Annotated in this window: 51 protein-coding genes and 1 riboswitch (2 of these 52 only partly in view); of the genes, 11 read left to right on the forward strand and 40 right to left on the reverse strand. The window is 33.6% G+C overall.

Features of this window, described 5'->3' with window-relative positions:
- From C1Y58_RS15725 to C1Y58_RS15735, 3 genes are all read right to left on the reverse strand, one after another.
- On the reverse strand, positions 1-499 hold the 5' portion of the coding sequence (locus tag C1Y58_RS15725; RefSeq protein ID WP_105617035.1) for a DUF4489 domain-containing protein. 29 nt of this gene lie to the left of the window's left edge; only the first 499 of its 528 coding nucleotides appear in the window; its start codon is at positions 497-499; the stop codon falls past the left edge of the window.
- A gap of 125 nt (positions 500-624) precedes the next feature.
- Entirely contained in the window at positions 625-1,164 is a 540-nt protein-coding gene (locus C1Y58_RS15730; protein ID WP_157950139.1) for a serine/threonine protein kinase, read from the reverse strand.
- 102 nt (positions 1,165-1,266) lie between these two features.
- Positions 1,267-1,815, reverse strand: a complete 549-nt coding sequence (locus tag C1Y58_RS15735; protein ID WP_105617037.1) for a DUF4489 domain-containing protein — start codon at positions 1,813-1,815, stop codon at positions 1,267-1,269.
- Between the two features lie 194 nt (positions 1,816-2,009).
- On the opposite strand from C1Y58_RS15735, the gene C1Y58_RS15740 reads away from it, so the two are divergent.
- The gene (locus tag C1Y58_RS15740; RefSeq protein ID WP_105617038.1) at positions 2,010-2,948 is read left to right on the forward strand and encodes a collagen-like domain-containing protein; all 939 of its coding nucleotides are present in this window, start codon (positions 2,010-2,012) and stop codon (positions 2,946-2,948) included.
- A gap of 39 nt (positions 2,949-2,987) precedes the next feature.
- Positions 2,988-3,088: riboswitch (SAM riboswitch) on the forward strand.
- 62 nt (positions 3,089-3,150) lie between these two features.
- The gene (locus C1Y58_RS15745) at positions 3,151-4,431 is read left to right on the forward strand and encodes an O-acetylhomoserine aminocarboxypropyltransferase/cysteine synthase family protein (protein ID WP_105617039.1); all 1,281 of its coding nucleotides are present in this window, start codon (positions 3,151-3,153) and stop codon (positions 4,429-4,431) included.
- A 42-nt stretch (positions 4,432-4,473) separates the two neighbouring features.
- On the opposite strand, the gene C1Y58_RS15750 is transcribed toward C1Y58_RS15745, so the two are convergent.
- The 14 genes from C1Y58_RS15750 to C1Y58_RS15815 form a co-directional block, all read right to left on the reverse strand.
- The gene (locus tag C1Y58_RS15750; protein WP_157950140.1) at positions 4,474-5,964 is read right to left on the reverse strand and encodes a glycoside hydrolase family 66 protein; all 1,491 of its coding nucleotides are present in this window, start codon (positions 5,962-5,964) and stop codon (positions 4,474-4,476) included.
- Positions 5,965-6,085: 121 nt separating this feature from the next.
- Entirely contained in the window at positions 6,086-7,078 is a 993-nt protein-coding gene (locus tag C1Y58_RS15755) for a DUF4349 domain-containing protein (protein WP_105617041.1), read from the reverse strand.
- Between the two features lie 215 nt (positions 7,079-7,293).
- Complete coding sequence (locus C1Y58_RS15760) at positions 7,294-7,632, reverse strand: hypothetical protein (RefSeq protein ID WP_105617042.1); 339 nt, start codon at positions 7,630-7,632, stop codon at positions 7,294-7,296.
- A 55-nt stretch (positions 7,633-7,687) separates the two neighbouring features.
- Positions 7,688-8,146 (reverse strand): hypothetical protein, encoded by a 459-nt coding sequence (locus C1Y58_RS15765; RefSeq protein ID WP_105617043.1) that lies wholly within the window; start codon positions 8,144-8,146, stop codon positions 7,688-7,690.
- Positions 8,147-8,357: 211 nt separating this feature from the next.
- Positions 8,358-9,200, reverse strand: a complete 843-nt coding sequence (locus tag C1Y58_RS15770; RefSeq protein ID WP_105617044.1) for an SDR family oxidoreductase — start codon at positions 9,198-9,200, stop codon at positions 8,358-8,360.
- A 5-nt stretch (positions 9,201-9,205) separates the two neighbouring features.
- The gene (gene uxuA / locus C1Y58_RS15775; protein WP_105617045.1) at positions 9,206-10,258 is read right to left on the reverse strand and encodes a mannonate dehydratase; all 1,053 of its coding nucleotides are present in this window, start codon (positions 10,256-10,258) and stop codon (positions 9,206-9,208) included.
- A gap of 30 nt (positions 10,259-10,288) precedes the next feature.
- Positions 10,289-11,698: a glucuronate isomerase gene (gene uxaC, locus C1Y58_RS15780; RefSeq protein ID WP_105617046.1), complete on the reverse strand. Its 1,410-nt coding sequence runs from the start codon at positions 11,696-11,698 to the stop codon at positions 10,289-10,291.
- Between the two features lie 83 nt (positions 11,699-11,781).
- Entirely contained in the window at positions 11,782-12,786 is a 1,005-nt protein-coding gene (locus C1Y58_RS15785; protein WP_105617047.1) for a LacI family DNA-binding transcriptional regulator, read from the reverse strand.
- 166 nt (positions 12,787-12,952) lie between these two features.
- Positions 12,953-15,052 (reverse strand): substrate-binding domain-containing protein, encoded by a 2,100-nt coding sequence (locus C1Y58_RS15790; RefSeq protein WP_105617048.1) that lies wholly within the window; start codon positions 15,050-15,052, stop codon positions 12,953-12,955.
- 245 nt (positions 15,053-15,297) lie between these two features.
- Positions 15,298-15,672, reverse strand: a complete 375-nt coding sequence (locus C1Y58_RS15795) for a hypothetical protein (RefSeq protein ID WP_105617049.1) — start codon at positions 15,670-15,672, stop codon at positions 15,298-15,300.
- A gap of 128 nt (positions 15,673-15,800) precedes the next feature.
- Entirely contained in the window at positions 15,801-16,349 is a 549-nt protein-coding gene (gene yfcE / locus C1Y58_RS15800) for a phosphodiesterase (protein WP_105617050.1), read from the reverse strand.
- Positions 16,350-16,524: 175 nt separating this feature from the next.
- Positions 16,525-18,786: a glycosyltransferase family 4 protein gene (locus tag C1Y58_RS15805; protein WP_170311613.1), complete on the reverse strand. Its 2,262-nt coding sequence runs from the start codon at positions 18,784-18,786 to the stop codon at positions 16,525-16,527.
- 167 nt (positions 18,787-18,953) lie between these two features.
- Positions 18,954-19,955 (reverse strand): dTDP-glucose 4,6-dehydratase, encoded by a 1,002-nt coding sequence (rfbB, locus tag C1Y58_RS15810; protein WP_105617052.1) that lies wholly within the window; start codon positions 19,953-19,955, stop codon positions 18,954-18,956.
- A gap of 319 nt (positions 19,956-20,274) precedes the next feature.
- Positions 20,275-21,588, reverse strand: coding sequence for an ABC transporter substrate-binding protein (locus C1Y58_RS15815; RefSeq protein ID WP_105617053.1), 1,314 nt, complete (start codon positions 21,586-21,588; stop codon positions 20,275-20,277).
- 278 nt (positions 21,589-21,866) lie between these two features.
- Between C1Y58_RS15815 and melA the strand changes: the two genes are divergently transcribed.
- Positions 21,867-23,180 carry an alpha-glucosidase/alpha-galactosidase gene (melA, locus tag C1Y58_RS15820; protein WP_105617054.1) on the forward strand — a complete coding sequence of 438 codons (1,314 nt, stop codon included), beginning with the start codon at positions 21,867-21,869 and terminating at the stop codon, positions 23,178-23,180.
- A gap of 198 nt (positions 23,181-23,378) precedes the next feature.
- Here the strand turns inward: melA and C1Y58_RS15825 are convergent, their stop codons facing one another.
- The 12 genes from C1Y58_RS15825 to C1Y58_RS15880 form a co-directional block, all read right to left on the reverse strand.
- The gene (locus C1Y58_RS15825) at positions 23,379-24,875 is read right to left on the reverse strand and encodes an aspartate aminotransferase family protein (RefSeq protein ID WP_105617055.1); all 1,497 of its coding nucleotides are present in this window, start codon (positions 24,873-24,875) and stop codon (positions 23,379-23,381) included.
- A gap of 28 nt (positions 24,876-24,903) precedes the next feature.
- Positions 24,904-25,488 carry a TetR/AcrR family transcriptional regulator gene (locus C1Y58_RS15830; protein ID WP_105617056.1) on the reverse strand — a complete coding sequence of 195 codons (585 nt, stop codon included), beginning with the start codon at positions 25,486-25,488 and terminating at the stop codon, positions 24,904-24,906.
- Between the two features lie 33 nt (positions 25,489-25,521).
- Positions 25,522-26,193, reverse strand: coding sequence for a class II aldolase/adducin family protein (locus C1Y58_RS15835; protein ID WP_105617057.1), 672 nt, complete (start codon positions 26,191-26,193; stop codon positions 25,522-25,524).
- Between the two features lie 11 nt (positions 26,194-26,204).
- Positions 26,205-27,737 carry a xylulokinase gene (locus C1Y58_RS15840; RefSeq protein WP_170311614.1) on the reverse strand — a complete coding sequence of 511 codons (1,533 nt, stop codon included), beginning with the start codon at positions 27,735-27,737 and terminating at the stop codon, positions 26,205-26,207.
- Positions 27,738-28,048: 311 nt separating this feature from the next.
- Entirely contained in the window at positions 28,049-28,933 is an 885-nt protein-coding gene (locus C1Y58_RS15845) for an ABC transporter substrate-binding protein (protein ID WP_170311615.1), read from the reverse strand.
- Positions 28,934-29,156: 223 nt separating this feature from the next.
- The gene (locus C1Y58_RS15850) at positions 29,157-30,245 is read right to left on the reverse strand and encodes a GNAT family N-acetyltransferase (RefSeq protein WP_105617060.1); all 1,089 of its coding nucleotides are present in this window, start codon (positions 30,243-30,245) and stop codon (positions 29,157-29,159) included.
- 237 nt (positions 30,246-30,482) lie between these two features.
- Positions 30,483-32,759 (reverse strand): bifunctional glutamate--cysteine ligase GshA/glutathione synthetase GshB, encoded by a 2,277-nt coding sequence (gene gshAB, locus C1Y58_RS15855; RefSeq protein ID WP_105617061.1) that lies wholly within the window; start codon positions 32,757-32,759, stop codon positions 30,483-30,485.
- Between the two features lie 713 nt (positions 32,760-33,472).
- Entirely contained in the window at positions 33,473-34,447 is a 975-nt protein-coding gene (locus tag C1Y58_RS15860) for an aminoglycoside phosphotransferase family protein (RefSeq protein WP_105617062.1), read from the reverse strand.
- 263 nt (positions 34,448-34,710) lie between these two features.
- Positions 34,711-35,298, reverse strand: coding sequence for a diguanylate cyclase domain-containing protein (locus C1Y58_RS15865; RefSeq protein WP_105617063.1), 588 nt, complete (start codon positions 35,296-35,298; stop codon positions 34,711-34,713).
- 566 nt (positions 35,299-35,864) lie between these two features.
- Entirely contained in the window at positions 35,865-36,212 is a 348-nt protein-coding gene (locus tag C1Y58_RS15870; protein WP_105617064.1) for a VOC family protein, read from the reverse strand.
- A gap of 44 nt (positions 36,213-36,256) precedes the next feature.
- Positions 36,257-37,114, reverse strand: a complete 858-nt coding sequence (locus C1Y58_RS15875; protein ID WP_105617065.1) for a helix-turn-helix transcriptional regulator — start codon at positions 37,112-37,114, stop codon at positions 36,257-36,259.
- Positions 37,115-37,222: 108 nt separating this feature from the next.
- Positions 37,223-38,560, reverse strand: coding sequence for an aminotransferase-like domain-containing protein (locus C1Y58_RS15880; RefSeq protein ID WP_105617066.1), 1,338 nt, complete (start codon positions 38,558-38,560; stop codon positions 37,223-37,225).
- Positions 38,561-38,700: 140 nt separating this feature from the next.
- On the opposite strand from C1Y58_RS15880, the gene C1Y58_RS15885 reads away from it, so the two are divergent.
- Positions 38,701-39,549, forward strand: a complete 849-nt coding sequence (locus tag C1Y58_RS15885; protein ID WP_105617067.1) for a DMT family transporter — start codon at positions 38,701-38,703, stop codon at positions 39,547-39,549.
- Here the strand turns inward: C1Y58_RS15885 and C1Y58_RS15890 are convergent.
- From C1Y58_RS15890 to C1Y58_RS15900, 3 genes are read right to left on the reverse strand one after another with little or no spacing between them, the layout of a single operon-like run.
- Positions 39,536-40,225, reverse strand: coding sequence for a response regulator transcription factor (locus C1Y58_RS15890; protein WP_105617068.1), 690 nt, complete (start codon positions 40,223-40,225; stop codon positions 39,536-39,538). The genes C1Y58_RS15885 and C1Y58_RS15890 overlap by 14 nt on opposite strands.
- Before the next feature lie 15 nt (positions 40,226-40,240).
- Positions 40,241-41,389 carry a sensor histidine kinase gene (locus tag C1Y58_RS15895; RefSeq protein ID WP_105617069.1) on the reverse strand — a complete coding sequence of 383 codons (1,149 nt, stop codon included), beginning with the start codon at positions 41,387-41,389 and terminating at the stop codon, positions 40,241-40,243.
- Positions 41,390-41,431: 42 nt separating this feature from the next.
- On the reverse strand, positions 41,432-42,253 hold the full coding sequence (locus C1Y58_RS15900; protein ID WP_105617070.1) for a hypothetical protein: 822 nt from the start codon (positions 42,251-42,253) through the stop codon (positions 41,432-41,434).
- A gap of 356 nt (positions 42,254-42,609) precedes the next feature.
- Between C1Y58_RS15900 and C1Y58_RS15905 the strand changes: the two genes are divergently transcribed.
- Positions 42,610-44,625, forward strand: coding sequence for a beta-galactosidase trimerization domain-containing protein (locus C1Y58_RS15905; RefSeq protein WP_170311616.1), 2,016 nt, complete (start codon positions 42,610-42,612; stop codon positions 44,623-44,625).
- 60 nt (positions 44,626-44,685) lie between these two features.
- On the forward strand, positions 44,686-45,504 hold the full coding sequence (locus tag C1Y58_RS15910) for a helix-turn-helix transcriptional regulator (RefSeq protein WP_157950142.1): 819 nt from the start codon (positions 44,686-44,688) through the stop codon (positions 45,502-45,504).
- A gap of 104 nt (positions 45,505-45,608) precedes the next feature.
- Here C1Y58_RS15910 and C1Y58_RS26495 read toward each other — a convergent pair whose 3' ends face one another.
- Positions 45,609-45,746: a hypothetical protein gene (locus tag C1Y58_RS26495; protein WP_157950143.1), complete on the reverse strand. Its 138-nt coding sequence runs from the start codon at positions 45,744-45,746 to the stop codon at positions 45,609-45,611.
- 205 nt (positions 45,747-45,951) lie between these two features.
- Between C1Y58_RS26495 and C1Y58_RS15915 the strand changes: the two genes are divergently transcribed.
- Both C1Y58_RS15915 and C1Y58_RS15920 read left to right on the forward strand, forming a co-directional pair.
- Positions 45,952-46,845, forward strand: a complete 894-nt coding sequence (locus C1Y58_RS15915) for an AraC family transcriptional regulator (protein ID WP_105617073.1) — start codon at positions 45,952-45,954, stop codon at positions 46,843-46,845.
- A 14-nt stretch (positions 46,846-46,859) separates the two neighbouring features.
- Positions 46,860-47,612 carry a methyltransferase domain-containing protein gene (locus tag C1Y58_RS15920; RefSeq protein ID WP_105617074.1) on the forward strand — a complete coding sequence of 251 codons (753 nt, stop codon included), beginning with the start codon at positions 46,860-46,862 and terminating at the stop codon, positions 47,610-47,612.
- A 55-nt stretch (positions 47,613-47,667) separates the two neighbouring features.
- Here the strand turns inward: C1Y58_RS15920 and C1Y58_RS15925 are convergent, their stop codons facing one another.
- The 4 genes from C1Y58_RS15925 to C1Y58_RS15940 all read right to left on the reverse strand — a co-directional run bounded on the left by C1Y58_RS15925 (position 47,668) and on the right by C1Y58_RS15940 (position 51,909).
- A complete protein-coding gene (locus C1Y58_RS15925) occupies positions 47,668-48,783 on the reverse strand; it encodes a copper amine oxidase N-terminal domain-containing protein (protein ID WP_105617075.1) in 1,116 nt (371 codons plus the stop codon).
- Positions 48,784-48,878: 95 nt separating this feature from the next.
- Entirely contained in the window at positions 48,879-50,372 is a 1,494-nt protein-coding gene (locus C1Y58_RS15930; RefSeq protein WP_105617076.1) for a DUF4179 domain-containing protein, read from the reverse strand.
- Positions 50,344-50,871, reverse strand: coding sequence for a sigma-70 family RNA polymerase sigma factor (locus tag C1Y58_RS15935; RefSeq protein ID WP_157950144.1), 528 nt, complete (start codon positions 50,869-50,871; stop codon positions 50,344-50,346). Before C1Y58_RS15935 ends, C1Y58_RS15930 begins: the two co-directional genes overlap by 29 nt.
- Positions 50,872-51,039: 168 nt before the next feature.
- A complete protein-coding gene (locus tag C1Y58_RS15940; RefSeq protein WP_170311617.1) occupies positions 51,040-51,909 on the reverse strand; it encodes a LysR family transcriptional regulator in 870 nt (289 codons plus the stop codon).
- Between the two features lie 142 nt (positions 51,910-52,051).
- On the opposite strand from C1Y58_RS15940, the gene C1Y58_RS15945 reads away from it, so the two are divergent.
- Positions 52,052-52,930 carry a damage-control phosphatase ARMT1 family protein gene (locus tag C1Y58_RS15945; protein ID WP_105617079.1) on the forward strand — a complete coding sequence of 293 codons (879 nt, stop codon included), beginning with the start codon at positions 52,052-52,054 and terminating at the stop codon, positions 52,928-52,930.
- A gap of 118 nt (positions 52,931-53,048) precedes the next feature.
- Entirely contained in the window at positions 53,049-53,990 is a 942-nt protein-coding gene (locus C1Y58_RS15950) for a DHH family phosphoesterase (protein ID WP_105617080.1), read from the forward strand.
- 108 nt (positions 53,991-54,098) lie between these two features.
- On the opposite strand, the gene C1Y58_RS15955 is transcribed toward C1Y58_RS15950, so the two are convergent.
- Both C1Y58_RS15955 and C1Y58_RS15960 read right to left on the reverse strand, forming a co-directional pair.
- Complete coding sequence (locus tag C1Y58_RS15955) at positions 54,099-55,067, reverse strand: DUF4367 domain-containing protein (RefSeq protein WP_105617081.1); 969 nt, start codon at positions 55,065-55,067, stop codon at positions 54,099-54,101.
- The gene (locus C1Y58_RS15960; RefSeq protein WP_105617082.1) at positions 55,064-55,615 is read right to left on the reverse strand and encodes a sigma-70 family RNA polymerase sigma factor; all 552 of its coding nucleotides are present in this window, start codon (positions 55,613-55,615) and stop codon (positions 55,064-55,066) included. The genes C1Y58_RS15955 and C1Y58_RS15960 overlap by 4 nt, the downstream gene beginning before the upstream one ends.
- Positions 55,616-55,910: 295 nt before the next feature.
- Between C1Y58_RS15960 and C1Y58_RS15965 the strand changes: the two genes are divergently transcribed.
- Positions 55,911-57,482 carry a PAS domain-containing protein gene (locus tag C1Y58_RS15965; protein ID WP_105617083.1) on the forward strand — a complete coding sequence of 524 codons (1,572 nt, stop codon included), beginning with the start codon at positions 55,911-55,913 and terminating at the stop codon, positions 57,480-57,482.
- 60 nt (positions 57,483-57,542) lie between these two features.
- Here C1Y58_RS15965 and C1Y58_RS15970 read toward each other — a convergent pair whose 3' ends face one another.
- Positions 57,543-57,671, reverse strand: the 3' end of a protein-coding gene (locus tag C1Y58_RS15970) for a hypothetical protein (RefSeq protein ID WP_105617084.1). The gene runs 381 nt beyond the window's last position; only the last 129 of its 510 coding nucleotides appear in the window; its start codon lies off the right edge, out of view; the stop codon is at positions 57,543-57,545.

Here is a 57,671-nt window from a genome sequence, read left to right on the forward strand (position 1 = left end):
CAATATGACAATTGGTAATATTGATATTAGATGCATCCATATCAATAATTTTGCATCTTATAGAATATTGGTAGCACTCTGGAAATACATTCGTATCACAGTAAAAAATATTGAAGGTTTGAGCTGATTCAATAACCTCTCTGAAAAACCAAGAACCAATAAGAATTTCTTGTTTAAAATTAAACATCCTATATAACAGAAATTCTATTTGCACATACCCCGTCATATCAAGTTCCACAAAATGGACATTACATGAAAAATCAATTTTAACTTTAGGTCTGCATAGACACTTTGTGTCAATGCTTACGTTACCAAGTGCTATTGGCATACATACTTGGTGGGGATTTGTCATGAAAAGAATACTACTTTCAGTTGTAAAAGAATATTCATTACATGTACCACATTCCAAAATAATTGGTTTTGGCTTGGTATAATTATAAGTTTTTTCCATGTCAAGGTTTTTATATTCTAAAAACCCTGTATAATAACCATTAGCCACGTCATCCTCCCCTTTATTATCCCAAGTTAAGCATAATATATTGTATTCTACTATAAGTACTTTGCTACCCCATATTTGGAAATAACTAAAAAGAATCTATAATAGAATAGACTCTTTTATCTTTTTTATATTTTAGGCTTATTATTTTTTATCCATTTTAAAGCTAGATCAGGGCGTTTCTTTCTTAAAATATCTATAAAATCGTTAAGTACACCTAATTTATTTAAATCTCTTATTAAATAAACATATAATTTAGTTTTTCTCTTTTTAACGGGATCAATAACCTTGATCTCATTATCATTAAGTATTAAGACATGTTTATTTAAACCATCGAAATCTACATAACCTATCTTATCAAACTCCTCAGCAAAATCTATTAATGTCATAGCTAATTTTTTTGAAAGTCCATTCTCTTTAATATAATCTCTAAAATGAATTCCTTCAACATACTCCCTTAACATGAATCTTCCCTTACATTCAAAAACATTAGGAAAGTATTTATTGCCTTCCATTTCCCTAAGTATTTTATACTCTGATATGCATCGTTGTGGGTAAAGATATACCTTTAAAACCTTTCTATCAGGTGTCATATATATAGCCCCCTCTTTTCCACCACCTATTCTTATCAAATCCCTCGTATTTATTCCAAAAATCTGTTTACTCACAATAACACCGCCTTAACATCCTTAAATAATTACTTAAATGAAAAAATTAGCTTGATGATGATAAATCACCAAGCTTTTATTATGAATGTTTAAATTAATTAATTAGCTACATCCTTCTCTAGCAAATCCAGCAATATGACAATCATTAACGCAAATAGAACAATCATCTACTACACAAGGTTTACATCTTATAGAATAAGTGCAGCATCCTGGGCAAGAATTACAATCGCAATAGAAAAAGCTAAATGTTTGAGAAAAAATATCGCCTTCGTCGTCAATTTTAAAAGTCCAACTATCTAATTGAAGCTCCTGACCACCATCACATGATCTGAACAATTGGAATAACAGTTCAACCTCTCCTGATCCATTATCTGGAACAAAATGAACGTTACTTGAAAATTGGATCATACATTTAGGTTGACATAAGCATGTAGTATCAAGAACAACTGTTCCTAATGCTCTTTCAGTATTAGCTAAACAGGCAATTGTTGTAGGACCACCATCGGACATTGAGAAACCACTACCAGTACCACATTCAAATAAAATTGGTTTAGGTAGAGGGTGACCTGGTCGTCTACAGCGAACACAATCTCTACAATCTCGGCCTCTATCACTGTCATAGTCTCTTTCCATTTCTTTATAATCTGACATGATTTCACCATCCTTATAAAATATTGGGGACTTAAGCTTTGTCCTAATATATACTATTCTCTAGTGGCTATTTATGTGACATGCCTAATGATTAATTTTAATATAATATACTAATACCTTTAAACTGAATAAATTCCATATTCAATCTCAAAAGCTAAGTACTATTTATATCAAAAATAAATCGAGGTGGAGCTATGAAAAAAATAGGTCATAAAGATCAGGTAGAACATGAAGATCGTTTAGCAATTAACAAGTTAACAAAAGTAAATTCAAATGAATTAGCAAAAGTAAATAATAATATGTTACATGATCAACAGAATTCAAACCCTCTAGTTAAAAGAGGGTCTAAAGAAGAGACTGTATCTCAAGGTGAGAAAGGTCCTAAAGGGGATACCGGACCACAAGGTGAGAAAGGTCCTAAAGGCGACATGGGGCCACAAGGTGATAGAGGTCCTAAAGGCGATGTGGGACTACAAGGTGATAGAGGTCCTAAAGGCGATATGGGGTCACAAGGTGATAGAGGTCCTAAAGGCGATGTGGGACTACAAGGTGATAGAGGTCCTAAAGGTGATCTGGGACCTAAAGGTGAAAAGGGTGATTCCGGTGAATTTATAGGCAAAGGGAGTTTAATGGCTTGGGAAAAATTTATAAACCATTTGCTAACTTTAAATATTGTAACTGTTGATTTTTGTACTACTACTCAAAAACCTTGCTACATAAATAATCCTTTAAGTCCCATTGAAAATTTTATGATTGAGATTGGTGACTTTATCATACCTATCTGGCAATTGATTGGTATAAAACTTACAGTTCGAGCAGATGAAATTACTGATGATGAGTTACTAAATGGGCTTATTATATTACCACAATACTCTTTTAGTGAATGTGAGTATTTTTTTAGACAGAGGCTTCAACAGCTACAAGCAAATGAAATCATTATTAATATCAACACCTTAGGTGATCAATATTACTTTAATATTAATAAAGTAATGATTGTAGGAATAGGTATTGGTATTATATTGGTTAAACCACTAGATTTAACAACTGACCATGACTATTTCGCACTTTCCATAAGTAAAATAGCTAGTATCGAAAAATATAAAGAAAAAAGAGGGTTGACATCAGAGATGTAACGTGGTAAAGTATTATAAATAATTCAACAATTTAAAATATTCTTATCAAGAGTGGTGGAGGGACTGGCCCTTTGAAGCCCAGCAACCGGCGTTAAGCATCGGTGCTAAATCCTGCAGATATTAAATCTGAGAGATAAGTCAAGAGAATGTATTCTCCTCTAGATCTCTCTAGAGGAGTTTTATTTTATAAGGAGGTTATCATATGAAAAAAGAATTGAAATTTGATACATTACAAGTCCATGCTGGTCAAAATCCTGATCCAACAACAGGTTCTCGTGCAGTTCCTCTTTATCAAACTACAGCTTATGTATTTGATAACTCTGAACATGCAAGCAAATTATTTGCTTTAGAAGAAGCTGGTAACATCTATACAAGAATCATGAATCCAACTACAGCTGTTCTTGAAGAAAGAGTCGCTGCTTTAGAAGGTGGAAAGGCTGCTTTAGCCGTATCATCAGGGTCTTCAGCTGTTACCTATGCAATACTTGCTATCTGCCAACATGGTGATCATATTGTTGCTGCAAACACATTATATGGTGGTACATATAATCTATTTGCTAATACCCTACCACGTTTTGGTATTACAACGGAATTTGTTGATCCAGCTGACCCCAAAAACTTTGCTAATGCAATAACATCACAAACAAAAGCCATTTTTATTGAATCCATCGGTAACCCCAATGCTAATGTGGTGGATATTGATAAGATTGCTCAAGTAGCTCAAGAACATCATTTACCTTTAATAGTTGATAATACCTTTGCTACCCCTTATTTATTGCGTCCGCTGGAACACGGAGCTAATATTGTTGTTCATTCTGCAACAAAATTTATGGGAGGACATGGTACTTCTATTGGTGGTGTTATCGTTGATGGTGGTAATTTTGATTGGGGTAAAGACAAAAAATTCCCTCTACTATCAGAGCCAGAACCCGGTTATCATGGCCTAGTCTTTAGCGATATTGTTCCTGAGTTGGCCTTTATAACCAGAGCTAGAGTAACCTTATTAAGAGATACTGGTGCAGCTATTAGCCCATTTAATGCATTCCTTATACTACAAGGTCTGGAGACTTTATCTCTTAGGATGGAAAAACATATTAACAACGCAAAAGCCATTGCAGAATTTTTAGACACACACACTAAAATTGAAAGCGTTCATTATCCTAACTTACCAAACAGTCCTTTTAAGGATCTAGCAGAACGCTATTTTCCAAAAGGAGCTGGTGCAGTATTTACCTTCAATATTAAAGGTACTAAAGAGGATTGTACCAAGTTTATTGATAACGTACAGCTTTTCTCACACTTAGCTAATGTTGGGGATGCTAAGTCCTTAATCATTCATCCTGCTTCTACAACCCATCAGCAATTATCTGAGGAGCAACAAAGAAGTTCTGGAATAACCCCATCATTGATTCGGACTTCTATTGGTATTGAAGATGTTGATGATCTAATAGCTGATCTTAATCAGGCATTAGAGAGTATTTAAAACTACACAGCAAAATTGGGTTACTTGCCAAGTAACCCAATTTTACTGTACTTCTATCTTCTTAGTGATTACGATTAAATCCCAAAAATTTAATAGATCATCCTTAAAAATAAGAACATCCTTTTTATCGACTTTTTGAATCTCAAAATTCAGTTGAATAGGCTGACCTAATTTTTTATCAGGTGATGCTAAAAAAACAGTGTCAACACGAAAATCAATAGGTAAATTAAATTTCAGATTTTTTAATTTATGAATTGCATTTTTTTTCTCTGTCCAGTTATTTGAATTATTATATAAATTAATAAGGGAAATGGAAAGAAAGCCTCTTCCCTCTTTAATAATTAACCACACTTTATTTTCTAATGCAGCTACACTATAGTTGAAGTTCTCAAAGCATCCATAATTATCCTTTAAACGATAATAGATTTTTGTTACATCACTCACATTCTCTTCAAAAAGAACGTCCTTGTATCGTATTTGAAAATCAAAATAAGCTCTTATTTCCTCTAAAAGATCCTTTTTAATACGATGCAGAAGATAATATCCACCATTAGAGAATATGGTAGCTAGTAGTAATTTATAACTGTTTATCTCATGTGGTATGCTATGTAACTTAGGTATTTGGCAATCAATAATAACAGGCTTATAATGACTAAAGTACTTTCCCTCTAGAATAATATTCTTTAGTTGATAATATGTACAGTAAGGTTGGCGAACTTTTAAAATAAGAGCAGCCTGCTCTGTTATATCATAATTCTTGATAGGCCAATAGTAATCTCTATAAATAAATAATTCCTTGTTCAACTTACTAATTTCCTTGACTAAGTCAAATTGCGAACGAAAATCTTCATAATTCATACCTTCAACACCTAATACCACACCGTTGATGTATTCGACTAAGGATACAACATACCTTTTAAATGTTCCTTTAAGCCATGTAAGCTTATGCTCTAAACTATTAATTATTTCGTCTAGCGCATCTTTATGTTGATGCTTTTTATCTAATATACTCCAATGACGCCGTTCTTCATAGTGGGCCTCCCATTTATCTTTTAATGGTAAATAGAGAAGATGGTTGATACCGCTTTCTTTATTTTTTGATTTTTCAAAAAATTTATATGTTGTAAGAAAATAATAATTAATATGCAATTGCTTAAAGTGAGTAATAACTTCTTCGTTGATTGCATCTACCATAGCTATACGCGTTGAATGGTGAGATTCATAAGTAAAATCTATAGACAAGGAGTACTGATGCACCTTTTTATATCCTTGATAGAGTATTACATCAATACCATAACCTCCTATTTGCCACTCACTATACTCTAGATCATATTGCAGCTTCATGGATTCCCTATCTCTTTCAATGTCTTGGTGTAATGTTTCTACATCTAAAAGGTTGGTCCACTTCATTATCTGTATCTCGAGTTTAATGGTATGATTATACTGATCAGCACCTTCTAAATCAATTGTAAGCTTAACCTGATCTCCCATCATATATTGGCTTTTATCGGGTACTACATTCCTAATAAGCAACCTCATCCCCCTTTCTTAAAAAGCCAAGTTGAATTTTTATAGGGCTTATTATAATCATACGATGGTACAAGTTTTAATATTTATACAAATTTAGAAAAAGAAGAACTCTTATGAGTCCCTCTTATTCTTCATCGTCTTTCTTCTTATTAAGATGTATTTTTTTTCGGTTCTTTTTCCATATTGGTATGATGAATGCTGCAAGTATACCTAAAATAATAATAAACGGAATGGCTCCAACTGTTAATAATAGTAATCCTTCTGCCAGGCTCTTTAAAGCCTCAATGGAGCCTTGGAAGGTTTTAGAGATTTTATCACCTAAACTAGGGTTGAAAACGACCTCTGTTACTTCTTGAACTTCATGTAAACTTATATAAAGTGTTGTATAATCAATAAGATTATCCCAACGTTTTAATTGGCTAGTCATTGAGTCAATTTCATAGGTAACTTCGGCAAGTTCCTTTTCTAACTTAATAATCGCTTCAAGATCATCTGCCTCATCTAATATGGCTAGTAATCTTTCTTGTTGCACTTCTTTTGTATGCAAGCGTGATTCCATATCGTAATATTCCAAGGTCACATCTTCTGCTTCTTCTCGCTTATTCGTTATGACTCCAATATCCCCAAGGCGTTCAACAAATACATCTTCTTTTCCCTTAGGTATACGTACTTTATAATAAGCTGAACGATAACCGTATTGATTATTTATACTTCCGCCTTCAATCTCTGAGTGCTCGATATAACCGTCTAGATGCTTTACCTGCTCCTCAATAAATTGAGTACTTCTTTCATAGTCTAATGTTTCAATATCATAATATCTTGTTATAATCAGCTTTGGTTCATCACCAAGGGACTTCTCAGTATTTTCTTCTTGCCCATCTGAATTATCAGATGTTGCACTTTCTTCTTTTGGCTCTTCTTTAGCCTCTTCTTGGGATGTATATCCTGTCGCCTCACCAAAGGTTAGTTTAACCTCATCACTTTTTTGAGCAGTTGTTGCTCCTCTATCATAGGCTGCTTCATTTGCAACTGAATCTTGTGATTCCTTAGATGAACACCCTGATACAACCATCAACAACATCACAACTAAAACAAATAAACTTATTATCTTTTTCAATTTGCTTCCCCCTTTGCAAAAAACTTATGTTAATTTTTTTCTTAACTATTAGACGTAAAAAAACTTCAGTTGGTTCCATTAATATGTATATTAAACATTATATCTCATAATCCTTATTAATAATATGGAAAAAAAGAATCCCTGATAGAAATTGCTTTCTATAGGGATTCCAATCTTATATAGTTGTTTTAATTCCAAAGTAAGTTATAATTCCACTAGCAGCGATCTCTCTTTGCTACGATAACAAATTGGAATGGGTAGAATTTTTCTAAATAGAATTTGTGTTTTTTATAACGGCACCATTTGTCATCTAAATCTACACATTTCTCAATATCAAAGTAACCTGCTACAGTAAAAATAGATAAGTCAGTATCTTTGATTCTTTCGTTCTCTTTAAATAATCTTCGATGAGGTGGTCTTAATGGACGTGGGCAGATACATTCGTTATGACCGTGCCATCTTAATTCTTCTTCGTCAACTTCTTCATCAAATTCCTCTTCAAATTCTTCTTCCAATTCTTCCTTAACCTCTTCGTATCCTTCAAATTCACTCATTGATAAAATCCTCCTTTTTATTAATCGACCCTCATTAAGGGTTGTTTAGTATATACTATTCATCAGAAGGACAATCTGTGCTATCCTCTAAGCCAATTTTAGTAATTGAAAATGGGACTGTCATATTGTAATAATAGTCGACCCCCTCAACATTGACTATCTCCTCTATATCCGCTAAAGCTGTTATATTAATAACTTTTTTTCCATCAACAGTTGTTTCATTTATTTGGATTGCATCCATATTAATAGTTGGATTCTTAAATACCGTTTCACTGATACCTAGATCTGATATTTCTTTTTTGAATTTATTGATGAAGGTTTGTTCGATTTTTTTGTATAACTTTCGATTTACTATTTGCTTCTTACTGTTGTATTTATCGAGGTCATAGTAAGCTACTTTTTTTATCTTGCGAAATTTCTCAGAGGTATCTTCTTTATTAACTCTGTGGCATATTAGCTTATCGGATTTTACTTTCTTTAAAACACTTAGAAATTTCTCTTCTTCAATATTCATTCTCCCATCCTTTCAACTTGAACTCCTACTATATACTATTGAATTATAGATTATATTGCCACAAGTTTAAGGTAAAACAAGAGTGACCTCGTCACGTTTGCTAGCAACTTGTTTCGGCTGGAAAGTTTCCTTGACGTTAATGAAGACGCCTTTATGAGCAAGAAAAAAACGTATGACAAAATTCTACTTTGTCATACGTCCTATTAATTTCCTATACACCTGAATAAGCGCTAAATCCTCCATCTACAGGAACCGTAATCCCTGTTACAAAACCAGAAGCTTTATCATCGATGAGCCACATCAATGTTCCAAACAATTCTTCTGGTTTACCTAAGCGATCCATAGGTGTTTGGCTTAATATCTTTTCACAACGAGGTGTTGGTTGATCATTCTCATCAAGCAGTAAACGGTAATTTTGTTGTGTTAAGAAGAAACCTGGAGCAATGGCATTAACGCGTATGCCTACTTTAGACATATGAACAGCCAGCCATTGTGTAAAGTTGGAAACAGCTGCTTTAGCACCACTATATGCCGGAATACGTGTTAATGGTGAGAATGCATTCATTGAAGAAACATTTAGAATAGCTGTTCCTTCTTTGTTCACCATCTTCTTTGAAAATACTTGTGATGGTATGAGGGTTCCAATAAAATTTAGATTAAAGACAAATTGGATGCCTTCTTCATCTAGATCAAAGAAAGTCTTGATATCGCTGTTTGGATTCATTATATCTTCTACTTCCAAATAATCTTTTGAAGTCGTGCCTTTAGGATGGTTGCCACCTGCACCATTAATAAGAATATCGCAATCCCCTAATTTTTCCGCAACTTCTCTTTCTGCTGCTTCTACACTTTCCTTTACTAGTACATTACATTCTACTCCAATTGCTGTACCACCAGCTTCATTAATTTCTTTGGCAACTACTTCAGCTGCTTCTTTTTTTAAGTCTAATATGGCTACTTTAATACCATGACGACCTAATTCTTTAGCAAAAGCACCGCATAAGACACCACCGCCACCTGTTACAACTGCTACCTTATCTTTTAAATCTGCCATTTGATTTACCCCCTTTTATTTGATTTATCAATTGCTTCCCATAATCCCTTTAAATAGGTTGCTCCTAAAGCTCTATCATATAGTCCATAGCCTGGACGACCTGTTTCTCCCCAAATCATTCGACCATGATCTGGACGAATAGGCCCGTCAAACCCTACATCATGATATGCTTTCATTATTTCATAAACATCTAATGAACCATATTCTGAAGGATGAGCTGATTCTTCAAATGACTGTTCACCAGTAATTTTTACATTACGGATATGTCCAAAATGAATTCTACCTTTTGAACCAAAATAACGTATGATCTCTGGAATATCATTGAATCCAGCAACGCCCAATGATCCAGAACACAATGTTAAACCGTTATTAGGACTATCCACTAAATTGACAAAACGCTCTAGATTCTCTTTATTCGTAATAATACGTGGCAAACCAAAAATTGACCATGGTGGATCATCAGGATGTATAGCCATCTTGATGCCGACTTCATCTGCTACTGCAATTACCTTCTCAAGGAAATAACGAAGGTTATTCCATAAATCTTCTTCTGTTATCGCTTGATAACTCTCTAATAAAGCCTTTAACCCTTCTTTGGTATAGCTGGTATCCCACCCAGGTAACTCAAGATCACCACTAAGAGGATTCATCTTTTCCACAGTCTCATCTTTATAGATAAGAGCATTAGAACCGTCTTCAAGAACATATTCTAACTCTGATCGTGTCCAGTCAAAAACAGGCATAAAGTTATAACAAACTACCTCAACGCCAGCTTCTGCAAGTCGTCTTAATGTGATGCAATAATTTTCTATATATGTCTCTCTACTTGGTAATCCTAATTTTATATCTTCATGAACAGGAACACTTTCAATAACTTCTAAAGTTAATCCTTTGGCTTCAATCTTATCCTTTAACGCCATGATCTTTTCCATCGGCCATGCTTCACCAACAGGTATATCATATATTGCAGAGACAATTCCTTTCATGCCCGGTATTTGACGAATGTGATCCAATGTAACAGGATCATTATCCCCGTACCATCTAAATGTCATCTTCATGGTTATTCCTCCTCTTATAATTATCCCATATTATTCGGGTTTAATATTAAAATACGCTAGAGCGTTATTATAACTGATGTTTCTAATCATATTCCCTAATAACTTCATGTCCTTAGGAAATTCCCCTTGATCAACCCATCCCCCAATCAAGTTACATAAGATTCTTCTAAAATATTCATGTCTTGTATAGGATAAGAAACTTCTGGAGTCAGTAAGCATACCAACAAAACGGCTAAGAAGTCCTAAATTAGCTAAAGCTGTCATCTGCCTGATCATGCCATCCTTTTGATCATTAAACCACCAACCAGATCCGAACTGTATTTTACCTGGGACACCTTCCCCTTGATAGCAACCTATTAAGCTACCAATGACTTCATTATCTCTTGGATTAAGGGGGTAGAGTATGGTTTTAGGTAGTTGACCATCATACTCAAGAACATCTAATAACTTAGCTAAAGGCTCCGCAATAAGCTGGTCACCGATAGTGTCAAACCCTGTATCAGGTCCTAGAATATTGAACTTACGGCTATTATTATTTCTTTGACAGCCAATATGTAATTGCATAGCCCAGCCTCGTTTAGCATATTCTTTTCCACAGAATGTCAAGATTTTAGTTTTATATTTTTCTACTTCTTTTTTGGTAAGTTCAGAACCGTTTAATGCCTTTTTCAAAATGAGATCCACTTCCACGTCTGTTCCTTCACAGAATGTTGGTGGTTCTAAAGCATGGTCTGACAGACGACACCCTATTTCATGGAAATAGTCGATACGCTCTTCCATTGCTTTTAATAAATCTGTTAATCCATTAATCTGCACATCAGCTACTGCAGCAAGTTTCTCTATCCAAGCTTTGAAACCATCTTTTTCGATGTTAATACCCTTATCTGGTCTGAAGGTGGGAAGGACTTTTGTACTAAAGTTTGCATCATCTCTGATTATTTTATGATATTCTAAGGTATCTGTGGGATCATCGGTGGTGCAGATAACTTTTACAAGGGATTTTTCAATCAATTGTCTCGCTGTAAAGTTTCCATCATTTAGCAAAGCATTGCATTGTTCCCATATAGCGTCTGCTGTCTTACTACTCAAAGGTGTATCAATACCAAAATAGCGCTGTAATTCTAAATGAGTCCAATGGTATAATGGATTACCAATACAGTTTTCTATTGTTTCTGCCCACTTCATAAATTTCTCTTTATCTGAGGCATCACCTGTTATGTATTTCTCTTCTACACCGTTGCTTCTCATGGCTCTCCACTTATAATGGTCACCACCTAACCAGACCTCTGTTATGTTTTTATAGCTTTTGTTATGAGCTATTTCTCCAGGACTTAAATGGCAATGATAATCATAAATTGGCATTTCCTTGGCGTACTCATGAAAAAGTTCTCTTGCTGTTTCAGACTCTAGTAGGAAATTCTCATCCATAAATTGTTTCATACTGCATCCTCCTTTGCACACGTGTACATCTTTATTGTAATATTAGGAATGATTTCTACCATTCCCTCTTATTTAACGTAACTTTATATTCTATTATATTGCTTAACGGAGCCTCTATCAATTAATTTTGTTCGAATATACTTTATTTCTTTTCCAACCTCTTCTCCCTTGACTAAAACCATTAAGCGATTTGCTCCTATTTTACTGACTTCTTCAACAGGTCGCTGAATAGCTGTTAATGGCGGAAAAGAATACTCTCCAATCTTGCTATCTTCGAAACTAATGATTGAAAAGTGTTCTGGTACTTTCATACCAGCTTCATAGATAGCTTTAATAGCGCCTAAAGCCATATCATCATTTGAACAAAAAATAGCTGTAGGTTTCTCCTTTAAATCTAATAGGGTTTTCATTCCATCGTAACCACTGTTTGCACTGAAATCTCCTTGAATCATATAACAGTCTTCAGGTTTCATTTGATGACTTCTGAATGATTGATAATAACCTTCTAATCTCTCAGTTGCCATAGCAAATTTTTCTCTACCTTTGATGATCGCTATGTGCTGATGTCCTTTAGCAAACAATGCATTAATCGCCATTTCAACACCAATTCGATCATCTGATAAATAACAACTGATATCACCAAAATCAATCGCTCGATTAAGTACAACCACTGGAATCTCTTGATCGATCACCGCTTGAATAAAATCATCATCAGCTTTACTTTGACTCATAACTATGATACCATCAAAGTTTTTCTTACTTATTTGATTGATAGGACATTCATCTATCCCTTTAACCACCAAGTTATACTCTGAATCAATTTGACCACTAATTCCTTTAACAACTTCATGAAAAAAGTGAGCAGATGTTCCAATATTTAGAGTAGAGAAAAATAATCCTATATTATACGATTTGGCTAACTTAAGACTTTTAGCATTATAATTGGGGGTATAATTATGTTCTTCTGCTATCTCTTTAATGCGTTTCTTTGTTTCATCATTAATTAATGGACTATCATTAAGCGCTCTAGAAACTGTTGCATGGGACACATTCGCTAGCTTCGCAATGTCCTTTATGGTTATACTCAACTTCTTCACCTACCGTATTTATGGTACATAGCATTTAAATTTGCTTCATTACAATTGCATTATAGCACGCTTTGCACACGTTTACAATAATCTTTTTCTGGAATTTAGGTTAAAAAAATGACCAGTAAGTGCTTATAAGAACTTACTGGCCACCAACCATATTACCTTATTTAAAACGCTTGATGAATACATCTATATTACTTGCATTAATCTCAAAGGTTCCTGTATCCATGTACTTATCAACAGATTTACCATTAATGGCATCAGATAAAGCTTTAATTGACTTTTCTCCCCATACAAATGGTCTTTGACTGATACAACTATCAATTAAACCTGATTTGACTTCATCTCTAAGACTCTTTATGAAATCAATGGTTACAATCTTATAATTAGCTCCATACTTTTCTTTGTAACGGCAATAGTGAATAGCCCAATCAATATTGGTACTATAAAATAGCTCAAGATCTGGGTGCTTTCTTAAGATACCTTCAATAATGCTATCTGCTTCTGCTTCAGTAGGGTTCGCAGGTATTGAAACAGTTTCCAATTGAATATTAGGGTAACCTTTAACTCCATCAGCAAAACCTTGTCCTCGTTGCTCAATACATTCAATATGTACATCGTTCCATTTTCCCATAACAACTGTTCCCTTTTTACCTAGCATCTTAGTGACCACTTCTGCTGCAGCTTTACCAGCATTAATGCCATTGGTCTCGTAAAGACCTAAACTATTGATACCATCTAATTGGGAATTAATAAAGATCAGTTTAGTTCCGCTGTTACTAATCTGATTCAATAATTCTTTGATCTTTGGATTATCTACTGGGCTAATAGCTACACCATCATACTCCTCTGCTAAAACATTCTTCAGAAAATTAACTTGATTAGCTACACAATGTTGACGGTCACCTGCTTCAAATATATCAACTTCTACATTATAGACTTTGGCTGTCGAATGAGCAGTAGTTTTAAGTGGGTCCCAAAATTCATTAGTACTGTCCAAAATAATAGCAAATTTTTTCTTATTAGAAGCTGCTCTTGCTACTTTGATATCTCTTGAATTCTCCTCAATTTTATCAATATTGAGTTGGAGATTATTGGTTAGGTCTTTTAGTGCATCAATGGAGTTATGTTGAGACATAACAAGGGATGCTAATTCCTCAGTTGTTGCTGCTGATTCTTGTGTCACTGACGCAATCGTCTCAATGGAGGATGCCAAAACATCTTGACTTTTATAAAAGAGATTAAAGTTTTCTCCAAATTGATTTTGCTGCTGTATAAACATACCTGTGAAATTGCTGATATTATCAAAGCTATCTGCCGCTTGATTAACAGATGTATTTTGCTTACTAAATATAGCTTCTGATTGATCTAAAGTACCTTTTATTTCAGTCAAGCTAGTTGCAATATTGGTAATTAAATCATTAATATTGGCACTGGATTCACGACTATCCTGAGAAAGCTTTCTAATTTCTTCTGCAACCACTGCAAATGATCGACCTACTTCGCCTGCTCTTGCAGCCTCTATACTTGCATTAAGAGCTAATAAACTTGTTTGATCAGATATACCATACATGATTTCTGTAATCTTGGTTATGTTTGATGCTAAATCAACAAGGTTATTAACTTGCTGAATAATACCTTCAATGACTTCATATAACTCTTCATTATTTGTTTTCAGTTCTTGAATATTACCATTTCCAATAGTGCAAATGTCATTTAGCTTAGTTGTCTCATTAATCAGATTAATTGACATTTCATTCATCTCTTCTGATTTTTTACTTAACTCTTCTGACAACTGGGCACACGTTTCAACTTCACCAGCTTGTGATATAGCTCCTTTAGCAATACCATCTGAAATCTCAGAGATAGATGCAGCGTTATCAGAAACTGAATCAATTGAACTTATTAAACTCTCACTAACCACTGTCATATCGTTTATGCTGGTAAAAAGTTTCTTAAAGTAGTCTCTAATTTCTTTGTAAAAACCAAATAACCCACCTTGTTCTTCATGTCCTTGGTCATCCATAACCTCATCCATGAAGTCCCAATTATTAAGCTTTTCCACGAATTTTGACAAAAATCCATCTTTCTTATCTCCCATACCTTTTGAAAAAATAAACGGCATGATGACTGCAAAAATAACGACACCTATGTATACTAAGAAAGGAACATTTGGTAATAATAATTCCAAACCAGTTAATATTAATACTGGTAAAAGAGATACAACATAAAAAGCGATAAATATCTTCCTTAATTGACCCACAGCAAAACCTCCTCTATAGTATATTCATCTTTTTAGACAAAACTATAACATTACTACTATTATACTAAATAATACAAATAAATAAAATAAAATATTAGCAAAATTTACAAAAAATTTATTTATTCAGAATAGAGTAGCTAGGCTACGTCTTCCTTTGGAAGTATTAATAGAATTATATAACTTTCCTATAAGATGAGAAAAAGGATGACATGAAAGCCATCCTTGTCCTAAATTAATACATTAGATTAATCGTCATATTCGTCGTATTCGTCATCCTCTTCTTCAAATTCTTCTTCGTCTACTTCATCTTCTTCGTCTTCATCTTCGTAATCTTCATACTCAAACTCATAGTCATAGTCATCATCATAGCCATGACCATGATCATGATCATGTTTCTTAAAAATGAAAATAGGCTTTACAACTACATAGTTAACATTCTTAGTAAGGTCTACATTCTTATCGCTTACTTTATTAGCTGCATAGTTATCATTATCGTTGTCGTTCCAGTTGTCATTCCAGTTATCATTATCATTATCGTTCCAATTGAAGTTTCTATTTTTTATCTTTTTCTCATCTTTCTTACGACGGTGCTTTTTACAATCGCAATAATATTTTTTCATATTTTCACTCCTTAATTATTATATAATTTGGCATTATACTCCATCAATAGAGGACATGCCTAATATATATTATGTTAGAGCGAGGCGAAGAGTTCCCATAATGACAAAAAGACCCTGCAAGGGTCTATTTATGATGGCAACATAACTTGTCTAATGCAATTACCATCAAAATCTTTTACTTTAAATTCATTTTGCTCTAACACACCATATGAATGAGGGTTTTCTTCCTTGGGTAATGTGATTGACCCTGGATTGAAAATATAATTGTCTCCAAATGCTTCTGCCACTGGAATATGGGTATGTCCATGGACTAATATATCCCCTTTACTAATGTTAGGTAATTGTTGGCGATTGAATAAATGTCCATGTGTAGCAAAAATTCTTCTTCCATTATAAAAAAGGATCGCATAGTCAGCCATAATAGGAAACTCAATAACCATTTGATCTACTTCACTATCACAATTACCTCTAACTGCTATGATTTTATCTTTATAAGCATTGAGCTTAGTAATAACAGCTTTAGGATCATAACCTTCTGGTATAGGATTACGTGGTCCATGATACAACGCATCTCCCAGTAATACAATATAGTCTGCTTGCTCTTCCTCAAATTTCTCTAAAGCTTTTTCCAACCATATTATCGATCCATGAATATCGGACATAAAAAATAATTTCATAAATGCTAACCTCCTAGTATATAGTGAGCTTAATTGCGTTTAATAAACAATTTACTCCTATTATAACACAAGAAAAGTGACAACGTCACGTTTCAAGTATGTGCAAGAAAAGTACGATCCCTTGCTTGATCATTAAGTGTACCGGAATAAGTTTTTCTGGAAGGAAGAAAAGGGACTAGATAAGCCCCTTACTTCTGAAAATTTCTCTATTTGCTTTTATACGTTTATCATCGGGTTGATATTCTGCAGCTTTCTCATTATAAATGAAAGCCTTATTATAATCCCCTTTTTCAAAATAGCATAAAGATAATTGCAGTAATGGGTTAAAAGTACTGTGCTTATCCTGAGTAAATAGGCTAGGATTATATGGAGGTTGACATCTTGTTGCTAAACTATACCAAAATATGGCATCATCGTATTTTTCTTCTTTATGAAATGTTGAACCTATTAAATAAGACTCTTCTGCTCTAGGCTGTGACACTTGAAATGCCTTAAAACAACTTAATCGACACATCTCATAATCCTCAATAAAAAAGTAACACATAGCAATTCTTCTGCAGGTAGCTATATATTTATCACTATCTTCCTTTATTTGATTCATATTTTCACCATAGTACTTGATAGCATCTAAAAATAAGCCGTGGTTATATAATTGATCAGCTAAATAATGTAGATTTGATGTTTTTCTTAATTGTTTCAATTCCTGACCTGGTAATATTATCTTTCCATTAACTATTTTCTCTGCTAATGCTACAACATTATTAATAAAATAAGTCTCAACTGAATACCTTTCTTTTATATTGATGGTTTCTATGATCTCACTTACTCTATCAATCTCACCTAGCTTTAGTAGTACAATGGTATAGAGTAGGTATAGATCTGTACAAGCTTCCCATTGCTCTAATCCCTCTTCAAGGAGAATCTTTGCTTCTCTGTATAGCTCAGAACGAATAAGATAATAGGTAGTTAAGCGGTAATGATTAATTCTCTCTGATTCATCTCCACTATAACATCCACTATAACTCTCAACTAAATCAAAAGAATCTAATTCCTTATGGAAAATAGTATCCAAAGGCGTATGACCCTCCCCTTTAGCAAATACATAGCAATAGCAACAGTCTTCATTATCGGATTCATTTTTTTCAGCTCCAACTTGCCAAACCCCAATGGATACGCCATCGATATCATATAGTCTGATCAAATAGATTCTTGAAGCTTCTGATGAGAGTACCATCTTAATAAATTTGATGTAATCACTCTTATGAAAAAAATCACTAACCTCAGTCATCATATTCCACTCATCAAGGTTATTATAATAATGAAGCTTGTATTTACCAATAGATTGGTAAAAGCGGACTAATTGATCTGTTGTAGCCGTATACTTAAACAACTTAATTGTCTGTAAAGCATTCGCAATCATATGATGTTTCTCATGATCATTTTTAAGTAGATAAATAATCTTCTCGGCTAGAATCTCCGGACAATGAGGGGGGACAATTAAAGCGTTATTTGTATCTACGACATATTCTTTAATTCCAAGATTCTCTACAGTAATCACAGGACATCCGCAAGCCATGGCTTCAATAACTGGTAGTGAAAAGGATTCATATTTAGATCCAGATATAAATATTTCTGCATTTCGATAAAGATCAGCTATAGTTTCTTGATCAGGCGCTATAAATACTTGCGATACATGATTTAGTAAATCTTGATCCTTAATCTCTGGGGTGATCCAATACAATTTCAAATCTTGATATTCATGCTTCACCATTTCATAGGCAGCTATGATTTCTCTAATTCCTTTATAATAAATGCCATCAGAACCCATCATTAAAAGATAGTGTTGATTTCTATTGTAGGGAGAGGCTTTTCTACAAAATTGTTCATCATCAATAGCATTATGTATTACTTCAGCCTTTTTATCAAACAAACTATGGATTTCCCTAGCTAATTGCTTTGATACTGTCAAAATAAAAGGAGCCAGTTGAATCTGCTGATTAATAGCTTCCTTCACTTCTTTGCTATAGTTATTATAGTTGTATATATGAATACCACCTTGTTCAAAATAAACAACAGGTGCAATACCTGTTTGAATGCAGTTGCCAATATGCTTATAGCAGGTGGCTACAATAATATCACAATCAGGTATACATTTAGACAGTTTCATCATCACGGGAGCTTGAATATAATGAACGTTAACGGGATACCAAGTAGGCTTTGGATAATGCGCTACAATACTGACATCAAATCCTTCATCACTTAAAATATTAGCATGCTGAAAGATAATTTTGGCAACACCACATACAGTAGTCTTATCCATAACAAAAACTAAGCGTAGTTTCTTTTGCCTCTTCTGATTATAATAGACCTCTTGTTTCTTGAAAAATGATTTATATAGAATATCCTTATAGCTATTCGTCAATAACTCCTTAATCATTTCCATCCCTCTTATCTGCTAAGATATTGAACCTGTCATTTAACACTGTGTTATTGTCAAGTTCAATACTAGTGCTTCTATAAATCATTTTATGCTTTTGACAACCTCTCTGATAGCCTTATTTTTCACAAATCAAAACCCCATGATTTCATTCACGGGGTCTATAACTAACCATATATACATTTATAATAGGTCTTTAATCTTCTCCTTGTCTCCTTACACCATTCCATGTTCTCTAAATACCACCCAATGACCTCTTGTAAACCTTCTTCAAAATCAATCTCTGGTTGCCAACCTACTTGCTCTCTTATTTTATCGTAACTGATTGCATACCTATAGTCATGACCAAGTCGGTCTTCTACAAGAGTAATTAAAGATTCTGTTTTATTTAAAGCTCTTAAGATACTCATAACTATATCTTTGTTAGTTCTCTCGTTATTGGCACCTACATTATAAATTTCCCCATTTTTCCCCTTACATAGCACTTGGAAAATAGCTCTACAATGATCTTTAACATGAATCCAATCTCTTATATTTAGGCCAGTCCCATAAAGAGGTAGTGATTGATCTTCATAAGCATTACATATCATTAAGGGTATTAATTTCTCAGGTAACTGGTGGGATCCATAATTATTTGAACAGCGGGTGATATTAACAGGAAGTCCAAATGTTTGATAGTAGGACCGTACCATCAAGTCTGCACTGGCCTTCGATGCGGAGTAAGGGCTATTAGGAGCTAGAGGTGATTCTTCCGTAAACACACCCTCATGTCCTAAAGATCCATAAACTTCATCTGTTGATATCTGAATGAACTTCTTAATGCCATATGTTTTAGCCGCTTCTAATAGGGTGTTAGTCCCAAGTACATTGGTATTTATAAACTGACTTGAATCAATTATGGAGCGATCCACATGAGATTCAGCTGCAAAGTTGATAACATAGTCTATACCCTGACTCATTAGTTCATTGATTGATATAGCATCGCAGATATCTGTCTTAATGAAAGAATATCTTTCATTGCTTTCGATGGACTTCAAATTATCCAAATTGCCAGCATAAGTTAAGTTATCAACATTTATGACAGTATAATCAGGGTGATTATCTATTATGTATTTAATAAAATGGCTACCTATAAAGCCTGCTCCACCAGTGATTAATAACTTTTTCATTCTCTTCACCTCAAATAATTGGATTCAATATAGAAAAAAGTGGCCAATGCCACATTAAAACTGAAATAGGAATGTACGATACCTTACTTGATTATTTCGTGTAGCGAAATATATCAGAAGTAATGAGGTTCGATGCCTTATTGCTTTTATAAGCAAAACGCCAACTTTCCTATTCCAGAATGATATTAGACCTTATCCACTATTTTGTCAATACTTATAAGATCAAAGTAAGAGAAAAAGTACATGATAAGGTATTTTACTACCCTCATGTACTTTCTATTTTTGTAGGCATAGTCAACCTAGTATAACTTATTGCTGATTATTTAAATTGTAAATCATCATAGAAATCATATTGATCTTCAACCGGTTTAAAATTGATTTCACTTACTATTTCTTCCGCTTCTTTTTGTGCATCCATTAGAGCTACATCAAGTTCTTTCTCCTCTTGTAAGATTTCTTCAAATAATCGGTCGTATACCCGATGTAATGTTTCTGGTATTGGACCAGGATACATAGATTGATTGATATAACTTCCTTGAACTTGAAACAGATGATTTTCAGCTATTTCAGAGGCATCTTTTAGAGAACTTCTTGCTGGATAGGCACCTTTATGAACAGCGTATTCCGTAAGTAATTGCTCATTGTTAATAATAAACTTAATAAACTCATTGGCATTACTCTTATTGTCCTCTTTAATATATTTACTAATACCTAATGAAATCTCCATTGACTTGGATTCGACAACAGCCACCTGATCATCCATCTTCGGAATAGACATGATCCCTACATCAATATTTGGATATTCTTCTTTTAGTCTTGCATAATCGGCCCCGTAACCGTAAGCCATAACAACATAACCGTCAGCTAACTGCTTCCAACCGGGCGTTACATTTTTATAATCATTATTTAATTCTCCCATTATTTCAATACTTTTCATGGTTATATTAGTATTAATATTGGGTATGCCATCTGCTGTAAACATGGGCATACCTTGTTGATAATTAAGGGACCAAACTAAAGCCTCTTCCATGCCAGCATAAGTAAAACCGTTTCTAACCATTTTACCGTCTTGATCAAATAATTCAAACTCGTTAGCCATGGCTATTAATTCTTCCCATGTTTTTGGATAGTTCGTACCATCGAACCCCTTTTGCTCCCAAGCGCTCTCATCATACATAATGATCCCTGTATAATAACCCATAGGAACATAGTATATTTCATCGTCAATAAAATGGCTCTCAATGTGGCTATAATTGTTTTCAACTTCATTCTTCTTAATAATGGAATCATCATAGGGTTCTGAATACTCAATGGTGTTTTGTAAATATAAAGTGTTCTGATAAAACAAATCTGGTCCATTACCTGATTTCATTGCTAAAGGCAACTTAGACCAATATTCCTCCCAAGTATGCTCCTGAATTATAATCGTAATATTAGGATTTTCAGTTTGGTATGCACTGACCCATCCTTCCATCAATTCTACATCCACTGGCGTCCATAATTCTAGTGTATTAGGTGTCTTATCACCGTTTTCTTCCTTCTTCTCTGATTGGTTATTTCCACCATCTGTATTTGTACATGCTATCATGAATAAAAACAAAAAGATTATTAAACCGCTAAGGCATTTCTTCATATATAATCCTCCTGAATGCTATTAAATCTTTAAACTCAAGTACTTTTCTGATTGCATCATTATTATAAGTATGTACCAAAGCTAAGTTTTTTATTTAATTTAGAACAATCATCAGCAACTATAAAGAACAGTGAATCATCTATTTCACTTCAAAACGGTACTTACCACCTCAAGACACAACATAAAGACATAAACATCCATCATAAAAACATGTTTTTTTTAATGAATTAGATTATAATAGAGTTAACATAAACATTATTAATGAGGAGGGTTTAATTATGTCTAAAATCACTTTTTTGGGAGCAGGAAGTACTGTATTTGCAAAAAACGTTCTTGGTGACTGTATGCTTACAGAATCCCTTAGAGATTCCCATATCGCACTTTATGATATCGATGAAAAGCGACTTAAAGAATCTGAACTTATGTTAAAAAATATCAATGATAATTGTAATGAAAGTAAAGCAACAATAGTAGCCTATACTGATCGTAAAGCAGCTCTAAAAGATGCAACATATGTTGTTAATGCCATTCAAGTGGGTGGATATGATCCTTGTACAATTACTGATTTTGAAATTCCTAAGAAGTATGGATTACGTCAAACCATTGCTGATACACTTGGAATAGGTGGAATATTCAGAGCTTTGAGAACAATCCCTATTATGATGGATTTTGCTAGGGATATGGAAGAAGTTTGTCCAGATGCTTGGTTTTTAAATTATACTAATCCTATGTCTATGCTAACATTAGCTATGCAAAAAGCTACAAAGGTAAAAACTATTGGTTTATGTCACAGTGTTCAGGTTTGTGCTGATCATTTAATAAGGGGTTTAAATGAGGCAGGTTATGATTTACCAACAGAAGATCTTCAGTGGAAAATCGCTGGTATCAATCATATGGCATGGCTATTAGAACTTACTCATAAAGGTGAAGATCTTTATCCACAAGTTCGCCAGATTGCAAAAGAAATCGATATTAAACATAAAGACATGGTTCGTTTCGAGATTATGAAACACTTTGGTTATTATGTAACGGAATCCAGTGAACATAATGCAGAGTATATGCCTTACTTTATCAAAGATAAATATCCAGAAATCATAGATAAACTCAACATTCCATTAGATGAATACCCAAGAAGATGTGTGGAGCAAATTGAAAAGTGGGAAACTATGAGAGATGAACTGGTGAATGATTCATCACTTACACATGAGCGTACCCATGAATATGCTTCTTATATCATGGAAGCTATGGAAACAGGTCAACCATATACTATTGGTGGTAATGTACTCAACACTGGTCTTATTACTAACTTACCAGAAGAATGCTGCGTAGAAGTACCTTGCGTAGTAGATCGTAGTGGTATCACACCTTGTTATGTTGGTGCTCTTCCTGAACAACTTGCTGCTTTAAACAGAACCAATATAAACGTACAGCTTCTAACTGTCGAAGCTGCATTAACTGGTAAGAAAGAACATATCTATCATGCAGCTATGTTAGATCCTCATACCTCATCTGAGCTCTCTATCGATGATATTATTGCACTTTGTGATGAACTAATTGAAGCTCATGGTGATTGGTTACCAGAATTTAAGTAAGTAATACTCTTGAGAGTACAAAAGTGGCTAACGCCACATTTAAACCGGATATAGGAAGTATGGTTCCTTGCGAGCAAAAAGCAGTACTTTCCTATACCAAAATAAAAGCGTATGACTTCCTCATGAAGCCAAGAAATCCGTGCTAATGGATGAATACTCCATGATCAAATCATACGCTTATGTTTTTGTTAAATTATCTTATGCTGTTTGACCCATATTTCCAGGTTCTACATCATTTAATAAATTGGATCGATCAACATTCTTAAACACATTTTCAAATCTTTTAAGGGCTTCATCAACAATCTCATCTGTTGTAGCCATAGATGTGTAAAGACGACTTCCAGCTAATGTAACTAACCCTTCTGCCATATAGGCTGCACCCATCTCTTCCATCATGAATTTCCGTGCTTTAATCTCTCCCAAACATTTCTTAATACTTGTATATTTAAGTTTAATAAACATAGCTGCAGAAGTTTCTAAATGACAAATGGATCCTTGATTATATGCCACATATGGGAGATCATATTGCTTTATAAGATCTTGTAATCCTTTGGTTATCTTATCTCCTTGCTGGCCTGCAATAACAGCTGCATTAGTTCTTTCTAGCTCTTTTATTGTATAATAACCAGCTAATGAACTAAGAGGATTTGCTGCTAATGTACCACCACAATAGGCACGTTTTTTCCCACTTTCCAGCCCAGCAGCCAAGTGGTTGATTAAGTCACGTCGTCCACCTAAACCGCCTGCTGATGGATAACCTCCCGCTACAACCTTACCAAATATGGTCAAGTCAGGCTTTACATTAAAATAGCCTTGTGCTCCTCCTAATCCTAATCTAAATCCTGTTACAACCTCATCAAATATAAGAAGTGCACCATACTTGTCACAAAGCTGTCGTACTTGGTGATTATACTCCTTATGCATTGGTCTAGTGCCACTTTCTGGTCCCACTGGTTCTAGTATAACTGCAGCAGTGCCCCCCCTCAGTTTATTAAGCTTCATGGTTCGCTCAAGGGCATCGATATCATTTGGAAAAACTTCCTGTGTATGTTTCCTACAGTTCCCTGGTATACCGTGAGCTTCGAATCCTCTAGTTCCTGGGATATGCAATCCATAAACCATCTGATCGCTCCAACCATGATAAGCTCCACCTAACTTAATGATTTTTTTATGCCCAGTAGCCAGACGAGCTATACGTAATGCTGCCATAACAGATTCAGTACCGCTACCTAACATCCTAAACATTTCAACAGCAGGCATATGCTTATTGATAATCTTTGCTAGCTTTAATTCATATTCATGAAATAGACCTGTTACTGGACCACAGGTATTCAATAATTCGATAACTTTTTCTCTTACTGGTTCATAATTACTCCCCAGTACCGTTGGTCCACCTGCCTGTAAGAAATCAATATATTGATTTCCATCCATATCATAAAGATACGCTCCCTCGGCTTTTGTGAAAACCAATGGAAACGGATGGTTAAAAGCTAGATTATGTTGCACCCCACCAGGTATATATTGTTTTGCTTCTGTGATCATGTCTTTTGATTTTTTACATTGGGTTTCAAAGTACTCCATGTACTTTGTTACTGCTTCTCTTTTTAACGGTATCAAAGGCATACTAATCAGCTTATTAATTTGCTCATATACTGCATCTGTATCATGCCATTTTGATATAGAATATCCTGACATTAGGTTATCTCCTCTCTTTTATCTTTATTTATTTCTTCAAGGAACTCAGAAGAATATCTAACGCTACATCTACTTCTTCTTTTGCGCCCGGCTCTCCACCTTCTTCAAACCACTTAAATAAGACGCCATAATAGCAACTCATTAATGAAACACCTATTTGTTCAGCGCTGTATTGAGTTGTCAAATCACCTTTCTCTTGAGCACTACAAATTCGCTCTTGAATAGCATCTCTTAATGCTTTAAAAGGGGACTGTATATTATTTTTATTAATCAACGTTGTAAATAGTACACGACCAGTTACCCTCAAATAAGGGATGGAGTCTTCGATTAAGCGTAATAAAACACTTTTAATTTGTGTGATCTCATCTTCATCTTCTAAGGTTTCTAATAACTCTAGTACATCTGTTACCTCTTCATCGGCTAAACCAATTAATAAACTCTCTTTATTGGGAAAGTGCTTAAATAATGTGCTCTTGGATACATCAGCTCTTTCAGTTATATCTTCAATGGACGTATATTCATATCCCTTTTCTCTAAAAAGATGCTTTGCTGACCTGAGCATCTTTGAGTGTGTCATAAGCTTCTTTCTCTCACGTCGTGTCATATTCTCCATGTCTAACTTCCTTTCTTGGGCATCATTTTAAAGTTATCTTGCTTGATCTTTGAGTTGTCTCTTTTTCTTACTGTATATTTTCATGTAGTACTCATGCATGGCAAATGCTTCTAATTTATTAATCTCAACAGGTCCGCCTATGCATTGACTTTCGATATAAATACGACAACACTTTTCTACTAGTTGGCATGTAGTGAAGGCTTCTTCCATATCTCTCCCTAAACATATTCCCCCATGATTGGCTAATAGAGCAGCATTTCTACCTTTTAAAGCTTTTAATACTTTTTTAGTTAATTTTTTTGAACCTGATATGGCATATTCAGCAGTTTTTAAAGATGGTCCAATAATCTGTACCATATCATCTATTACTGGTGGTACTGTCTGTCTTGTTGATGCGATGACACAGGCATTTATGGAGTGTGTATGGATTACAGCATGAATATCTTTACGATCTTGATAGACGGCTGCATGAAGTCCTCTTTCCATAGATGGTTTTAGATGACCTTCATACTCTAAGGTAGCCATATTAACTAACACGATGTCCTTAGGTGTTAACTTTTCATACTCTTGACCACTAGGTGTTATGAGCATGTGTTGATCATCTACACGTAGACTAATGTTGCCCCATGTCCCAGCAACTAGACCAGTAGAAATTAATCTCTTCCCAGCATCACAAACCAATTGTCTTTCTTGTAATAGTTCCATAATACCCTCCTTTAACTCGTAAACCTCTCACTGTTAGCTTGTCGATAAGCTTTTTTTAATGAATAATAGATACTCTTATAACTCTTAAATAATTCATCGTAAATCTTCTCATTTCCTCTTTGAGGTATGTATCTTTGGTTGACTGTAACAAAATCTTTAATATCGTCAAATTGATAAATTCCCAGCCCAACTAAAGCACAGAAGGCTGCTCCCACAGCTCCTGCCGTTTTTGGGTTATTGATTGTTTCTATCTCTTTCTTCGTTACATCAGCAATAATCTGCATCCATTCCCTATCCAAAGAACCACCGCCGATAATACGGAGTTTATGGATATCGAATTTAAAATCCCTTTTAAAGTTATCAATAATCCAGCGCAAATTATAGGCGACCCCTTCATAGACTGCTCTCATCATATGCTCCCTTTTATGTTCGTGACTTAAATTGAACATAGTTGATCTAGTGGTAGTTGTACTAACGGGACAACGTTCACCCATCATCCAAGGTGTACAAATAAGATAATCTGCGCCTGGTGGAACTTGCCGAACAGTTTGGTCCATGACTTCATAAATATTCGTTATATTAGGATCTTCTTGCTCATGTTTAAAGAATTGATCTGCTATCCATTGAAGGCATGAGCCTGCGGCTTCTGTTATACCAACTGCTACATTCATCTCTGGATGTGCACTTTGTAAAACATTAGCGCCGTTCTTATGCTTTAGATTTTTGCGTGTAGAAACGCAAAACCAAGCAGATGTCCCTAAATAGATATGAGCTTCTCCCTCACCGATAGCTCCAGAACCTACTGTTGCACTTTGTACGTCATCGCAGCCTCCAAACACAGGTATACCTGCCTTTAAGCCCATTAATTCAGCTGCTTCCTCTGTTAATACACCAATTTTATCAATGGACGTTACCAGGGGTGCTAACTTATTTTCATCAAAATCAATAGCTTTGAATATAAACCTTATCCAATCTTTCTTTTTCAAGTCAAATGCATAGGAGGAAGCTCCTGTCCAATCCATTACTTTTTGCCCAGTCATCATAAACTTAACGTAACCATTAACGTCAAGAAATACTTCTGTTTTTCTGTAGACCTCTGGTTCTTCATCTTTTATCCATAGTAATTTAGCAATAACATCTTTCCCCATGATAGGGATACCAATAATGGCCTTAAAAATTTTTTCTCCTCCAACTTTATTCATGATCTTATGAGCTTGCTTTTCAGCACGACCATCTACCCAGGTGATATTAGATCTTAGTACTTCTCCTTCTCTTGAAAGAGGTATAACACCCATTGCCTGTGTTGTAGAGACTATGGCAGCTATGGTTTCTGGAGACACAGATGATTTTGCTACAACTTCTTTTGTTCCTTTGACTACTGCTTCCCAATAGTCTTCTGGTTCTTGCTCAGCCCAACCGGGATTTCTTGTATAAAGAGGATATTCATTAGATGCACTTCCGCAGATGTTTCCATTAAGGTCAATCAAGACTGTCTTAGCACAACTTGTGCCAATATCATGGGCAATAACATATTGTTGTCCCATGTGAAAACCCCCATTCATTAAATACTGTTTGTGCATGATGAAATAAAATGAAAATGCTTTGAGATATTTTTATGGTTATCTAGATTGGTATATTATAAAGGATTGTTCTCTAGTAAGATTAGAATATCAGAAGTAAATATAGACTCTATTATAAAAGTAAACTATAGTATACTTTTATAATATACTATAGTTTTTAGAATTGTCAATCATTTCTTTATTGTTTTTTTAAATTATAATTAAGAAAGTGCATGCTAGGTACAGTCGTTACTGTCCTTTTCATGCACTAAAATAATTTACATCCAAATCATGTATTAATCGATAATGCCCTTTTCTTTTAAATATTTTTCTGCTACTTCATCAGCTGGCATCTCATCTTCTATGACTTTAATTTGCAGATTGGTTATATCTTCTGCTGTAATGATATCCTCTAATTTCTCTAACGCCTCTATAATATCAGGATATTCATCTTTTAACTTAGCGCTAATCAATGGAGCAACGTGATAATCTTCAAAATACATGAGATCATCTTCTAAAAGTATTAAATTCATGATTTTTACATAACCATCTGTTGTCCATACTTGCACTATATCTGCATCACCATCACCAAGCTTAATGTAACGTAATTCACTATCATAGCCTTGTACAGTTTTAAAATCATGCTCATAACTACTTTTCATACCCTCTATCCCCTTCTCTTCATCAAGAAAAGTATAACTAGCAGCTAAATTCAAGTCACCTGATATTTCTTCTAAATCCGTCATGGTGTTAATACCATATTTATCTGCAGTCATTTCAGTCATGGCTAAAGCATATCTCTTCTCATAACCTAATTGGTCCATGAAAAGTACATTCTCTTCATTGAAGGTATCATTAATAGCTCCTTGTAGCTTTTCTACTTCATATATTTCATTTTCCTCTCCCAATAAGGTATAATAAATCATTTCCATTTCCTCTGGATATACATCAATTTTCTCTTCTTTCAATGCTTGTAGGGCTAATTCTGAATTACCGTACTTATTCAGTACCGTTTCATAAGGCGTCTCTTTTCTAATAACTTTTGAAAACATTTGAGCTAAAATATGGTGCTCTGTACTATCTCTATAACCTATTGAAACAGTCTTTTTATCTGGACATCCTGTTAAGATGACAGTTATCATAAGAAGCACTATGATAAATAATGATTTTCTACCTTTCATAGAATCTTCCTTTCCTATATTCTCCGCTACTTTCAGTGTATCCATTTTGTTTTTTTTAAATACATAATAGGATTATCAAGTACTCCATTCTAACGAATGAACTATTAAGTACAAAAGTGGCTAACGCCACGTTAAACTGAAATAGGTAAGTACGGTACCTTGCAAGCAAAACTCGAACTTCCCTATTCCACAAAAAAAGACTAACCTTACGGTTAGTCACAATCTAAATAAAATTTAAATTATCTGTCATCGGAAATGGTATAGGAAAAATCTCTTGCAAAATACCGTTAAGCTCGGTATCTTTTTTTGCTGTATCATCCCAACTACCAAATATCAACTTAACAAGTTCGCTATCACCACCTAGGGAAATAGCCTCATCTTTATAATAAAACACATAAGAATCAACTTTCTTTTCCACTTTTATTAAATCAAAAACATCTTCTGGTATATATTGTATAGCATAAGGTCTTAGTGCATTCAAAAGCCCATTGATGTCAATTATTTTGATTGTACCGTTATGGTTCCTCTCTTCAACTTCATAATTTTTCTCATAAATCACACTGATATCCTTACTGTCAGATAATAGATCTAGATTCAAGTCACCTAACTTATTATCCAGTTGATATTGTTGAATAGATTGGATAATTAATGGTAAAGAACCGCCAAACTCAACAACTCTTTTAAAGTTTTCAGAAATAACAAAATACCCAATGAGCATATTGTTTAAATATACCTTCTTAAAATGCTCGTATGCAGCTTTGCCAGCATACATCAAAGCCACCATTTCATCGTGGTTACGATAAAACCGAGTACTGTCACAATTATAAATTTTCAATAGGGATATGACGTCTTTTTCTTCTACCTCTTCATATGTATAAAGATGATTACTTTTATTTTCTGTTAGTTTAACTCTTAATACTTTACCTCCAAATGAAGCGCCTCTCCTAGTATAAAGTGCACGATCACCAGAAATTAACTGTACATGGATATTCTCATTTAACATCCTCTGATCAATCTCATTCAGTATTTTTGTAGCAAAGCCTTTGCCACGGTGATTATTTGCTGTACAAACAGCTCCAATAGAGCCTACATTTACTGAAGTCCCTTCTATATGTATATTGCTTTTATAATAGTTGACAATAGCTGCAACCTCATCATCAACTTTCATAAGTACCCTGCGTTCAGAGTTCTCCTCAGATAATAATAAAGGAAATTCCTTTTCCATCATTTGCTTTCCTTCACGAAATGTCGCATTGATTAGATCTAACGCTTGTTGAAATTCATCTTTTGAACAGCTTTTCAATTGTTGCATGATACTTACCCCCTTATATACATTTTAAATTCATTATATACTGGTCTATACCAAAACACAAGCACTAATTGCATTTTTGTGAATATTTATGTGAAATAAGTGAATTTACACAATATCACACAATGAATTTCTAATCAACCTATTTAAAGTAAAGCAAAAAAAAGGTACATAATCTCAGTAGCAAAATACCTCCATTATGCACTCTATATCTACGATATTTAATCATTTAAAAGGCAACTAGAATAATAGATCGAGAATCTTTTCCTCAGCTTTTCGATTAACCCCTTTATACGGGAATCCATGAATATGAATAGCAGGGTTAAAATTAATTTCGATTATAGCATGGTTATTTTCATTAGGTGTTGCCATAATATCATCTATCATGATATCAACACCACAAATGGTTGCTCCTGCGGCTTTTGCTGCTTTTACTGCGATATCCTTATAGGGCTGAATAATATCATCAGTAAAATCAATACTATCTCCACCTGTACTAATATTGGAGTTTTCCCTTAAATAAACGACTTCATCTTTCTTTGGTATATAGTCAAAAGTCAAACCTTGAAGTTCCAAAAAAAGTTCCTCAGCTTCGCCGCACTTGATTTTTTCTAGAGGAGTCCTATAGCCTTTACCTCTTAGCGGATCTTCATTTTTCGCTTTAACTAATTCTCTGATGGTATGATGATCATTACCAGTAACGTTAGCTGGTACTCTATGCAGAATTCCAATAGTCTCATCTCCCATAACAAGAAAACGATATTCTTTCCCTTTAATAAACTCTTCGACAAGTACAGATCGGTCATGACTAAAAGCCATCTTTACAGCCTTCTCATAGGTCTCATAATCCTTCAATCCCTTAATTATCGTGATACCTATACCAAAATTCGTAGACTTTGGTTTGACAACAATTTTTTTATTTCTATAGTATTTATAATCTACAAGTGCTTCATCCCCACTTGTATATATCGCTCCAGCTGGTACTTTTACGCCGGCTTTTTCTAAAACTATTTTGCTGACTAGTTTATTTTCCATAATAAGAAAAGTACTATAAGAATCCAATGAAGTTTTTGTGGCTTGTTTTACATATTCAAGTCGTTGATTTTTCTTTAATGCTATAAAATTATCTTGTCGGTCTAAGACTTCAAACTCCACTCCGTTTTTAATTGCTCCTCTTAGTAGAATTTGTGTAGAGAGCTCTAGATCTTCGTAGCCCTTCAATCGATAACTCTTTTGTTTGGTCTCTTGAGCATACTCAGCTGCTCGCTCAAGATTAAATCTTTTAAAGTCCTTCTCTTCAACATAACTAGCAATTTGAGATGAAGGTAATAGCTCCTTATTATTTAACTTATTCATTTGAATCTTAAGAGCATTGTGCCACTCCACATCATCCGTCAACTTGTCAACCATGGTCCTTATATTAGCTAATAATTCATTAGCATGAACAACTAATTCTTTCTCCTGACCATTGATATCATTCAGAGTTAAACCATCTTGGCGTCCATACAAAGCTACACGATTGACATTATCATTAGCATGTAATTGCTCAGCCTTACTTAAGCTGCTCTCATCCAACATAAGGTTATACAACATGAATAAATGAATGAACCTTAAATCATCGATAGTTATACCTACCTTATCCAATGGGTTAACATCTAACAATCTCATTTCTAAATAATTGATGCCATTTTCAAGTAAGCCATCGATATTGAAAGGATGTGATTTTAATCGTATAGGACTATAGAGTTCCTTTTCATATTGCAGTGTACCTTTTGATATATACTCTCTAAAGTCCTCTGCATATTCTTCTAAGTTATTGTATGAAAGGAGAATTTCATCTTTATTACAATAACCATACTGACTATTTCTTAATGATATGGCGTGAGGATAGGATTTATCCACAAAAGATGCAGTACCTGTGGGTGAAGCTCCCATCAAGTATACCAACAACCATCTATTCTTCATAAAATTACGCGCGATTTTCAAATACAGTTGGTTCTTAAAAGTCTGTAAATTACCCTCATTGAAACCTATTTCTTTAAACATCCACTCTATAGCTCTATCTGATAGAGAATAATTATAGTGAATACCACAGAGTAACTGTTTTTTCTTCCCGTATTTATCTACTAGAAACTGACGATATGCTTCTTGCCCTTTCCCCTCTTTACTCCGGTCATACATAGCTATTTTGATGCTATCTTCATCTAAAATTTCAGGTGGTAAAGATCCTGGCCAAAGTAATTCATCATCAATGTTACTAGAAACAATATCATGGATATTCTCCAACATTTGATGAACATCATTAATACTTTTACAAACAGGTGTTATCATCTCTAGTTGACTTTCTGAAAAGTCCGTTGTAATATAAGGGTTAGCTAATTTATTGCCAAAAGCTTCTGGATGATTGCTTGATGCAATTTCACCATTTTTTTGAACCCTTAGATGCTCTTTTTCCATTCCAAAATTACCTTCCAGTAATAATCTACTGTTTTCTTTATTAAAGAGCTTATTCAACATAATCTACCTCCGTTGAGACTTATCAATCATCATCTCAATCAATTTATTATTATAAACACGTAATCATATATACATGTTTCTATGTTAATATAAGTATATTCTAATATAATAAAATATGATACCATATAGGATAATTATTTTCAATTACTTTATAGAAATTAACAATAATTTAATTATTTTTTTAATAATACCCACATCATTATGTTAACTTTATAGACAAGTTATATACTCAAACTCTTCCTTTACTTTAAGACAAGAAAAGAAGCCATCAAAATGATGGCCTCTAATTATAATAGAACTCAGTGCTTAAGCACTTTCATTCCTAAGGACTATTAATAAAATTTCCGCTTTATGTTCTATATTTATCCCGTTTCCCCGAACTAACTCATTGGATACTCATTATTATGTATTATTCTTTCTTAATTTCCTTAATTCTATCTTTCGTGTCTTAAGACATAATAAATACCAACACATGCCTTGATTAAGAGAAAAAAATGTCGAATAAGATATCCATGTTTTTCATTATAGATGAAATATATTACGAATCCATTGACTAATCATTAACTATCTATTAAATATTGCATTCTGTATATTTAATCCTTTTATACCTTGATATTATTGTATATATTGTACAATAATATAGATATTGTGAGCCTGTTCCACCTATAGAAAAAGAACTGTATACAATCAGTTAATAGTGAATCTAAATGGCATTAGTCCAACGCTCCAATTCTATTGATTATCTCTTCAATATCATTCGATAGTGATTTCTTTAGGGCTTCTCTATCATATCCTTTTGGCTCCATATATACTCCCATTGCAGAGCATAAACGATGCATAAGAGCATACAGTAATAATCTTTTTTCATCTGGCTCTTCTCCATATGTCTTTATAAATTCTCTCCATAAATCCGGATCATATTTACCGAATGGTGGATACTTCAATGTTGCTATGTCATATGCTTTATCCCACCACATGACATCCCCTAATGACATAATCTTTCTTATCTTCCATGAGGTTGTTTTATCAAAATATATATTCCAATAAAATGGACTGACATGAATCATTACAGGCTCGTGATCTTTTAGATAGTCTAGATTCTCCTGCCACAATTTGATTACTTCAACATATTGTTTTCTAGTAATCACTCCTTCTTCTAGTGCCATTTTTCCACTTCCATTAATTATTTCAGCTTGTAACATATAATCATTAGGCGAAACAGGGTATCGAGTTTGATAGGGATCATTTTCATCCCATAAACCAGATTTTCTCCCCTTAATAGCATGTAGTCGTCTATAGAAATCACCCAGTGCTTTAAAGAGAAGTATTTTTTCTTCTTCTGTAGCAGTTTCCAGCACTTGACCCAGTCGTATACCTCCAAAGTAGCGCTGAATGGTATAGGGATAAGGTATTAGTTCACACGTGTCATCTATAGCAATGATTTCTGGTGCAGGTAGATCATACTGTTTTAACATATTTATCACATTTGATTCATGAGCAATAACAGACCATTCCTCATTCGTAATAAGTTTAAATATTATTTTGCTACGAGTATCCAGAGTAACCTCATAGTGATGACGAACCCACTGTCCTTTATCCTTAATATCAACGACTTGACCCCCTAGGTACTTTTCAACAGCGCTGATGATTCCAGAACCAATTATCCTATTTTCATTCCAAGTCTTCATGGTCTTTTCTCCCTTTTTGTTTATTATTTCATCAGTATTAAGAACATAGCCTTCACCTGCATTACAAGAAAAGTAGCTAAAGGCACGTTTCTTGTATGTGCAAGAAAGTATGGTACTTTACGAGAAAAATGCAGTACTTTCTTTCATTATAAACAAGTATTCCTGACATAAATATGTCAAGAATACTTGAAGTTATGTTATCACTATTTACTTTTAAAAAATAAAAAGTATCTCTAACATTAATCTGTCAGAAACACTTGTATCTACCTCATCACTAATTTTTGTGCTGTTCGCCTTCTGAATTTATGTAATGCTTGATCCGCATGGGCTATAATTTGATTAGTAGTATGTCCACTTCCTGGATGATAAGGTGTCAGTCCGTAGTTAAACACAATCTTATAGGGTTTATGAGAATTTTGATTAAATCTCTTCACAGCAATTAAAACTCTTATCATTATTTCTTCAGCTTCTTTATAAGATTTATTCGTTAAAGCAAGCAAAAATTCTTCTTTGCTGAATCGTACTATTTCATCTCTTCTGCTAAGTCTTTTACTCATAATATCTTCTAACTTATTGATGACAAGATTTCCTTCTTTACTTCCATGATTACTAATGATTTGATTTAAGTTATTAATCTCTACAATACAAACGTTAAAAGATTTATTTTTCCTTTTATGCCTATTTTTCAGCTTTTCTATAGTTTCTACACCTGCTTTTCTACTAAAATATTCAGTAGAACCAGTAGCTTGTGGTTTATTAAAAAAGTTTTTTATAGCTGAGCTAAATATTGAATTTGTTAGCACAAAAAATGCAAAGAGTAGAAATAATATTAAGCATAAATTATTTTCCATAGTCAATCACTTCCCTTATTACTTAATTAGTTGCAAAATAGCTGATTTCATTTTATAAAGCATCGGGGGGTTCAGGCGAAGAAGTAGCTTCGCCCTAGTCATTGACAATGCACTCCAGGGTTAATAGAGATTTCTGAATGACTAAACACTATTATAAAGAACATTTGTGATGGAACTGTGATGGAAAATATAAAAGTTAAGAGTTTCTCTGTCTTTAATCTGTTTTGCTTTTTAAGTAAACTTCTGCACTTATATTTTTACGGTTGTAATAACAATTCCATACATCTATAGATCTCGTAGACGATTTGATTCCTCCATTACTTATAGAAGATGGAGATATTCTGCTTTAAAAATAGACAATTTAACATCATAAACTTTGCATTGGAGGCTTAGGCGAAGAATCAGCTTCGCCTTAGTCATTATCAATGCACTCTAGGTTTATAGAGATTTTTGGATGACAAAAAATATTATAAAGATTACTTGTGATAGAACTGTGATGAAAATATTAAAAGTCAGTTCTTTTCTGACTTTTTACGTAAAACTATATTAATTTATTCTGATTCCCCTTATCCTTTTACAAACCCTAATTCATTACCATCTAAATCTTTAATTGTGAATTTACGTGTCCCCCATGGTGTATCAAAAATTGGTTCTACTACCTCTACTTTGTCTTTAAGACGTTCCCATACTTCATCCACATCCTTTACAGCGAAGTTAAATCTGCCATATGACTTATTGTTCTTAGCCTCCATAATTGAAAAGGTAGCCCCTTCTTCAGAACGAAAACCTACATATGTTGGATTATCAGGTGGCCAGACACCATCATTTTCAAATCCTAATACTTCTTCATACCAGGCAATTGACTTTTCTAAGTTAGATACATTCGCTCTTACATGTGTTAATCTTGTTTTCATAGTTAGACTCCTTTCATAAACCTTACGACTATATATATTGTAGACTAATATTTAAAGGGTTCATTGTAAAAACCGGACATATTCTTAATAAAAGATTGAGGCGTAGTACCACAAAATTCTTTGAAATCTCGAATAAAGTGAGATTCATCAAAAAAGCCATCTTGAAGCATATTCAAGTCACTTCTATTTCGATTACTCTTATAGACTCTAAGACTATTATTCAGTCGCGTTAATCTTGCAAACATCTTAACACTGAGACCAATTTCTCTTTCAAATAATCTTCTTAAATGCCTTTCACTGATATACTCACTTTCTGCTAACCTTTTAATGGATATATTACCTCTTGATAGCCTAATTTTATGAATAGCTGATGTAATATTCAACTGTTTCCTACTGTTATTTTCTATCCAGCTTAATAAAATACGATCAACCTCACTGACTAAATGATCGATACCATCTGCAGATTGAATAACATCGCTCAAAATCATTGCTAGCTTCCTGCTAATATCAGAAATGGTGCAATGCATATCTTTTAGTTCCTTTTGTTCAACACCAGTCAACATACTAAGTCCACCTGGTAAAAACTCGATAAAGAACATTCTCTCATCTTTTAGCAGATTATTCTTTTTGACCTTGACAGGTTTAGATGTTGGCCCCCAGCAATTCTTATATGCCCCCCAATTATCAAATCCAAAAATGAAACAGCCGCTTGCATCAGGAATAATAATCAAGTCCTCGGGTGTAGTATCAGCTACCTCAGTATATGTAGAAGTAGAGTATAGCAACGTATAGTTGGCTATATATTGTCTCAACATGGGATGAGGCATAAAATAGGTCTGATTCATCATATTTTTCGAAGTAATACCTCTATAAGTATTGATACAAAAATCATTAGTAACCACATAACCAGTCCTTTGTAGTTTTAGAAATAATTACGTTATACTCATCATACCGAATGCACGTTCTTTTGTCAATACATGTAAAGGTTATCACAATCAATATACCTTAATCTATTGCGAGAAATTCTGTATCTCGCCAAAGAGTTCTTCAATCCCCCTCTTAATTTCCTCATGGCTAAGATGAGAAATACATAGTCTGAAGCTATTCATTTGCTCCATTTTATCGATAAAGAACTCCTCTCCAGGAGATATGTATATATTTTTCTCTCTTAACTTACTACTTAGAAGACTCATTTTAATTCTCTTAGATACTTTAATCCAAACAAAAAAGCCTGTTTCAGGCACAATGCATTCTACATTACTTGTATCAATACTTCTTAAATATAGTCTTAAGATATCCATCTTTTTCTTATAGTCTTTTTGAGCTTTTTGAATATGTCGTTTATACATACCGCTTTTAATGAAGATTTCTAATGCTCCTTGAGCTAAAACTGATGTACTTAAATCTTCGCATTTTTTATAGGCTAAAAAGGTGCCTTTCATTTTTTCTTGCAGTATGACTGCTCCAATACGTATACCAGGCATAAAAGCTTTAGAAAAGCTTTTTACATAGATAACCCGATTATATAAATCATGATAATATAGGGGCATGTTCTTTTTATTGGTATCCAAATCAACTAAATAATCATCTTCCACAATGTACACATCATACTTATTGGCTAATTCTATTATTCTTTTTTTATCTTTTTCAGTATAGCTGCTTCCAAGAGGATTATGTAACCTAGGGATAGTATAAAAAAATTTAACATCGTCTTCTTTAAAAACTCTCTCCAGCTCATTTAGATCTAATCCATTATGATCTCTATTGATTCCTAAAAGTTTATAACCATTTAACTCAGCCATTCTATGAATGAGTCTATATGTCGGTTGCTCAACAGCAATTAGCCTCCTGTCGTTAGGAAAAGGCATTTTTGTTAATATGCTAAGAGCTTGTTGTGCACCAGAGGTAATCATGATATTGTCTTCTAATGCAAAAATTTGGTACTCACTAAAATGCTTTACTAGTACTTTTCTTAATGATGGAAGCCCTGCAGCATCACTGTATGAAAATAAATCACTCTTATAAACCTCTACGGCTCGGTTTATACAATGATTAAATTCTTTATAAGGTAATAGTCTATGATCTGGTAACACCTGCGAAAAATCAATAGGACCATGATGATGATTGTTCAAAGGATGCTGTTCCACAAGATAATACCCACTCTTAGGAATAGCATAGATTTTATGATTCATTTCAAGCTCTTTATAAGCTCTTATGACCGTGGACTTATTACAGCTGAACTGCTTTGACATGGTTCTTATTGCTGGCAACCGTTGCCCTTGTGTGAGTTCATTTGATGCAACTTTATCTTGTATATGTTCCATGATTAGCTCATACTTCTTTTTCACGGTATCACTCCCATATAATTCTATCGACTTAATAATCTGTACCGGTACAGAGTGGTTTTTTTCAAGTTGTACCCTATTTTTAAAACTGCTATAATTTGATTATAATGGAAAATCAGAAATGAAGCAAAGGAGTTACCTAAATGAATAAACAACGACAAAAAGCTATATTGTACCTCATCATCGCATCTCTTTTATGGAGTATAGGTGGATTATTTATTAAAATCATTGACTGGAACCCTATGGCTATTGCTGGAGCAAGAAGTGGTATTGCATCAATCGTTATGCTAGTATTCTTAAAAAAGCCTTTATGGCATATAAAGCTAGGAAAGACAAAATTCTTAGGAGCTCTCACTTATACATCACTCTTAATATTTTTTGTTACGGCCAATAAGTTCACAACTGCAGCCAATGCCATCTTACTACAGTTTACTTCACCAGTATGGGTAGCTTTGTTTTCTTCATGGTTCTTAAAAGAAAAAGTAAAAAGCTATGACTGGCTAGCAATCATAGCATTTATATCAGGAATGGTTTTATTTTTTATTGGTGATCTGAATAGTGGCAATCTATTTGGCAATCTCATTGGTCTATTAAGTGGTGTATCAATGGCTGGTGTGGTAATCTTCTTAAAGCTACAAAATGAAGGTTCACCAGTAGAAATGACTTTGGTTGGCAATATCATGATGTTGATTATTGGTCTACCCTTTTTCTTCATTTCTACCCCAAGCTTCGAAAGCATCCTAGCTCTTCTCATTTTGGGAATCTTTCAATTGGGCATTTCATATATATTTTATACTCTCTCCATTAAATATGTCTCACCCGTTGAAGCCATTTTGATTCCTGTTCTTGAACCCTTACTTAATCCTATCTGGGTATTTCTAGCTACAGGAGAATCACCTGGTATATACGCTTTCATAGGAGGTTTTATTGTTATTTTGACAGTCATAATAAGAGGTATTTATCAACAAAGAAAAGAGACTAGTACTTATTAAATCGATAACCAAAACCCCAAATAGTTTCAATAATTTTAGGATTGGCTGGATCTTTCTCAATCTTTTTTCTTACTTTTTGAACGTGAACAGCAACCGTTGCTATATCACCAAAATCATCTTCACCCCATATTCTATCGAATAAAATCGCTTTACTATGAACAATATCAGGGTTGGATGAAAAGAACAATAACAAATCAAACTCAGTTGTAGTGAATGATTTTTCTACACCATTTACCCACACCTTTCTAGAATCTTTATTAATCGTAATCCCATTAATCTCGATAAGTGAAGATTCTTTACTCTTGCCAAGCAAGCGTTCATATCTGGCTAACTGGTTTTTAACACGAGCTATTAACTCGCTAGGACTAAAGGGCTTTGTCATATAATCATCTGCACCTAATCCTAAACCTCTCACTTTATCAATATCTTCCGTTCGAGCTGATACAATAATAATTGGAATCTCAAGTTTGTCACGGATCTTTTTGCATATATCAAACCCATCTATTCCCGGTAACATAAGGTCAACAATCACTAAATCATAGTTACCTGATAATGCTTCTTTTAATCCTGCTATGCCTTCTCCAATTATTTTGGTTTTAAAATCATTAATTTCTAAGTAATCTTTTTCAAGTCCTGCAATATTCTTATCATCTTCTATTATGAGTACTCTAGCCATCATCAAATCCTCCACTTATCCATTCATTAGTGTAAATCCTATAGTCGTTCCTTCGCCTATTTCACTTTCTGCCCATATCTGACCACCATGAGCTTCTATAAGCTGTTTAGCTATAGACAGTCCTAAACCTGTACCACCAACGTCTTTGTTTCTTGAAGCATCCGCCCGATAGAAAACTTGAAAGATATTCTCTAACTGGGTTGCTTCTATTCCTGGTCCATTATCCCTAACTTCAATCTTAATTCCTTTTCCTTCACCTTCTAACTCACTTAAATGTATATGGATTTCTGGGGTGTCTTTATCACAGTATTTTAGAGCATTGTTTAATATATTTGAGATTACTCTATAAATCATTTTTCCATCTAGATCAAGAGTCATTGTATCATCAACAACACATTGAAAATCTATTGTCGCTCCCTTTTCTTCTATCTGAAGTTTCTTTTCTATAAAGATATCTGTAAAATAATCCAAAACATTGATTGTATTGAATTGATATTCCATTTGATTGATATCTAGTTTTGAGAATAAGAATAAGTCATCAATCAATCTGTTCGTATAGCTAGCATTAAAGTAAATAATATCCATATATTGCTTCATCTTATCTGGGGTGTCAGCTATACCTTCATTAATACCTTCAACGTAACCTAAAATGGATGTTATGGGTGTCTTAAGATCATGGGATATACCAGCAATGAGTTCTTTTCTATTTATTTCATACCGCTCCTCTATCTCTCTAGCTGCCTTTAATTCTAAGCTCATCTTATTAAATGATTCGATGAGCCCACCAATCATGTTATGAGGATAATCATCGATAGTAAAACCATAATTTCCTCTAGAAATCTGGTCCACACCTACTTTCAAGGTTTCTATAGGGTCCATAATTTTTTTTCTCATTCTTATGGAAAAGATTAAACCACTAATCTCTCTTATGCCGACCATTGTAAAGATAAATATTAAGATAAATATGGGTAGATTCAATTGTGATAATTTATATAACAGATAAAAAATCCCAATATTGATCAAAATGAAAATTAATGGTATCAACTTTAAGGCTTTTTGATATCTCTTGAAATTTTTATAGTGAGCATCCGTATGTTGATTCATAAAATGCCTACCATGCTTATGATGTGTGTGTTTAAATGCTTCCCACTTATTTTTGTTCATAACATCCTCCAAAAGCCCCACTACCAAGTGGGGCTAGTAAAATTATATGTTTATACTACTCTTTTGGGCTTTTATTATTATATTCTTTCCATTTTCGTCTACTAAATTGATCGTTGAAATAGCTTTTTCAATTTGGTTTTTATCATTAATCTCAAGCTTAATATTTAAGTTTTCTGGTTGAAGTGTTTCAAGAGTTAATCCGGCTTTTTCTACAGATGAATGAATCTCTTTCATCACCTCATATCTTTTCTTGAATTGCTCATTTTTGAATGTATGACATGGTTCAAAATCTAGATCATTCTCTTTGACTTTTTCCATGCATTTTTTCTTAAACTGCATATGCTTCTTTTTATGGTCCATAATCACCTTAAATTCCTCAGGCAAATCACTTTCTTGTATATCTAATGATAACACTTTTTTGTCATCATTTTCAATTAAAGTTGTTTGATCTAGCAATTTAATCATGAACATTGCACGATCTAATTTACTCATATGCATGGATTTCATCATTTCCATATGCGCAGTTTTCATTTCATTTACTTCTTCCTTACTAAAACCAAGTTCTTCAAGCTTTTCTTCATGCTTTCTTATACTTTCTTTTAATTCTTCTGGTATATCATCCATTTGTTTCATGTTAAACTGCTGATGATGAAAATGTCTTGGTCCGTGTCCCATATCCATTTTCATATGACTTCTAAATCCACCTTTACTTTCATCATCGAAATCCATATCAAATTCAAAATCATTACTTAGCTTTACAATATTTTCTCCGTCGCTGGATACTTCTAAATCAAAAGTTCCTTTTCTTACTTCAGCTTTCTTCATTTCCTTCATTACATTATAAATGGTTAATAATTTACTCATATTCATTTCTCCTTTTAATTTCAATTTTATTATGAATTAGTTTTTCTTTTAACTATCAACTGATAAATCAAGTATAAAGAACAATATTAAAAGTAAAATAAAAAAAGTTTAAAAATTTCATAAAATAAGAAATAAAAAACTATAAAAAATCTCCAATATATATAGACAACTTTCCTCCAAAAAAGATAGTGCTCATAAGAACTTTATAGGCACTATAATTTCACTCGAAAAGCAATAGGTTTGTTTGTTCATAAAATTACATGGAATGGGTTGTTAGTTACATGGCTTTATACTATACACAGTGCTATAGTGATAATAACTTCATTAAATATCTTTTAATCGTTAGGAGTGTTCATATGTCCAATATAAAAGTGCGCTTACCCTTTCGCCAAGTACATCTCGATTATCATACCAGTGAACTTATGGAAAATGTAGCAGCTAATTTTAATAAAGGTGAATTTGTCAACACCCTCAAAAAGGCTCATGTCAATTCTGTGACTTGTTTTGCAAGATGCCATCATGGGTTTCTTTATTATCCATCAAAAGCTTTTCCTGAACGCATTCATCCCAGTTTAACCAACAAAAATCTTTTACTTGAGCAAGTAGAAGCATGTCAAGAGGAGAACATACGAGTACCCGTCTATGTCACAGTTCAATGGGATCACTATACTGCAATGCGCCACCCTGAATGGTTATGCAGAGACGCTGAAGGTCAATTATTAGATCAACTGTTTAGCCCTGGATTCTATCGTTATTTATGTACTAATACCTCTTATCGGGATTTCTTGAAAGCTCATGTTAAAGAACTCTGTGAAATGATACCAACTCTTGATGGTTTCTTCTTTGATATTATTTGGTTACTCCCATGCGCTTGCCCTTCTTGTCGTGCAAAGATGGAAAAGGAAGGTTTGGATTGGAGAAAACCTGAAGACCGTATAGCCTTTGCTAAGCTGTCTATACAAGATTTTACTCGAGATATGAGTAATTTCGTCCACCAACTCATACCGGATTGTTCAATCTATTATAACAGCGGTCATATTCAACCTGACCATAAGAGTCATTTAAAAGACTTTACTCATCTAGAATTCGATGCATTACCATCGGGTCATGGCAGTTACAATAACTTTCCAATCATAACGAGGACTAATCGCACTTATGGGTATGATTATGCAGGTCATACAGGTAAGTTCCATACTGGATGGGGAGATATGCATTCTTATAAAAATCAGGCAGCTCTAGAGTATGAATGCTTTATGCTCATGGCACTTGGCGGCAAATGCATAATTGGCGACCAACTTCATCCCCTAGGTCATCTTGACGAAACTGCCTATGATATTATTAGCGCTGTTTATTGCCAGGTTGAAGAAAAAGAACCTTGGTGTGACGATATCCAACCCGTTATTGAATTAGCTGTATTTTATACTGATGAGGAAAAAGCATTGACTGGAGCCCATAAGCTCCTTAAAGAATCCTGTTATCAATACGATATTATCAGTAGTGATTCAGACTTTACGAGGTATAAAGTTATTATACTTCCTGATCGCATCCCTATAACAAATGATCTTGTAAATAAACTAAAAGACTACATGCATAAGGGTGGCAAAGTTCTCGCTACTTTCCTTTCTGGTGCTGATGAAAAAGCCAATGACTTCATGCTACCATTAGGTGCAACAATGAACGAGGATCAAGAACTGGACGTCGAAGGTAAACCAGTGAGAGGTCTTCTACATTTTAGAAAGGACTATGCTGATTACATAATCCCCCAAGGTCCTCTAGGTAAAGACTTACCAGAAACAGAACATGTCATGTACGCTCAAGCTAATAAGGTTTCGGTTGGTGACAAGGGAAATATCTTACTTCATGTGACTGAACCACCTTTCTATCGCAATGCAGCCCACTTTTGTTCTCATGTTCAAACCCCATCCTATGGTAATATCGGTACACCTGCTGCCATAGAAACATCTAATACACTTTATTTAGCTCATAATGTTTTTGAAATATATGATGAGTATGGGGCTAGTTGGTGCAAAAAATACGTTCAGAATGCTATTGACTATTTATTAGGTGATCGTATTCTGACTCACACTGGTCCATCAACTCTTGAAGCCATTGTTAATGATCAACCAAATGCTAAACGCTATATTATTCATCTCCTCCACTATGTACCAATAAAAAGAGCCAAACTTCTAGAAATAATCGAAGATATCTATCCTTTATATGATATAGAAATTTCTTTGAAGCTTGATCACCCTATTAAAGAAATACGACTACAACCTGAAAATCTATCTGTAGCTTTTGAGCTAAGTGATAAAAGACTTCATTTTCATGTAGATCGTTTTGAAGGGCATCAATTAATCGAATTAAAATATTAATAAGTAAAGTTCTTTTCTATGCTATAATAGAACACAAACAGCATGGAAAGGAGCTTTTTTATGGAACTTATAAAATACCCACTTTTTCATTCATTATTCAATAACCTTAAATTAAGTCTTTATCTTAATGGTCATCTTAATGCTGATTCTAAGTGGCAATATTATTACCTCGATCCAGCCCATAGACTTTATTACATCACTAAAGGTTCTGCATATTTCTATAAAGAATCTCCTAATGAGAAATACTTATTAAAAAAAGGTCATATATACCTTTTACCAAGGCGACAATTATATGGTCTTGGTTGCGATCATTATATGGAGAAATTCTTTTTTCACTTCGACTTGCAATTAGTACCCGGTCTCGATGTTTTTGACTGTTTCAATGATTATATCTCCATGCCTTTTTATAGCCAAGATCTCTACAACCTTACTGATCTGGCTAGTCAACAAGATCTAAAATCAACACTGTTATGTAAATCCATACTTTGGGAAACTTTAGCTTATTTTTTAGAGCCTCATACAGACTATCTACTTAAGCACGCTAAAAAGATAAAAAAATATGAATCCCTTTGTAGCTATCTAGACTCCAACTGCCATTTCGGTATTACCGTTAAGGATTTAGCTAATACAATGAATATCTCCCCTTCCTATTTATCAAGAGTTTTTAAGAAAGATATGGGGATTACTATTAAGGAGTTTGTCAACGCCCATCTATTGGATCAAGCAAAAAAAGAACTCATCTTCACAGATAAGTCCATTCGTCAAGTAGCTGCTGACCTCCGCTTTAATGATGAATTCTATTTCTCTAACTACTTTAAAAGACATACTAATTGTTCTCCTAAATATTATCAGCATATTAATAGCGTTTATGGTAAGTGACTAGGTTATATCAATTAGAATAGTACATAAAAAGAAGCATGAAATCATGCTCCTTAACGATCCTTCATATTATATTGTCAGCTTGGAACTATAGAACTCACATTCTACAGTTTTTCTAGGTTAGACACGTTACTAGCTCCACAACCCGGACATTGAATGGTTTTTATCTCTTTTATTGGTTCTTCATCTTCTTCAAAAAGAGCACCTATCTCCTCATCTACCTGTTGGTCTATCTTATCCATTTATAGTTGCTGTTAGGAATTAATTTTATTTTTTCATTTATATTATCATTATACATTTTATCGTATGAAATGATACCTTTCAAATCTTTATATCTTTCTACTTATATATGATAATTCACAACTTAGCAAATTAGGAAAAGCGAAATTAAATATAATATGATACTATATACTTACCGTACGGACAGTTAAATTTAGGAGGTAGCCGATGGACTACATGAATTTGATACAAATGACTTTAGATTATATAGAGGATCACATTACTGAGAAGATAACGGTCAATCAATTAGCTGACATAGCAGGCTTTTCAACCTATCATTACTATAGAGTATTTAATAGCTTTGTTGGTATGCCTGTAATGGAATATGTTACAAGGCGCAAGCTCCAATACACCCTTCATGAGCTCAGTAATAATAGCAAGGTGAGTGATATTGCATTTAACTATGGTTTTGACACTCATGCTGGTTTTACTAAGGCATTTAAAAAGTGCTTTGGCTATGCTCCAACATTTTATCGATTACATGCACCCATCGGACTTCCACAAAAAGTTAATTTAAGAAAATTAAAAGAAAATAAAACTGGAGGTATTATCTTGCAACCTAAAATAATACAAAGAGATGCTTTTAAGATTGTTGGTTATAAATTCAAAACCACCTTAAGAAATAATGCTCATTCAAGAGACATCCCAGCTTTCTGGGATCAATGCAACATTGAGGGTAAAGAAAGTAATCTTTATCATACTCAAAATCCTCCTCGTCATGGTGAATATGGTATTTGCGTCAATACAAACATGGAAACCGATGACTTTTCATATGTCCTTGGTGTAGAAGTTACTAGTTTTGATAAGGTCATAGAAGAAATGTTCCAACTGGAAGTTCCAGAAGCAACCTATGCAGTGTTTACTACTCCACTAGTTCATGAAGACGACTTTGTCAGCTCCATACAAGGAACTTGGAAGTATATCTTAGAAGAATGGTTCCCTTCTTCTGGTTATGAAATTGATGATACTAAACTGGATTTTGAATTTTACGATGAGCGGTGTCACCCTTGGGAACACGATAAATTATCCATGGATATTTATATACCTATAACTAAAAGATAAATTGGAGGAAGTCTATGTATAGTTTTTATAGTCAACTCTCTACTGAAGTATATGATTTGGATAAACCTATTGGTAAATCTTTTGGGGATATCGAGTTTTATGCTACTCGCCTGGCTAACTGTGACGGACCGATTCTCGAACCAGCTGTTGGAACTGGTCGTATCCTCATACCATTACTTAATAAAGGATTTAACTTAGAAGGCATGGATTGTTCATCAGATATGTTATCCCTATGTCGTTCTCATTGTGAAGAAAGAGGGCTAACCCCGCAATTATATGAGGCTAATATGCAATCTTTTTCATTACCCAATACATATGAAGCTATCATCATTCCTACCGGTTCATTTTTATTAATTCAAGAACGAAATGAATCAATAAACGCATTAAAATGCTTCTACAATCACCTTGTACCAGGTGGACGTATAATACTTGACATCTTCTTGCAAACAGACTTTCACTTAGGTATAGTTTCTACAAGGAACTGGACCACTCCAACCGGTGACCTCATTACACTTGATGAAAAACTCATTGAAGTTAATTATATTGAACAATATACTGTCTCACATATGCGTTATGAAAAATGGCGTGATAAAAAGCTTATTGAAAGTGAATTAGAATATTTTCCTCTTCGCTGGTATGGTGTAGAAGAATTCAAAACTATTTTAGAGAACGTAGGATTTAAGGATATCGTTGTCTCTTCGGATTATAATTATGGCCAATATCCCACAACCCCTTCACAGACCATTACATTTGAAGCATATCGCTAAAGACTTAAAACTCCTCAGTTATTGAGGAGTTTTTATTGTATCATTACTATTTCAATTATTGTTGATTCACTAATGTTTCATCGCTTATATTGTCAGTTGCTTCTTGTGTCGTTCCTTCTTCTGTTGTCTCTTCTTCTGTTGTCTCTTCTTCTGTTGTCTCTTCCTCTGTTGTCTCTTCCTCTGTTGTTCCTTCTTCTGTTGTTCCTTCTTCTGTTGTTCCCTCTTCTGTTGTCTCTTCTTCTGTTACCTCTTCTTCTGTTGTCTCTTCTTCTGTTGCCTCTTCTTCTGTTGCCTCTTCTTCTGTTGCCTCTTCTTCTGTTGTCTCTTCTTCTGTTGTCTCTTCTTCTGTTGTCTCTTCTTCTGTTGTCTCTTCTTCTGTTGCCTCTTCTTCTGTTGCCTCTTCTTCTGTTGCCTCTTCTTCTGTTGTCTCTTCTTCATCGATCTCTATAGTTTCACTATCATCATCCCATGACACTTTTAATCCAAGTGTTTCAGCAATAAATCTTAATGGAACATAAGTCCTTGAGTTCATGACTTCTGTCTTAGCATCTAAAACTACTTCTTCTCCATTAACGTAAACAACATCACTATCTAACTCCATGATAATTGTAACATCATCTTTCACAATAGTAACTTCTTTAGTTTCAGCATTCCAATCAACTTCTGCACCAAATCCATTAACGATAGCACGAACTGGAACTAAAGTTCTTCCTTCTTTAATCACTGGAGGTGTATCAAACTTAATCTTACCATTACCAATTACTACACTATCGACTTCTAATACTTTTGCCTCCTTATACTTATCCTTGATTTTTTTAACTGATTCGTCAATATCCTCAAGCTCTTCATATGTATATTGTTTTTTTAACTCTTCTTTTTTAGCAGCAATATATTCTTTTTTATTTTGCTTTTTACTATTCTTCTCAACTTCTTCTGTCTTAATTGTTTCATCTATTGTATCTTCTTGATTCTCTTCTACCTGGATTCCTTGTTCTTCTTCAAGCTGTTGCTCTTTTTTATTATTGTTATCTTCTTTCTTTTTATCTGTTTGAGTTACTTTAACATCTTCTTTACTATTCCCTTTACCTTTTCCGTTATTAGCTGATATGTTCATTGTGAATAATGATAGGGCAAGAGTACAAATTACTACATAAGAAATTATTCTTTTCATGATAATACCTCCTAAATATACTTTAAAATTTATCTTCTAACATAATATTCGAAAAAAAGCATATAAAAGAGGTACCAAAATCTGAGAAATTTTTATTAATTTAATGAAATTGGAATAATTATTTCTTCTATTTCTTTCTCCCCATAGATCGCTATCGTATAAATATCTCGCTTAGGCATTCTATTAAAGATATATGTTTGCTCACTTACTAACTCATGATTCTCTAAAAAATAGTATTCATCATACTGATTAAGTCCTTTTAAAACTGATAGAATTTCCATATTATCAGCATCATCATCATATCGTTCTTGATAGTATGATTTAAAACCCGTTACTGCATCATCTAACTCTAATTCTTGCAACTCTAGAATATCTTTTAAAGAACTGCCTAATACCTTTTCAGCTTCAGTCTTTGTTAATACTTTCCCTCTAAAATCATCTCTTACTATACCCTGCTCCCAATTATCACTTTCGCCACGTCTAATATCCATCTTAGGAAATTCTGAAGCTTTAATGGTGTCATTGCATGTAAGTACAAGCCCTAAGTCATCCTTTCTTACTCCAGCATCAAATACCTCTTCAATGGTAAAGCTATGACTACCTACAGTAAAACTATTTAAGAAATTATCTTCCTTTTTGACTGTTACATATTGCTGATAAGGGTATATTAAATACTCAAATGTAGCTGTTAATACCTCTGGTCTATCATCATCATAATAAAATGATGGTTCAATCAAACTCTTGGTAATGCCATTAAAAGTGGCACCATCATAATGAGTATAGTAGCTAGATGAGTTATCAACTATCTCCCAACCTCTTATATCAGGCTTTGCATATCCTTCATGTGCTGTTACTGTATACTGCATTTCAAGATAGGATGGATAAGCCGTTAAGGCATATATGTCTAAATCTGCTCCTTCCATTTTTTCCTGATGGTTAATGGCATAATAAATTGGCTCACTGAAGCTTATATCATAGCTATATATCTGTGAGGTATAGGCAAAATCTTGCTTTTTTATAGTTACTTGATAATCGATATTAACCACATCTTTTTCAGTGTATTGAATCATATAATCATCAACATCAAAATAGAACCACGGGTCTTCTGTAGTCACGCCTCTCTGTAATGTTATATTACTTGGACCTAATCGTACCTGTACATGGTAATCGTTTAAATTAATCATTTGTTGGTCTGGTCCTATCATCCCAATCTTCATCGAGACTCGAGCTTGATCCATATAGATGTCTTTTATATAAAGACTATACCCTTCTTCATTATTTTCTTGTATATTATCAACAGGATACCCATGCTCTTTAGCATATTCAAAATTGTCATCATCAGAAAACCACCCCATTAGATGTTCTACTAAAGGTATCTCCATTGCATATGCCTTAAAGTCAGGTGATACCATCATTGCTCCCACGCAAACACTTAGAAAGAGCAGTATGGAAACACAACTTAGCATAACGGTTCTTCCATGATTTTTTCTAGGTTGATAGTCAATATGATCGATTCTACTCTTTATTCGATCACTGAGAATTTCGGGGATATCTAATTCTTCATCTATTTGATAATGATTTTTTTTCATTACTTTCCACCTCCATATCATTCTTTATGGATTTTAAGCTACTATATAACCGTGTTTTTACTGAATTAATGGGCATATTTAACCTCTCTGCAATATCCTTAATCTTTTCATCTTTCCAATAACGAAGATAGAGTATTTTTTGATCTCTCTTATTCATCTTATTTAATATCTCATCTATATAGATATTATCTTCTATTGAATTTTCTGTAGTATAAACCGCTTCATCACATAAGGTACTAAATATTTTTTCCCTCTTTTTGCGTTTGTTCAATAGCTGTATAGAAGTGTTTATAACGATTTTCATAAACCATGTCTGAAAGTACTCAGAATTTCTAAGACCCCCTATTTTTATATAAGCTTTTTCAACGCTATCACAAACAGCATCCATGCTATCTTCTTCATTCTTTAGATAGCTATAAGCAACACGATAAGCCTTGTCTTGAACCAAAGTAATCAACTGACCAAAGCTCTCTTTGTCCCCTTTTTTAGCCTTTTTCACCAATTCCTCCAACTTTCTCCCCCTCATGTCTATAAAATCACTTAAGTAAAATGCATTTTGCTTTATCTATTAGATAATATAATCACTAAAAAAGTTTTACTTTTGATTGAATTCTTTATAAAAGTAAGCGTAGGAATGAATAACTCCTACGCAATCTGATAAAACTTCTTAATTCATATTGACTAAATCAAGCCATTTTTGAAGAGCCAATGTATCCTTTTTTGTTTTATTGATGAGCATAAATATTTTTTTTGTTGGTGGAGATGAATCCATTATTTTAACGTGTATTAATTCACCTTGATCTAACTCTTTTGATACGATTGATTGTGGAACAAAAGCCCACCCTAACCCCGCTTTTACATAATCTAAAGTGCAAGTAACTGAATCCGTAGACAATCTCAGTAATGGGCTGTCACCTAATTGTTCTGATAACCATCTAAAAAACTCTTCTCCTAGATTAGCATATAGCAAAGGGATGTCTGCTAATTCCTCAGAACTTATCTGATCTCTTATAATAAGTTTATTTACAGAACTTGAAACAAGGATTATCTCATCATCTTTTAAAGGTAATATCTCAAATTTAGATAATTTAGGTTTATGATACACAAATCCTATATCCAATATTTCGTCACCTAATAATTTTATTATCTCATCAGAATGGTTGATTTTAAGTTTCACTGCTATGTTAGGGAAGTGCTGAAAATATTCTTTTACCAAATCTTTAATAGCGCCATGATAGATGGAATCTACAGCACCTATAGCCAGTCGATCATCGTAAATACCAGTCGATCTAGCTTTGATAACCCCTTCTGTTCTAAGCATGAGCATCCTCTTTGCATAAGGAAGAAAATTCTTACCAGCCCTTGTCAACTCTACATTTTTATTGTCTCGAATAAATAATTCCTTACCAACAAATTTTTCTAGTTCATTGATTCTATTGGAGATGGTTGACTGTACCACATACTGCAGCTCAGCTGTTTTAGTGAAATTCCTATTTTCTGATAACAAGACAAACGATTCTAGTGTTTCAATATTCATAATTACCCCCATGTATGATCAATAATTTCGATTATACTAATTTAAATAATTCGTTTTTAAAATTATACCATTTATTTTATACTAATACATAACGAATTTAAATAAATTTGGGTTAATTACTAATTATTTTGGAGGAAATAAGATGAAACTAAGTTATGATTGCATCCCTTGTCTAATTAGGCAAGCAGTAGACATTGCTAGAAAGGTGACTGATAATACAGATATACAAGAAGATATTATCAAGCATGCTTTAAATGAGGCTAGTCACTTTGATGATTTAGAAGTAGCTCCTGGGTTAAGTAGAGCCATACAAATGCATGTAAAAAAAGTTACTAAGAATAATGATCCATATAAACAACTCAAAATTCAATTTAATAGGGATGCTAAAATGATATGCAGAGAACTTCAACTTGATCAGCTAGTCAAAGATAGCCTATCCCCCATCAATACGGCTTGCAGATGTGCCATTGCTGGTAATATTATTGACTTTGTAGCTGTTTCATCAATTGATAAACATAAAATTCGATCTACTGTTATGGAATGTCTAGATACTGAGATTCAAGGCCAAACACCTGAGGACCTGTTAGAAAGTGCTAAAAAGGCAAATAAAATACTTTATCTAGGGGATAATGCTGGTGAAATAGTATTTGATCAATTATTAATTAATGAACTTCCTAAAGAAAAAATTACATATGTGGTTAAGGGAGCACCCATAGTCAATGATGCTACCATGGAAGATGCTATTGAAGTAGGCATGACAGAAATGGTAAGAGTAATCGATAATGGTTCTGATGCTCAAGGTACGATTATGAATACTTGTTCTAAAGTTTTTAAAATGAAATTTGAGGAAGCAGATTTAATCATTTCAAAGGGGCAGGCTAATTATGAAACCTTAAGTGAAATGCAAGATAAAGAAATTTACTTTCTTCTAAAAGCTAAATGTAAACCTATCGCAGATGATTTAAAATGTACCCACGGAGATTTTGTTATTAAAAGACATTTACTCGGACGTGAACGATGAGTATTCGTTTAATAAAGATATGGAGAATAGGGTTTCAGCAAGTGTTGCAAGAGACTAAACTAAAAGGTACATTAACTGAAAGACCGTAAGCTAAGTAATAGAAATAGGAGGCTTCTTTATGACTTATGTCTATCTAAAAAGTAATTTGAAAAAAATCAGGTCCATAATAGGGGATCGTACATTATTTGTTATTGGGCATCAAATTCCTGATGTTGATAGCTATGTATCCAGTTTACTTCTTTCTAATTTACTTAATAAAGAGGGCATAAATGCTGTCCCTACTCTTTTAATTGATTATAACTTAATAGACTCCATTGATAAATCTATCATTGAAAAAATAAATTGTGGTAGAATCCTTAAGCATGTTATCACTGATAATGATTATGTTTTCTTAGTCGACCATAATGATCCTTTTGAATCCTATAAAAATATTCACCCTCAAAAAGTCTTAGGCATCGTGGATCACCATGAAGATAATCATATTGATGGGTTATTAAAGATAGTAAAACCCTCAGGCTCAACCAGCAAACTCATCTTTGAAATGTACAATACTTTAGGGTATACAATGACATATGATGAAGAAGTTCAAGTTCTTTATTCATTGCTGATTGATACTTGCGGCTTAACTGTTAACAGAGGTGGAAGTGATGAGGAAGTCCTCGCTAGGAAATTATCTAAAAAATTAAACCTGGATCTTTTGAGGTGTAAAAAAGAGAGTATTTTTGAAACGGATTTAGAAAAACCAATGGAAGAATTGCAAATGAACTTTTATAAAGAATACAAGATTAATGGCAAAAGAATAGCCTCCTCAGGCATCGAGTTTTTTGGAGATCGTCCTCAAATAAATGAAAGAGTAAAGAATATTACTCATTACATGAAATCCAAAAAAAGTAGGTTTGGACAATGTTATTGCCATGTTTTTATTCACAGAGATTTCTATAATAAAAGAACAACAGCCTACTATATACTTGATGAACATACTCATGAAGTCGCATACCCTTATATTGCTTCTAGGGGAAGCACAATACTTCCTGACTTCAAGAAATGGTTATGCTTATAATTTGATGATCTATACTTTTCATATTACTTATTAAGCTACTAGTATTAAAAAGGAGCTATCCTTTTCATATGTAACATTACAGAAAAGTAGCTCCTTAAAAGTATTTAATTACTTAATAGATTCTGCTATTTTAATTAGTTCATCCTCAGTTATTACTCCTCCTCCTGATAAACCATAGAGTACATCGTTAGTTTCCCAATTAATTTTCCTTCCATCTGTTATAATTGCCTTTACCCCATTGATATCAATTTCTTTTATTTCACCATCTGTTCCAAACTCATAAGCTGTTTCTTCGTTAGCCAATCGTTGCTGCATAAAAAAATATTGTCCAGTCTGCCCATTACTAAAGATTAGGTCTATATACTTATCACTGACTTCCCCATTTTCATCCTTATAAAATTCTGCCCTATCAAAAATATATCCTTCTGGTAGGTATGTTGGAAGCATAACATTAAAGGATGTGTATTTATTAAGCTTCTGACTATCTTCTATGACTAGTTTATCTATTTGTTGAGATGTCCCTTCTTTGGAGGTCGTAATGATTTCACCATCTACCATAGTAACGATCTCTTCTCCTTCTGCATCATAAAGCTTTTCAGTAGAATCTTTAGAAATAACATCTATTGGATTCCCTTCTTTATCGTAAATTTTGCCTACTAATTCACTTGGCATAGGTAATTCATTAACTTCTGGTGACTCTGTTTGAATAACAGTAATATGCCCAAGAGATATAGTTCTTATTATCTTATCCATGAAATCTTGTGCTGCTGAAGATGTACTGAATATAGATATACCCAACAAGCAAACCATGGCAAAAGCAGCAACCTTGACACTTTTATGTTTCATATTAAATTTATTCATCTCAACACTTCTTTTATTCTTATGAATACTTAGCCAAATTTTCTGATAGACTGCATCTTTATGGCTGTTTATACTAAAATCGTTATCAGCTAAATTTTTCCCTAATTCAAAGAGTTCCTTATATTCATCAGACTCTTGTTTGTTAAGTTCTACAACTCCTCGAAAATAAGCGTCTAAATCCTTAGAGAATTTACTCTCAATACTTTCATCTTTCATCGAATTCCCTCTCTTTCTACTTCTTTTTTTAATCGCTTCATTGTGCGAAAGAGAATAACTCCCACGTTACTCTCAGATATTCTTAACATTTCAGCTATCTCCTTATTTTTTAGATTGGCTCCAAATTTAAGCGCCACGATATGCCTCTCCCTTGCTTCAAGAATATTTAAAGCTCTTAAAAGCTCATCATTTGTTTCAGCTTTGACTACAACCTCTTCAGGTACTTTTTCTTTAGAGATTAATTCTTTGACAGCATCAAAAGAAAACAATTGATACTTTCTTCGACTTCTAAAATGATCTGTTACAATGTTTCTTGCAATGGTGAAAAGCCATACTTCAAAGGGTGCCCTACTCTTATTATAGGTGTGGTATTTTTGAATAATCTTTTCAAAGACCTGACTTGTTAAATCCTCTGTTGTATAGTGACAATTAACGCGGTAATATATATAGTTATAAACTCTCTTATAATAAACCTGAAAGATTTGAGTTAATTCATGTTCTTGTGTATCACTTTTGTCTAATTGATTTAGCGCAGTAAGCTCCTGCATATGAATATCCTCCTTCCATAACTTCTTAACTTAGCTAAGTTGTCATATGTTAATACGAACAGTATTTCAATTCATTACATATATTTTTCAAACATCAAACTTTCATATTATGTTAAAACTAGTATATCATAGGTGCATTGTTCTTATATTAAGAAAGACTCTGTTATAGACAAAAATATCAGAAAATCTTATTATTTTATTGTAAATCACTTGTTTTTATTGACTTATCCACATATTATGCTATGATATAGTTATAATTGATAATAATTATCATTTTTAAAAAGGAGTTGATTGGATGGAGAAAGATTTAAGATTAGATAATATAGAAATGAATCATCACTTAGATATTGATGATTCGAGATTAAAAAAAATGATTACTATTAAACTTGATTTTCTTCAAAATAAAATCACTTTAGATGAAGCTAAAAAGCAAATGAATGCATCTTTTGAAAAGGTATCTGCAGAAGAGTTTGCGATTGGTGAACAACATCTGCAATCCTATGGTATTACGGATGATATGCTAGCTGAAAGAATGGATGATATTCTTGAAATCTTTGATGGCATCCTTGAATCAACTGATTTGAACTTGCCCAAAGGTCATCCGATTAGTACCTACCAAGATGAAAATCTAGCAATTGAACAAGTTCTTTCATCAATGGAATCCTTATTAGAAAAAAAATTTATAAAAAATCAATGGCTAGAATTATATGATCAATTAAGTCAAATTAGTGTTCATTTTAGCAGAAAACAAAATCAACTGTTTCCAGCCCTTGAACGTAAAGGTTTTGATAAACCATCTAAAGTCATGTGGACCTTGGATAATAATATAAAAGACATCATACGAAAAGCTAAAGCTTTCCTAAACGATGATAATGATATAGAATTTTTAGCTCTACAGCCTGAGGTTATTGAATTGGTTAGAGATATGATTATAAAGGAGAGTGAAATTCTATTCCCTACTTCAATTGAGCTTTTAAGTGACGAAGAATTTACTGAAATGAGAATTAGTGATGATGAAATTGGTTACTGCTTAATCGATACTCCTCCATTATATAAACCTACTACAAAGGATCTTAATGCTTTAGATAAGGCTCTTGACTCTAATAGTGAATTATTAAAAGATCTTGCAAGTGTACTTCAAAAACATGGTATCTCTCATTCTACACAGGATGATGAAGTACTCAATGTTAGTCAAGGTCAGCTTACCTTGAAGCAGATTAATATGATTTTTAAACACTTACAAGTTGATTTGTCTTATGTTGATGAAAATGACATTGTAAAGTTTTACAGTGATACAAAACATCGGGTCTTTCCAAGAAGTGCTGGAGTAATCGGTAGAAGGGTTCAAAATTGTCATCCTAGAGAAAGTGTTGATACTGTAGAAAAGATCATTGATGCTTTTAAAAAAGGTGAACAGGATGAAGCTGAATTCTGGCTTGAAATGGGTGGTAAGTTTATCTATATCATTTATAATGCTGTTCGAGATGAAGAAGGTCATTTCAGGGGTGTTCTTGAGATGATGCAAGACGTTACCCATATAAGAAGTTTAACTGGTAATCAACGACTCCTATCCTGGGAATCAGAATCTAATAACAATGATCGGATTAATGATGAACCATCTACTGAACTTATTGAAAATAAGTATAACATAGTACAAGATACTAAAGTGGGGACACTCGTTAAACAATATCCCTATTTAAAAGACTACTTAGTATCCCTATCTCCTAAGTTTGAAAAGCTAAAATCACCAATCCTTTTTAAGACCATGGCCAATGTAGCCACACTAGAGATGATAAGCGAAAGAGGTGGCTTCCAAGTATCTGATCTAATTAGTAAATTGGTTGATGAGATAGATAGAAATAAGTAGCGTGTTGTGGCCCCCATTGTATAATTGGGGGTCTTCTCATTCAGCCATTTATATATCTTTTTAATCCTTATAAACAGTATAATCAAATAAGGCTAAAATCTTCTTGGGACTAAAAATAAATACAATCCCTATAATTATCCTAATTAAATTTTCAACTAATTGAGGTATTAGGTTCATTTTTATTCCTTC

Source organism: Vallitalea okinawensis (assembly GCF_002964605.1).
GTDB lineage: Bacteria > Bacillota > Clostridia > Lachnospirales > PQDH01 > Vallitalea_A > Vallitalea_A okinawensis.

Excerpts from the sequence above, each read along its gene's own strand:
- C1Y58_RS15840 (WP_170311614.1), bottom strand. The coding sequence starts at position 27,737 with ATGGGACAACAATATGTTATTGCCCATGATATTGGCACAAGTTGTGCT.
- C1Y58_RS15740 (WP_105617038.1), top strand. The coding sequence starts at position 2,010 with ATGAAAAAAATAGGTCATAAAGATCAGGTAGAACATGAAGATCGTTTA.
- C1Y58_RS15885 (WP_105617067.1), top strand. The coding sequence starts at position 38,701 with ATGAATAAACAACGACAAAAAGCTATATTGTACCTCATCATCGCATCT.
- C1Y58_RS15815 (WP_105617053.1), bottom strand. The coding sequence starts at position 21,588 with ATGAAGAAATGCCTTAGCGGTTTAATAATCTTTTTGTTTTTATTCATG.
- C1Y58_RS15830 (WP_105617056.1), bottom strand. The coding sequence starts at position 25,488 with ATGGAGAATATGACACGACGTGAGAGAAAGAAGCTTATGACACACTCA.
- C1Y58_RS15925 (WP_105617075.1), bottom strand. The coding sequence starts at position 48,783 with ATGAAAAGAATAATTTCTTATGTAGTAATTTGTACTCTTGCCCTATCA.
- gshAB (WP_105617061.1), bottom strand. The coding sequence starts at position 32,759 with ATGTTGAATAAGCTCTTTAATAAAGAAAACAGTAGATTATTACTGGAA.
- C1Y58_RS15910 (WP_157950142.1), top strand. The coding sequence starts at position 44,686 with ATGGAACTTATAAAATACCCACTTTTTCATTCATTATTCAATAACCTT.
- C1Y58_RS15835 (WP_105617057.1), bottom strand. The coding sequence starts at position 26,193 with ATGGAACTATTACAAGAAAGACAATTGGTTTGTGATGCTGGGAAGAGA.
- C1Y58_RS15895 (WP_105617069.1), bottom strand. The coding sequence starts at position 41,389 with ATGAACAAAAATAAGTGGGAAGCATTTAAACACACACATCATAAGCAT.
- C1Y58_RS15960 (WP_105617082.1), bottom strand. The coding sequence starts at position 55,615 with ATGCAGGAGCTTACTGCGCTAAATCAATTAGACAAAAGTGATACACAA.
- C1Y58_RS15765 (WP_105617043.1), bottom strand. The coding sequence starts at position 8,146 with ATGAATATTGAAGAAGAGAAATTTCTAAGTGTTTTAAAGAAAGTAAAA.
- C1Y58_RS15965 (WP_105617083.1), top strand. The coding sequence starts at position 55,911 with ATGGAGAAAGATTTAAGATTAGATAATATAGAAATGAATCATCACTTA.
- C1Y58_RS15915 (WP_105617073.1), top strand. The coding sequence starts at position 45,952 with ATGGACTACATGAATTTGATACAAATGACTTTAGATTATATAGAGGAT.
- C1Y58_RS15770 (WP_105617044.1), bottom strand. The coding sequence starts at position 9,200 with ATGGCAGATTTAAAAGATAAGGTAGCAGTTGTAACAGGTGGCGGTGGT.
- C1Y58_RS15805 (WP_170311613.1), bottom strand. The coding sequence starts at position 18,786 with ATGATTAAGGAGTTATTGACGAATAGCTATAAGGATATTCTATATAAA.
- C1Y58_RS15940 (WP_170311617.1), bottom strand. The coding sequence starts at position 51,909 with ATGAATATTGAAACACTAGAATCGTTTGTCTTGTTATCAGAAAATAGG.
- C1Y58_RS15825 (WP_105617055.1), bottom strand. The coding sequence starts at position 24,875 with ATGTCAGGATATTCTATATCAAAATGGCATGATACAGATGCAGTATAT.
- C1Y58_RS15865 (WP_105617063.1), bottom strand. The coding sequence starts at position 35,298 with ATGGAAAATAATTTATGCTTAATATTATTTCTACTCTTTGCATTTTTT.
- uxuA (WP_105617045.1), bottom strand. The coding sequence starts at position 10,258 with ATGAAGATGACATTTAGATGGTACGGGGATAATGATCCTGTTACATTG.
- rfbB (WP_105617052.1), bottom strand. The coding sequence starts at position 19,955 with ATGAAAAAGTTATTAATCACTGGTGGAGCAGGCTTTATAGGTAGCCAT.
- C1Y58_RS15945 (WP_105617079.1), top strand. The coding sequence starts at position 52,052 with ATGAAACTAAGTTATGATTGCATCCCTTGTCTAATTAGGCAAGCAGTA.
- melA (WP_105617054.1), top strand. The coding sequence starts at position 21,867 with ATGTCTAAAATCACTTTTTTGGGAGCAGGAAGTACTGTATTTGCAAAA.
- C1Y58_RS15950 (WP_105617080.1), top strand. The coding sequence starts at position 53,049 with ATGACTTATGTCTATCTAAAAAGTAATTTGAAAAAAATCAGGTCCATA.
- C1Y58_RS15930 (WP_105617076.1), bottom strand. The coding sequence starts at position 50,372 with ATGAAAAAAAATCATTATCAAATAGATGAAGAATTAGATATCCCCGAA.
- C1Y58_RS15905 (WP_170311616.1), top strand. The coding sequence starts at position 42,610 with ATGTCCAATATAAAAGTGCGCTTACCCTTTCGCCAAGTACATCTCGAT.
- C1Y58_RS15870 (WP_105617064.1), bottom strand. The coding sequence starts at position 36,212 with ATGAAAACAAGATTAACACATGTAAGAGCGAATGTATCTAACTTAGAA.
- C1Y58_RS15735 (WP_105617037.1), bottom strand. The coding sequence starts at position 1,815 with ATGTCAGATTATAAAGAAATGGAAAGAGACTATGACAGTGATAGAGGC.
- C1Y58_RS26495 (WP_157950143.1), bottom strand. The coding sequence starts at position 45,746 with ATGGATAAGATAGACCAACAGGTAGATGAGGAGATAGGTGCTCTTTTT.
- C1Y58_RS15795 (WP_105617049.1), bottom strand. The coding sequence starts at position 15,672 with ATGAAAAAATATTATTGCGATTGTAAAAAGCACCGTCGTAAGAAAGAT.
- C1Y58_RS15890 (WP_105617068.1), bottom strand. The coding sequence starts at position 40,225 with ATGGCTAGAGTACTCATAATAGAAGATGATAAGAATATTGCAGGACTT.
- C1Y58_RS15845 (WP_170311615.1), bottom strand. The coding sequence starts at position 28,933 with ATGAAAGGTAGAAAATCATTATTTATCATAGTGCTTCTTATGATAACT.
- C1Y58_RS15860 (WP_105617062.1), bottom strand. The coding sequence starts at position 34,447 with ATGAAGACTTGGAATGAAAATAGGATAATTGGTTCTGGAATCATCAGC.
- C1Y58_RS15920 (WP_105617074.1), top strand. The coding sequence starts at position 46,860 with ATGTATAGTTTTTATAGTCAACTCTCTACTGAAGTATATGATTTGGAT.
- yfcE (WP_105617050.1), bottom strand. The coding sequence starts at position 16,349 with ATGAAATTATTTTTTATGTCCGATATTCATGGATCGATAATATGGTTG.
- C1Y58_RS15745 (WP_105617039.1), top strand. The coding sequence starts at position 3,151 with ATGAAAAAAGAATTGAAATTTGATACATTACAAGTCCATGCTGGTCAA.
- C1Y58_RS15955 (WP_105617081.1), bottom strand. The coding sequence starts at position 55,067 with ATGAAAGATGAAAGTATTGAGAGTAAATTCTCTAAGGATTTAGACGCT.
- C1Y58_RS15760 (WP_105617042.1), bottom strand. The coding sequence starts at position 7,632 with ATGAGTGAATTTGAAGGATACGAAGAGGTTAAGGAAGAATTGGAAGAA.
- uxaC (WP_105617046.1), bottom strand. The coding sequence starts at position 11,698 with ATGAAACAATTTATGGATGAGAATTTCCTACTAGAGTCTGAAACAGCA.
- C1Y58_RS15850 (WP_105617060.1), bottom strand. The coding sequence starts at position 30,245 with ATGCAACAATTGAAAAGCTGTTCAAAAGATGAATTTCAACAAGCGTTA.
- C1Y58_RS15900 (WP_105617070.1), bottom strand. The coding sequence starts at position 42,253 with ATGAGTAAATTATTAACCATTTATAATGTAATGAAGGAAATGAAGAAA.